The organism is Streptomyces sp. CB02009 (assembly GCF_001905825.1).
In the GTDB taxonomy this organism is placed as follows: Bacteria; Actinomycetota; Actinomycetes; order Streptomycetales; family Streptomycetaceae; genus Streptomyces.
In genome coordinates, this window is sequence record NZ_LIVV01000012.1 from 131,939 (window position 1) to 188,868 (window position 56,930).

General features: G+C 67.8%; 55 protein-coding genes and 2 pseudogenes (1 of these 57 cut by a window edge). 23 read left to right on the forward strand and 34 right to left on the reverse strand.

The annotated features are described in order from the left end of the window. Positions 1-411: 411 nt before the first annotated feature. The 3 genes from AMK27_RS36900 to AMK27_RS36910 all read right to left on the reverse strand — a co-directional run bounded on the left by AMK27_RS36900 (position 412) and on the right by AMK27_RS36910 (position 3,065). The gene (locus tag AMK27_RS36900) at positions 412-717 is read right to left on the reverse strand and encodes a hypothetical protein (protein WP_073918145.1); all 306 of its coding nucleotides are present in this window, start codon (positions 715-717) and stop codon (positions 412-414) included. Between the two features lie 315 nt (positions 718-1,032). Beyond that, positions 1,033-1,731: a hypothetical protein gene (locus AMK27_RS36905; protein WP_143204913.1), complete on the reverse strand. Its 699-nt coding sequence runs from the start codon at positions 1,729-1,731 to the stop codon at positions 1,033-1,035. A gap of 494 nt (positions 1,732-2,225) precedes the next feature. Then, the gene (locus tag AMK27_RS36910) at positions 2,226-3,065 is read right to left on the reverse strand and encodes an SDR family oxidoreductase (RefSeq protein WP_073918149.1); all 840 of its coding nucleotides are present in this window, start codon (positions 3,063-3,065) and stop codon (positions 2,226-2,228) included. Between the two features lie 332 nt (positions 3,066-3,397). Here AMK27_RS36910 and AMK27_RS43865 point away from each other — a divergent pair, with 332 nt between their 5' ends. From AMK27_RS43865 to AMK27_RS36920, 3 genes are all read left to right on the forward strand, one after another. Then, complete coding sequence (locus tag AMK27_RS43865; protein ID WP_241847719.1) at positions 3,398-3,679, forward strand: RNA polymerase sigma factor; 282 nt, start codon at positions 3,398-3,400, stop codon at positions 3,677-3,679. 66 nt (positions 3,680-3,745) lie between these two features. Beyond that, positions 3,746-3,967 (forward strand): RNA polymerase sigma factor, encoded by a 222-nt coding sequence (locus AMK27_RS43870; protein ID WP_274535760.1) that lies wholly within the window; start codon positions 3,746-3,748, stop codon positions 3,965-3,967. Positions 3,968-3,993: 26 nt separating this feature from the next. Next, positions 3,994-4,680, forward strand: coding sequence for a hypothetical protein (locus tag AMK27_RS36920; protein ID WP_143204914.1), 687 nt, complete (start codon positions 3,994-3,996; stop codon positions 4,678-4,680). 616 nt (positions 4,681-5,296) lie between these two features. Here the strand turns inward: AMK27_RS36920 and AMK27_RS36925 are convergent. Then, positions 5,297-6,049, reverse strand: coding sequence for an MFS transporter (locus tag AMK27_RS36925; RefSeq protein ID WP_073918153.1), 753 nt, complete (start codon positions 6,047-6,049; stop codon positions 5,297-5,299). Positions 6,050-6,268: 219 nt separating this feature from the next. Between AMK27_RS36925 and AMK27_RS36930 the strand changes: the two genes are divergently transcribed. The 4 genes from AMK27_RS36930 to AMK27_RS36950 all read left to right on the forward strand — a co-directional run bounded on the left by AMK27_RS36930 (position 6,269) and on the right by AMK27_RS36950 (position 9,959). Next, positions 6,269-6,496: a DUF6204 family protein gene (locus AMK27_RS36930; protein WP_073918156.1), complete on the forward strand. Its 228-nt coding sequence runs from the start codon at positions 6,269-6,271 to the stop codon at positions 6,494-6,496. Positions 6,497-6,744: 248 nt separating this feature from the next. Next, the gene (locus tag AMK27_RS36935) at positions 6,745-8,091 is read left to right on the forward strand and encodes a chloride channel protein (protein ID WP_445194892.1); all 1,347 of its coding nucleotides are present in this window, start codon (positions 6,745-6,747) and stop codon (positions 8,089-8,091) included. A gap of 404 nt (positions 8,092-8,495) precedes the next feature. Beyond that, on the forward strand, positions 8,496-8,978 hold the full coding sequence (locus AMK27_RS36945) for a hypothetical protein (RefSeq protein WP_073918159.1): 483 nt from the start codon (positions 8,496-8,498) through the stop codon (positions 8,976-8,978). 114 nt (positions 8,979-9,092) lie between these two features. Then, a complete protein-coding gene (locus tag AMK27_RS36950; RefSeq protein ID WP_073918161.1) occupies positions 9,093-9,959 on the forward strand; it encodes a GNAT family N-acetyltransferase in 867 nt (288 codons plus the stop codon). 143 nt (positions 9,960-10,102) lie between these two features. Here AMK27_RS36950 and AMK27_RS36955 read toward each other — a convergent pair whose 3' ends face one another. The 9 genes from AMK27_RS36955 to AMK27_RS36990 all read right to left on the reverse strand — a co-directional run bounded on the left by AMK27_RS36955 (position 10,103) and on the right by AMK27_RS36990 (position 15,456). After that, positions 10,103-10,594: a gluconokinase gene (locus AMK27_RS36955; RefSeq protein WP_241847720.1), complete on the reverse strand. Its 492-nt coding sequence runs from the start codon at positions 10,592-10,594 to the stop codon at positions 10,103-10,105. Positions 10,595-10,932: 338 nt separating this feature from the next. After that, on the reverse strand, positions 10,933-11,868 hold the full coding sequence (locus tag AMK27_RS36960) for a CU044_5270 family protein (protein ID WP_143204915.1): 936 nt from the start codon (positions 11,866-11,868) through the stop codon (positions 10,933-10,935). Further along, positions 11,865-12,455: an RNA polymerase sigma factor gene (locus tag AMK27_RS36965; protein WP_107425761.1), complete on the reverse strand. Its 591-nt coding sequence runs from the start codon at positions 12,453-12,455 to the stop codon at positions 11,865-11,867. The genes AMK27_RS36960 and AMK27_RS36965 overlap by 4 nt, the downstream gene beginning before the upstream one ends. A gap of 63 nt (positions 12,456-12,518) precedes the next feature. Next, entirely contained in the window at positions 12,519-12,665 is a 147-nt protein-coding gene (locus AMK27_RS42800) for a hypothetical protein (RefSeq protein WP_158076951.1), read from the reverse strand. Between the two features lie 19 nt (positions 12,666-12,684). Next, a complete protein-coding gene (locus AMK27_RS36970) occupies positions 12,685-12,960 on the reverse strand; it encodes a WhiB family transcriptional regulator (RefSeq protein WP_073918170.1) in 276 nt (91 codons plus the stop codon). 198 nt (positions 12,961-13,158) lie between these two features. Next, on the reverse strand, positions 13,159-13,725 hold the full coding sequence (locus tag AMK27_RS36975; protein ID WP_143204916.1) for a hypothetical protein: 567 nt from the start codon (positions 13,723-13,725) through the stop codon (positions 13,159-13,161). Between the two features lie 124 nt (positions 13,726-13,849). Next, positions 13,850-14,278, reverse strand: coding sequence for a hypothetical protein (locus AMK27_RS36980; RefSeq protein ID WP_143204917.1), 429 nt, complete (start codon positions 14,276-14,278; stop codon positions 13,850-13,852). Positions 14,279-14,529: 251 nt separating this feature from the next. Next, positions 14,530-14,967 carry a DUF7144 family membrane protein gene (locus AMK27_RS36985; protein ID WP_073918304.1) on the reverse strand — a complete coding sequence of 146 codons (438 nt, stop codon included), beginning with the start codon at positions 14,965-14,967 and terminating at the stop codon, positions 14,530-14,532. A 60-nt stretch (positions 14,968-15,027) separates the two neighbouring features. Next, the gene (locus tag AMK27_RS36990; protein WP_073918178.1) at positions 15,028-15,456 is read right to left on the reverse strand and encodes an SHOCT domain-containing protein; all 429 of its coding nucleotides are present in this window, start codon (positions 15,454-15,456) and stop codon (positions 15,028-15,030) included. 275 nt (positions 15,457-15,731) lie between these two features. Between AMK27_RS36990 and AMK27_RS36995 the strand changes: the two genes are divergently transcribed. Together AMK27_RS36995 and AMK27_RS37000 are read left to right on the forward strand one after the other, a co-directional pair. Further along, a complete protein-coding gene (locus AMK27_RS36995; RefSeq protein ID WP_073918181.1) occupies positions 15,732-16,064 on the forward strand; it encodes a carboxymuconolactone decarboxylase family protein in 333 nt (110 codons plus the stop codon). A gap of 140 nt (positions 16,065-16,204) precedes the next feature. Next, complete coding sequence (locus AMK27_RS37000; protein WP_073918183.1) at positions 16,205-16,429, forward strand: three-helix bundle dimerization domain-containing protein; 225 nt, start codon at positions 16,205-16,207, stop codon at positions 16,427-16,429. A gap of 67 nt (positions 16,430-16,496) precedes the next feature. Here the strand turns inward: AMK27_RS37000 and AMK27_RS37005 are convergent, their stop codons facing one another. Then, positions 16,497-16,934, reverse strand: a complete 438-nt coding sequence (locus tag AMK27_RS37005) for a hypothetical protein (protein ID WP_073918185.1) — start codon at positions 16,932-16,934, stop codon at positions 16,497-16,499. 137 nt (positions 16,935-17,071) lie between these two features. After that, complete coding sequence (locus tag AMK27_RS37010; protein ID WP_073918187.1) at positions 17,072-17,974, reverse strand: YhjD/YihY/BrkB family envelope integrity protein; 903 nt, start codon at positions 17,972-17,974, stop codon at positions 17,072-17,074. 278 nt (positions 17,975-18,252) lie between these two features. Here AMK27_RS37010 and AMK27_RS37015 point away from each other — a divergent pair, with 278 nt between their 5' ends. Next, positions 18,253-18,579 carry a WhiB family transcriptional regulator gene (locus tag AMK27_RS37015; RefSeq protein ID WP_079188739.1) on the forward strand — a complete coding sequence of 109 codons (327 nt, stop codon included), beginning with the start codon at positions 18,253-18,255 and terminating at the stop codon, positions 18,577-18,579. A gap of 572 nt (positions 18,580-19,151) precedes the next feature. Here the strand turns inward: AMK27_RS37015 and AMK27_RS37025 are convergent. The 6 genes from AMK27_RS37025 to AMK27_RS43140 all read right to left on the reverse strand — a co-directional run bounded on the left by AMK27_RS37025 (position 19,152) and on the right by AMK27_RS43140 (position 28,941). Continuing rightward, positions 19,152-20,195, reverse strand: coding sequence for a radical SAM protein (locus tag AMK27_RS37025; RefSeq protein ID WP_073918193.1), 1,044 nt, complete (start codon positions 20,193-20,195; stop codon positions 19,152-19,154). Beyond that, complete coding sequence (locus AMK27_RS37030; protein ID WP_073918195.1) at positions 20,192-22,000, reverse strand: ATP-binding cassette domain-containing protein; 1,809 nt, start codon at positions 21,998-22,000, stop codon at positions 20,192-20,194. Before AMK27_RS37030 ends, AMK27_RS37025 begins: the two co-directional genes overlap by 4 nt. A gap of 4 nt (positions 22,001-22,004) precedes the next feature. Continuing rightward, positions 22,005-23,816, reverse strand: coding sequence for an ABC transporter ATP-binding protein (locus AMK27_RS37035; RefSeq protein ID WP_073918197.1), 1,812 nt, complete (start codon positions 23,814-23,816; stop codon positions 22,005-22,007). After that, the gene (locus AMK27_RS37040; RefSeq protein WP_158076952.1) at positions 23,813-25,648 is read right to left on the reverse strand and encodes an alpha/beta hydrolase family protein; all 1,836 of its coding nucleotides are present in this window, start codon (positions 25,646-25,648) and stop codon (positions 23,813-23,815) included. The genes AMK27_RS37035 and AMK27_RS37040 overlap by 4 nt, the downstream gene beginning before the upstream one ends. 74 nt (positions 25,649-25,722) lie before the next feature. After that, positions 25,723-28,560, reverse strand: a complete 2,838-nt coding sequence (lanL, locus tag AMK27_RS37045) for a class IV lanthionine synthetase LanL (protein WP_073918201.1) — start codon at positions 28,558-28,560, stop codon at positions 25,723-25,725. Positions 28,561-28,821: 261 nt separating this feature from the next. Further along, the gene (locus tag AMK27_RS43140; protein ID WP_198956003.1) at positions 28,822-28,941 is read right to left on the reverse strand and encodes an ALQxL family class IV lanthipeptide; all 120 of its coding nucleotides are present in this window, start codon (positions 28,939-28,941) and stop codon (positions 28,822-28,824) included. 508 nt (positions 28,942-29,449) lie between these two features. Between AMK27_RS43140 and AMK27_RS42805 the strand changes: the two genes are divergently transcribed. Next, a complete protein-coding gene (locus tag AMK27_RS42805) occupies positions 29,450-30,154 on the forward strand; it encodes an LmeA family phospholipid-binding protein (protein WP_158076953.1) in 705 nt (234 codons plus the stop codon). 33 nt (positions 30,155-30,187) lie between these two features. On the opposite strand, the gene AMK27_RS37055 is transcribed toward AMK27_RS42805, so the two are convergent. Continuing rightward, positions 30,188-30,997 (reverse strand): UbiA family prenyltransferase, encoded by an 810-nt coding sequence (locus AMK27_RS37055; RefSeq protein ID WP_158076954.1) that lies wholly within the window; start codon positions 30,995-30,997, stop codon positions 30,188-30,190. A 606-nt stretch (positions 30,998-31,603) separates the two neighbouring features. On the opposite strand from AMK27_RS37055, the gene AMK27_RS37060 reads away from it, so the two are divergent. Then, complete coding sequence (locus tag AMK27_RS37060; RefSeq protein WP_073918207.1) at positions 31,604-34,924, forward strand: S8 family serine peptidase; 3,321 nt, start codon at positions 31,604-31,606, stop codon at positions 34,922-34,924. A 1,073-nt stretch (positions 34,925-35,997) separates the two neighbouring features. Here AMK27_RS37060 and AMK27_RS37070 read toward each other — a convergent pair. Beyond that, entirely contained in the window at positions 35,998-36,414 is a 417-nt protein-coding gene (locus AMK27_RS37070) for a hypothetical protein (protein ID WP_143204920.1), read from the reverse strand. Between the two features lie 121 nt (positions 36,415-36,535). Further along, positions 36,536-36,949 carry a hypothetical protein gene (locus AMK27_RS42810; protein WP_158076955.1) on the reverse strand — a complete coding sequence of 138 codons (414 nt, stop codon included), beginning with the start codon at positions 36,947-36,949 and terminating at the stop codon, positions 36,536-36,538. Positions 36,950-37,023: 74 nt separating this feature from the next. Between AMK27_RS42810 and AMK27_RS41405 the strand changes: the two are divergent. After that, positions 37,024-37,254 (forward strand): annotated as a pseudogene (locus tag AMK27_RS41405) (IS701 family transposase); the annotation flags it as partial. A gap of 155 nt (positions 37,255-37,409) precedes the next feature. Here the strand turns inward: AMK27_RS41405 and AMK27_RS42495 are convergent. Continuing rightward, on the reverse strand, positions 37,410-37,592 hold the full coding sequence (locus AMK27_RS42495; RefSeq protein ID WP_143204921.1) for a hypothetical protein: 183 nt from the start codon (positions 37,590-37,592) through the stop codon (positions 37,410-37,412). A 41-nt stretch (positions 37,593-37,633) separates the two neighbouring features. Here AMK27_RS42495 and AMK27_RS42500 point away from each other — a divergent pair, with 41 nt between their 5' ends. From AMK27_RS42500 to AMK27_RS44605, 6 genes are all read left to right on the forward strand, one after another. Continuing rightward, positions 37,634-38,095 (forward strand): hypothetical protein, encoded by a 462-nt coding sequence (locus AMK27_RS42500; protein WP_143204922.1) that lies wholly within the window; start codon positions 37,634-37,636, stop codon positions 38,093-38,095. Between the two features lie 138 nt (positions 38,096-38,233). Then, positions 38,234-39,004, forward strand: a complete 771-nt coding sequence (locus AMK27_RS37075) for an IS5/IS1182 family transposase (RefSeq protein ID WP_073918211.1) — start codon at positions 38,234-38,236, stop codon at positions 39,002-39,004. Between the two features lie 567 nt (positions 39,005-39,571). Continuing rightward, on the forward strand, positions 39,572-40,081 hold the full coding sequence (locus AMK27_RS37080) for an ATP-binding protein (RefSeq protein WP_241847721.1): 510 nt from the start codon (positions 39,572-39,574) through the stop codon (positions 40,079-40,081). A gap of 447 nt (positions 40,082-40,528) precedes the next feature. Beyond that, positions 40,529-41,608: a peptidoglycan DD-metalloendopeptidase family protein gene (locus tag AMK27_RS37085; protein WP_241847722.1), complete on the forward strand. Its 1,080-nt coding sequence runs from the start codon at positions 40,529-40,531 to the stop codon at positions 41,606-41,608. A 396-nt stretch (positions 41,609-42,004) separates the two neighbouring features. After that, a complete protein-coding gene (locus AMK27_RS42815) occupies positions 42,005-42,280 on the forward strand; it encodes a SpoIIE family protein phosphatase (RefSeq protein ID WP_073918215.1) in 276 nt (91 codons plus the stop codon). 26 nt (positions 42,281-42,306) lie between these two features. Further along, positions 42,307-42,849 carry a SpoIIE family protein phosphatase gene (locus AMK27_RS44605; RefSeq protein ID WP_445194893.1) on the forward strand — a complete coding sequence of 181 codons (543 nt, stop codon included), beginning with the start codon at positions 42,307-42,309 and terminating at the stop codon, positions 42,847-42,849. On the opposite strand, the gene AMK27_RS37100 is transcribed toward AMK27_RS44605, so the two are convergent. After that, positions 42,818-43,642, reverse strand: coding sequence for a sulfite exporter TauE/SafE family protein (locus tag AMK27_RS37100; RefSeq protein ID WP_073918219.1), 825 nt, complete (start codon positions 43,640-43,642; stop codon positions 42,818-42,820). The genes AMK27_RS44605 and AMK27_RS37100 overlap by 32 nt on opposite strands. Positions 43,643-43,735: 93 nt before the next feature. On the opposite strand from AMK27_RS37100, the gene AMK27_RS37105 reads away from it, so the two are divergent. Continuing rightward, positions 43,736-44,503, forward strand: coding sequence for an AraC family transcriptional regulator (locus AMK27_RS37105; protein ID WP_073918221.1), 768 nt, complete (start codon positions 43,736-43,738; stop codon positions 44,501-44,503). 396 nt (positions 44,504-44,899) lie between these two features. On the opposite strand, the gene AMK27_RS43145 is transcribed toward AMK27_RS37105, so the two are convergent. After that, positions 44,900-45,040 (reverse strand): hypothetical protein, encoded by a 141-nt coding sequence (locus tag AMK27_RS43145; RefSeq protein WP_198956004.1) that lies wholly within the window; start codon positions 45,038-45,040, stop codon positions 44,900-44,902. A 1,607-nt stretch (positions 45,041-46,647) separates the two neighbouring features. On the opposite strand from AMK27_RS43145, the gene AMK27_RS37110 reads away from it, so the two are divergent. Then, positions 46,648-47,973, forward strand: coding sequence for a DUF7927 domain-containing protein (locus AMK27_RS37110; protein ID WP_073918223.1), 1,326 nt, complete (start codon positions 46,648-46,650; stop codon positions 47,971-47,973). A 193-nt stretch (positions 47,974-48,166) separates the two neighbouring features. On the opposite strand, the gene AMK27_RS37115 is transcribed toward AMK27_RS37110, so the two are convergent. The 4 genes from AMK27_RS37115 to AMK27_RS37130 all read right to left on the reverse strand — a co-directional run bounded on the left by AMK27_RS37115 (position 48,167) and on the right by AMK27_RS37130 (position 53,511). After that, positions 48,167-48,853, reverse strand: a complete 687-nt coding sequence (locus AMK27_RS37115; protein ID WP_073918225.1) for a FadR/GntR family transcriptional regulator — start codon at positions 48,851-48,853, stop codon at positions 48,167-48,169. Positions 48,854-48,953: 100 nt separating this feature from the next. After that, positions 48,954-50,729, reverse strand: a complete 1,776-nt coding sequence (locus tag AMK27_RS37120; RefSeq protein WP_107425764.1) for a TIGR03767 family metallophosphoesterase — start codon at positions 50,727-50,729, stop codon at positions 48,954-48,956. Positions 50,730-51,226: 497 nt separating this feature from the next. Further along, positions 51,227-51,838, reverse strand: coding sequence for a hypothetical protein (locus AMK27_RS37125; RefSeq protein ID WP_073918230.1), 612 nt, complete (start codon positions 51,836-51,838; stop codon positions 51,227-51,229). Further along, the gene (locus tag AMK27_RS37130; protein ID WP_073918233.1) at positions 51,835-53,511 is read right to left on the reverse strand and encodes a serine/threonine-protein kinase; all 1,677 of its coding nucleotides are present in this window, start codon (positions 53,509-53,511) and stop codon (positions 51,835-51,837) included. The genes AMK27_RS37125 and AMK27_RS37130 overlap by 4 nt, the downstream gene beginning before the upstream one ends. A gap of 382 nt (positions 53,512-53,893) precedes the next feature. Here AMK27_RS37130 and AMK27_RS37135 point away from each other — a divergent pair, with 382 nt between their 5' ends. Both AMK27_RS37135 and AMK27_RS42505 read left to right on the forward strand, forming a co-directional pair. Further along, positions 53,894-54,364, forward strand: a complete 471-nt coding sequence (locus AMK27_RS37135) for a hypothetical protein (RefSeq protein WP_073918236.1) — start codon at positions 53,894-53,896, stop codon at positions 54,362-54,364. 154 nt (positions 54,365-54,518) lie between these two features. Continuing rightward, the gene (locus AMK27_RS42505; RefSeq protein ID WP_338014366.1) at positions 54,519-54,746 is read left to right on the forward strand and encodes an enolase C-terminal domain-like protein; all 228 of its coding nucleotides are present in this window, start codon (positions 54,519-54,521) and stop codon (positions 54,744-54,746) included. A gap of 277 nt (positions 54,747-55,023) precedes the next feature. On the opposite strand, the pseudogene AMK27_RS37145 reads toward AMK27_RS42505, so the two are convergent. The 3 genes and pseudogenes from AMK27_RS37145 to AMK27_RS37155 all read right to left on the reverse strand — a co-directional run. Continuing rightward, positions 55,024-55,703 (reverse strand): annotated as a pseudogene (locus AMK27_RS37145) (HNH endonuclease family protein). 218 nt (positions 55,704-55,921) lie between these two features. Further along, positions 55,922-56,443, reverse strand: coding sequence for a GNAT family N-acetyltransferase (locus AMK27_RS37150; protein WP_073918242.1), 522 nt, complete (start codon positions 56,441-56,443; stop codon positions 55,922-55,924). Beyond that, positions 56,440-56,930 carry the final stretch of a hypothetical protein gene (locus AMK27_RS37155; RefSeq protein ID WP_073918244.1) on the reverse strand. Its footprint extends 778 nt past the window's final position, so 491 of the gene's 1,269 nt are visible here — the last part of the coding sequence; its start codon lies off the right edge, out of view — the gene reads right to left on this strand; its stop codon occupies positions 56,440-56,442. The genes AMK27_RS37150 and AMK27_RS37155 overlap by 4 nt, the downstream gene beginning before the upstream one ends.

Below are 56,930 nucleotides of genomic sequence, written 5' to 3' on the forward strand. Positions count from 1 at the left end.
CGCGTGCGTCGGGAACGTGCATCGGAAGAAGGCGTCGGACCCTGTACGTGTGTCCCGTCCGACGCCGAGCCCGAATTTGGAGCAGGATTCTCGGACAGGTTCGTCGCCGGCGGCGAGCGAGGTGCCCGATACCCGGGGACATGGCGTGATCACGAGGACGACGCGTTCGAACTCGCCGGGATACTTGCTGCGACGGAACGTGCACACAGGTGACCGCAGGCTCCGAAAGGACGCATGCGTCCGGTGAGAGGAATCCCGCGCATCATCCGCAGTCGCCATCCGCCTCGGCAGCGGAACCTAGGAACGACTGGGGGCACCCTGAGCAGTACTCAGGGTACCCCCATGGTCTGTGTGCGCCGTTTCCATTGGCTAGAAGCCCTTGGCTTCCTCGACCAAGATGTCCGATGCGCCTCAGTAGCATCCGTTGCCGTAGTTCGGCGCCGTAAGAGACTGCTGATTCGGGTAGTACGTCACCACGTACTCACTTCGGTAGGTGAATCCCGCAGTACATGAGACGGCGACTCGCCACTTCCTCCCGATGTACCCATTGTTGACATGGCACGTCGCGCCACCGAAGTAGTAGCCGTAGGCCCCGTTGCTGGTGTTGTACGAACCTTCCGTGCAGGTGAGGACGCCGCTCGGTGTGGTGTACGCGGAGGCACCGCCCGCCGTCACCAGGATGGAACCGGCGGCAAGGAACGCCGCTCCCAGCGCCATTGCTGTTTCCTCATCGCCGACTTCATAGCGTCTCTCTTTGCGTTCGGCTCACCATGGATCCCTGGAAAGACGTGCATGCTCGGTCTTCCCGGGGATCATGGGCGCCGCCATGTGGGGGTGAAGCAGTCTCTGGCCCCGGCATCGTGCAAGCAATAGTAATCACTACTCTTCGACAGATAGTCAGCTCGTTGGCCTGTCGCTCCAACTAGACTTGGTTTAGAGGGAGTTGCTGCACGTCGATGGTCCAAATCCCGGCGGCGGCAACGGTCCTGGACGGCTCTCGGCGCGTGAGTCAGGGGATCTGGGGCCTTCCGGTCACAGACTGCCGGAGACCGAACTGGGCGTAGAGACCGTGACCTTCAGGACCTCGGCGTCACTGATGTCCCAGCCGATAGTCTGCCCCCGTTTGGTGGCAGTGGCCTTCGTGCTGGCATCGACGTCCCAACCGCCGCTGGCGAGAGCGTTCTTGTAGGCCTTCGCTGTTGCAGGGGAGCCCGTCTCATTCGAAGCCCGGTCATAGATGAGAGTGAGCGCGTCCTCCCGCTCGCTGCGAATATCACGGAGCTGGCGCGTCGGGGGCAGCAAGGGAGCGGCATCGAGGTAGTACAGGGAGACGTGCAGGTCTCCTTCGTCCCCCAGACCGATCGCCATCCTCTGCTGCCCACGCGTGGTCCAGCCTGCCGAGTTCATCTCGTAGCCAGCCACCGCCAACCGGTCCTGGTAGCTCTCCAGGGCGTCGTACGCCGAGCCTCGGGGAGCGAAGGTCAACGCCAAAGCATGGCTGCCCTTCGTCTCGGCGTCCAGCGCAGTCGCGTTCCCGGGAAGGGGCAAGCGGGTGCGCACTCGCTCCTCCTCCCGACCGCCTTCGGGTGTGCCGGAGTTCCTGTCGTTCGAGCCGGTGGCAGACGGCGTACTCTGCGACGGAATCGCAGTGGTCCCGCACGCGGTGACGGTGAAGGTCAGGGCACCTGCCATGAAGAGCGACGGGACGATTGCCTTGATATGCGGTTGCACGAAGTTTACTCCCATATCCGAGTCGCCGGTTCTCTTCCTGTCGAACCCTATGGGTGACGCTTTCGGTCGGTAGGAGTATTCACTACTCAGCGATCAGTTCGGAAATGTAGAGCGGAAGTGCAGCGCATGGTCTTCTTCCTGGGGGAATAGGGAGGATTTTGTGCTCGTCTGCACGTGCGGGTCATTCTGTGAAGGTTCTGCGGCGAGGCTGTGGCACATGTTCCCTGGTATGCGTTTCGCGCTCATGCCGACCCTTTGGGCAGCAACTGCAGGCGTGCTCGTGCCGGTTTTCGTACGTGTAGTGATGACAATTTCATATGCCAGAGATCGGCCTCGCGGCCGTATCTGCCGCGTTGCCAGGAGTCATGCACGCCCCTGTTCAGACGCAAGCGGCCTCGGGTGGGATGCCGGAGGACTCACCTGTACCAGATACGACCAGGGTTGAGGAGGCCCCGACAGGGAGCGGGTGCTTTCGGCCCCGTGATGACCTGGGTCTACCCGCCGGTGGCGAAGCCGGGGAAGAGGGTCATTCCGCCGTCGACGTACAACGTCGTGCCCACCACGTAGTCCATGAGGTCGGAGGCGAGGGCGACCACGACGCGCGCGATGTCCTCGGGCTCGCCGACCCGGTCGTACGGGATGAGTTGCAGCAGTTCCTCGGTCGCCTCCGGCGTCTCCCAGGCCGCGCGGTTGATGGGCGTCCTGATCGCGCCGGGGGCGACTGCGTTCACCCGGATCCCCTCCGGCGCCAGTTCCTGGGCGAGGGTCTGCATCATCATGAGGACACCGCCCTTCGAGGCGGCGTAGTTGACGTGCCCGGCCCAGGGAATGAGCTGGTGCACCGAACTCATGCAGATGATCTTCCCCGCGGACCGGGAGACCTCGGGGACGACCCCCCGGCGCCGGAACTCCTTGGTCGCCTCACGGGCACACAGGAACTGGCCGGTGAGATTGACGTCCAGCACCTTCTGCCACTGGTCGAGGGTCATCTCGGTCAGTCCGGCATCGCGTTGCAGTCCGGCGTTGGCGACCAGGATGTCGATCGTCCCGAACTCCTGGACCATCCGGTCCATCATGGCGACGACCTGGTCCTCCTGGGACACGTCGGCTTCGTACGCGGCGGCACGGACGCCGAGGGAGGCGATCTCGTCCACCACCTCCTGGGCGGCCGTACGGTCCGCCACGTAGTTCACGACCACGTCGGCGCCGGCGCGCGCGAGACCAATGGCCGTGGCCCTGCCGATACCCGAATTGGCGCCGGTCACCAGAGCCTTCTGGCCGTGCAGCAGCCGTGCCGGGATCACTTCCGGCGGCGCTCCCTCGGTCGAGTTCATGCGGTCCTGCTTCCTGGTCGGGCGGCTTGCGCGGACTCGGCGCTGGCGCGCTCGGAGACGGCCACGCAACCATCCGGCGACACGGTTGGCCTGCTCACGTGATCGGCCTTGGGCCGTTCGAGGCGGGATCTTCGTCCGGACGGACCAGACGACTGCGACCGTCGCCCCTGGTCTCGTCCGCGAAGCCGCAGGACGGCTGAACGGCGAGAAGTACCGGGAGCCACAGGACTCCTCCGAGGTCGCATGTAACGCGTTGGCCGCAAGTCGACAAGAGACAGTGAAGGGACGGCGCAGAGGGGATCGATGTGAGCCATCCGCCAGGCGGATATCAGGTGGCACGGATCAGTGAGGATCCGGAGGCGTTCGAGGCGTTCTACCGGGAGCACGTGCAGGCGATGCTGCGGTACGCCGCTCGGCGCTGCCGAGATTCCTTCGACGCCGCGGATCTGGTGGCCGACGTGTTCCTGGCGGCGATCTCAGCGGCTTCCGGATACCGCGAGGAGCTGGGCAGCCCTCGCGCGTGGTTGCACGGCATCGCCCGCAACGTCGCTGCGGCCGAGGACCGGCGCGCGGCACGTCTCTGGTCGGCGGAGAGCCGGATCTGTGGTCACTGACTCCTGGAGAGCGATGACATCGCCCGGCTGGAGGAGCGCCTTGATGCCGAGAAGGTCGGCCGTGACCTGCTTCAGGGCATGAGCGCGCTGCCGTCCAGCCAGCGGGCCGTACTGGAGATGGTTGCCGTCGACGGATTGACCGTCACCGAAGCGGCCGCCGCTCTGCGCATTAGCACCGTGGCGGCCCGGGTGCGGCTGCATCGTGCCCGCCGAGCCATGCAGGGCCGACTCGCCAAGACGGCGGGGCCACGCTCCGCTCCGTCCCCATCCGTATGGGAGGTCTCATGAACCCCGAACGCTTCGAGGAGCGCTTGATGAACGAGTTGAAGGACCATGTCGAGCAGCGTGCTCTGGCCGCGAGTGCCGCGGAGGCGACCGCCCGCACTGCGACGGTTCGACACAGGCGCTGGGTCCCGGTCGCTCTGGCCACCGGCCTCGCCGCCTCGGTCGCCGCTGTCGTCCTCGTCCTGAACCCGATCGGGGGCGCCGGGTCGCCGGTGGCCGGAGCGGACGGGGCGGAGCCCCCGACCGCCGACTCGCTCGATCGCATCGCCACGGTCGCCTACACGCTGAAGCGTGACCGGCGCGGAGTCGTGAGCGTCACCATTCGTGACGCCGACGCCGCACGGCCGAACCCTGCCCGGCTCCAGCAGGACCTTCGGGAGATGGGCGTGAACGCCCGTGTCTACCAGGACGATCCGACCTGCCGACCGGACCAGGGAGAGGATCCCGACCTCGGCCACGCCACGCTCAAGGCCATCGATCTCCACCACCGCGACGGCGCCTTCACGGCCACCGTCCGCCCCGACAGGTTCCCTGCCGGAACTCATCTGGAGATCGTTCTTTCGCCCAGCTCGGTGGATCCGGCCCAGATCGACGACCTCACTTTCGGTCTGCGTACGGGCGCAGCCCCTGAGTGTCGCCACACGGCCTTCTCCGAGAGCGAGCTCCCCGTCCGCCGGGCCACCACGGAAGGAGAGCTGGTTCCTGACCGCCGTTGATGGTTCTGGGCGATGCTCGGCCACGGCGACGGCGGGGGACTTGGCTCGGTCGACCTGGGGGAGCCGGTTCAGACGGGTTCCTCCCGGTCGCTCGGGCGAAGGAGGCTGCGTCGTCCGAGGGAGGGAAGCGTCATCAGCGCGCCCGCTGCGAGAACGGCGCCGACGCCGGCCACCACCCAGATGGCCCGGCCCGTGGCGGCAGCGGAACTGCCGGTGGAGGCGAGTTGCGCGGTGTAGATCGACGAAGCCAGAGCCAGGGCGACGGACCGCCGACCTGACGTCCGAGCAGCAGTGTCCCCACCGCGGCTCCCATGTCGCGCGGTGCGACGGCGCTCTGCACGGTTATCTGCAGAGCGGAGAACGTGGGGCCGCTCCCCACACCGATGAGGGCCATGTACAGGGCCGCCTGCCAGTCCGGAGTGCCGGGGGCGAACTGCGAGAAGCCGAGAGCGCCCCGAGCCACCAGGCCGTATCCGGCCAGCACGGCCGTCCGGAGTCTCCCGCCCTGTCCGCCCTTCCTGCCGCGCGATGAAGGCGGCTCCTCCATTGACGGAGAGGTAAAGCCCCACGAGAAGGGGATAGATGAGGAGACCTGAGTGGGTGGCGTCCACTCCCTTCAGGTGCTGGAAGTACGGCGGCAGCAGCAGGATGCAGGAGAACAGCGCGAAGGTCGAAGCGGTACCGGATGCGAGCAGGGCTGCGACGTGGCGGCTGAACAGCAGTCCGGGCGGTACGAGCGGTGCGGGTGCCAGCTCTCGGCCCGGACGAAGACGAAGAGCAGCCCGCATCCCAGGCCGAGGGCTCCCAGGCTGCCGAGCGACGCCCAGTCCTCGGACCGGGTGGAGGAGTCCAGTCCCTGGAGGATGGGCCCGACGGCCAGGACCAGGACCGAGATGCCGAGCAGATCTAGTGGGATCCGGCGGGACTCGTTGCGGCCCAGCTTCGCCGGCAGCACGCGGAGGATTACACACAGCGCCGCGATTCCGATAAGCAGGTTGACCAGGAGCGTCGATCTCCGGCCGACCGTGTCGGTCAGGAACCCTCCCACCAGCGGACCGCCGAGGAAACTCAGCGCCATGAGGCCGGCCAGCGCTCCCTGCGCCGAAGATCTGCATTGACCCGTGTGCAAGTCGGACACCATAAGGAACGACAGTCCCTCCAGCGCACCTGCCCTCAAACCCTGGACGGCACGGAAGGCGATCAGCTGGCCCATCGACTGGGCTCCCGCGCAGGCAGCCGATCCGGCCAGGAAGATCAGCATGCCGACGACGAGGAGCAGACGCCTTCCATACCGGTCGGAGAGTCGGGTGTAGACGAACAGCGTCACCGTCGCGGGCGAAAACGCGGTGAGGCTCTTCTTCGCGGGCATGCTCACCCCCGAGGACCGGCAGGCCGCAGGCTGCCGTGATCTCGCCTATGTGGAGGAGCAGATCAGGACGCTCGAAGTGCTCCGCGAGCAGGTACAGGCCGCACCCCCCTCCGCAGTACTTCCTCGCGACGATCGAGCTGGGGCTCCGGGTGAACGCCGTCTATCGCGAATGGCTCGAGGAACAGATCGACCAGGCAGAACAGGAAGCAGGAGGACACCATGACTGAGCGCACGTTCCGGATCGCCGTACGCGGCTCCTTCGACCGGCTGACCCAGCCGCAGAGGGATCGCCTGCTCGAATGCGCCGGTCAGCACGATCCCTTGTACGCCTCTTTCACGGAGGACGGTCACCTCTCCTACGACATCGCGGCACGCGCCGCGTTCACCTTCCAGTTCCTGGCGACGGGAAAGGAAGAGGAGGACATCGTCGGGGCCGCCAAGAGATGAGCAACGACGCCGTACGTTGACGCCTCGTCCGAGCATGCCTGACGTCGCAGGGACTCCGAGCCAGGAGTCGCCACGCATGCCCCGGCGGTGTGCGCACACGACAGTGGGCCGTGCGGATGAGTATGGGGCAGGCATGGCGATCAGGTGCGTGCAGTAGCACGGGTCGCGGGCCGGGAGGTGCTATCACCTGACACAGGAACAGGGACACGGTCCTCCGATCGCGTCCCCGACGTGAGGAGATGATGCACGTGTCGGCCGGACCGCCCGCAGAACCCGATCCCGCACGGGAAAATCCGCTCGCGATGGTCCGGACACGGGGCTACCTGTTCATCCTGCTCCTCGCGGCGCTGCTCGGAGTGCCCATCTCCGCAGTGGCCTTCGGGTTCCTCGCCCTGGTACACGAACTTCAGGAGCTCGTCTACCACGACCTGCCGAAGGGACTCGGATTCGAGGAGACGCCCGACTGGTGGGCCGTCCCCCTCCTGTCTGTGTCGGGCGTGCTGGTAGCCCTGAGTATTCGCTACCTGCCGGGCGGCGGCGGCCACAAGCCGGCCGAGGGGCTGAAGGCTTCGGGCGGGGCGTCCGTGAGCGCGGTGCCCGGTGTCACGCTTGCGGCCATCGCCTCGTTGAGCCTGGGCATCGTGCTGGGTCCTGAGGCTCCCTTGATCGCCATCGGAGGAGGACTGGCGGTCGGATTGATCAAGCTCTTGAAGAAGGACGCTCCCGCTTCGGCGGGAGACCTTCTCGGTGCGGCCGGCAGCTTCGCAGCCATCAGCGCGCTGTTCGGGTCGCCGCTGCTCGGCGCGTTCCTGCTCATGGAGGCCACCGGGCTGGGCGGCGCGATGCTCGGGGTGGTGCTGGTGCCCGGTCTGCTCGCCGCGGGTGTCGGCTCGCTGATGTTCACGGGGCTCGGCAGCTGGACGGGTCTCGGCACCTTCTCCATGAGCCTGCAGCACGTGCCGCAGGCCGACCGGCCGACTGTCGCCGCGTTCGGCTGGGCCCTGCTGGTCGGCGTGGTGGCGGCGTTCCTGGGGGAGGGAATCCGCCGTGCGTCGCTCCGCCTGCAAGGGGTGGTGGAACGCCGGAGGCTGATCCTCACCACTCTGGCCGGGGCGCTCATCGGTGTGTGCGCCCTGGTGTTCGCCGCGGCCACCGACAAGCCGATCTCCGACGTGCTGTACTCCGGTGAGTCGACGGTCGGCCCCCTGCTGGCTGAACACGCGTCCTACTCGGTCGGCGTCCTCGTGCTGCTCGTCGTGTGCAAGTCGCTGGCGTACTGCCTGTCGCTCAGTGCGTTCCGGGGCGGCCCGGTCTTTCCCGCCGTGTTCATCGGTGGTGCGGGCGGCATCGCGCTGGCCCATCTTCCGGGAGTGGACACCACGACGGGGTTCGCCATGGGCGTGGGGGCCTTGAGCGTGGCGATGCTGAGGCTGCCGATGACGTGCGTTCTGCTCGCCACCCTCCTCCTCGGGAGCGAGGGCATCACCGTGACGCCCCTGGTGATCCCGGCGGTGGTGGTCGCTTATGTGGTAACCCTGTGGCTTGCGCCGCGGAAGGAGCAGGGCTCGCCGAGGCTTCAGCCGGCAGCGGCCTGACGACGGGCGGGACCGGCCTCGCAGAGGCGGTGCCGGCGGCCCGATCCGGCCCAGTGGCCGAGCCGGACCGTTGAGGAACTCGCCCGAGACTCGATCAGGTACGAGCAAGAGGAGTCGAATTGTTCCTGGTGATACCGACCGCTTTCGAAGAGCTGTACCTATCGGGTCGATTCGACTACTGGGGCGTTCCCTACCATTCCCTCTCGGATGCGGAGCGCACTCGTCTGTATGAGACGCGACAGGCTGAAGTGCTGTGGTGGGACGGAATCGAGTGGGAGTACTCGCCTGATGATGTGAAGAGTTTTGCCGGGGACGGCCAGCTGAGCCCGGGTCTCCACCCGTTCGCCGGCACGGGCCATGGTGACATCTATTGCTGGTATCCGCGATGGTAAGACGGACCGGATGTGCCGGTCGTCCTGTACATTCACGACGAGCCGGAAAGTCACCTCTTCGCGAACAGTTTCTCTGAGTTCCTCATCCGTGGAGTACTCAGGTCCTTCTCTGTCGAAGGCGCAGGTGACGGGGCATCTGGCGGTGTCGGTGCGGCGGGTGTCTGGCGCCGTCATGTGGAAATCATCGGCCCGTTTCTTGACCCGGCGCACCTGCGGACCCTCAAAGAGATGGGGGATCCACCCAGCTCGTCGGAGTGCGCCGCCGCTGATCGTCGAATAGCGGAACTGCTTCCGATCAGGAAGATCATCGGATCTCAGCCACCGGTCCGATACGACGAGGACCTCATCTCCGACCGGCCCACCCTGCTGCGTCTCTACGGCGAATCCGTTTCTTACTACAGAAACCTGGTGGTCCACGAGGGTATGGAGGAGTTTCGACCGAAGCTCGACCAGGCGGAGGCTGCGTGCGCGAGGGTCCTTCGAGGTGAATCCTGAAGGTGAGCCCCGCATCAGAACCTGTTCGACGTGTATGCATCTCATCGAAGCTTGATCCTGATAACCGCTTGCCTTCGCCGGTACGATTGCGTCATCCGCGAAGAGGAGTTGACTGTGAAGGTTGAGTGGGTTTCGCTTTCCGGCGAAAATATCGCCGATATCGCTGATCTGGCTCAAAGGTGCATGAGACGTGACAGCGGCCTTCGTGCAACGGCATCGCGAGCCTTCCTGGAGCGTCGGTATGCGGGTTCCACGGTGAAGGCTGTCGGCGCCTTTAAGGGTGGCCACTTGCTCGCCTGTGGAGCGGTTCGTCCTTTGACTGGATCTTCTGTGGTGGTTGGCCTTGTGGATCCGGCCCATCGAGGTCGCGGATTGGGTTCGGAACTCTTCGACCGGCTTCTCGATGTGGCGAAGGAGCGATCAGAGCGTCTTCAAGTGGAGACTGAGTCGTTGACGCAGGAGGCCCATGAGATTTTTCGATCCCGAGGCTTCGATCGGGTATTCGCCGAAGATATCTATCGATGTGACCTCACAGATCCTCTTCCGCAGGTTCCACTGCTTCGAGATGTTGAGGTCGAGGAGTGGAAAGAAAGCAACCAGGGAGCTTTCTACGATGCCTACCGAGCCTCTTTTGAGGACCGTCCCGGATTTCCGGGATGGTCGCAAGCGCAGTGGGTTGACTGGCTGGTCGATGAAACGTTCTTGCCTCAGTGCTCGCTAGTAGCGAAAACAGGCAACGGTATTCCGATCGGCTTTGTGACATGTGCGCAAGAATTTCTAGTGCAGGTCGGCACCGTGCCAGAGTGGAGGCAGCGCGGCCTCGGGCGAGGTCTTGCAATCGCTGCTCTTGAACGCATGCGGGTGAGCGGCAGCACTGAAGTCTTCCTCGACATCAACGTCAACAATCCCGCGTCCGCGGCTCTCTTTCAAGGGCTAGGATTTTCCGTCATCGCCCGACGTGCGCGATATGAGCAGCGGTAAAACTAGATGCATGGGCAGACACCTCGCTGGATGGCGCCATCAGATGCCGGACATGGGCTTCTTCGGCCAGCCTCCGCTGCTGAGCGCAGGTGCTGGGGGCGTGAAGTCGCTGACAGGTTGCGGCGGTAATGGGAGAGTGGTGCTCAGAAGGACATGCGCGACAGCACTGTCGCGACGATGGACTCCGGTGACCGGTCGATCTCCACGACCCACGCGTGCTCGTCAGGCCCCGGCTCCTGGAGGTCCTCGAGCTGGCTGTCCAACAGATCCGCCGGAAAGAAATGCCCGGCCCGCGCGGCCAACCGGGAATGCAACAGCTCTCGCGTCCCGCGGAGGTACACCAGCTGGATCTCGCGGTGCCCGGCCCGCAAGGCGTCCCGGTAGTCGCGCTTGAGCGCCGAACAGGTGACGACGGCACCTCTCCCGTCGGCGCGCATCTGACCCATCCACCGGCCGACCGCCGTGAGCCAGGGCCCCCGGTCGCGATCCGTGAGAGGGTGGCCAGCAGCCATCTTGGCGCGGTCGGCGTCCGAGTGGAACTCGTCCGCGTCCTTGTACACCCAGCCGAGCCGCTCGGCGAGAAGCCGACCCACCGTCGACTTGCCCGACCCGGCGACGCCGACGACGAGCACCATGCGCGGCCGTCCGTCAGTCGTCTCCTCACGAGTCATGGCAGTGTGCCCGACTCAGCGAAGTGCTGGCCGGGCGGCCGTGCATCGGCTCGCTGCCCGTGCGCGCACGGGCAGCGAGCACTCTTCCGGCTGGAGGGTGGGTCGTCATGGCGTACTGCTCCCCTGTCTGTCTGCCCAGAAGCCGCACGGCGGGGCGGCACCTCCAATCTGGCCTCCGTCGCCCGCACGACGCATCTCGGGGAAGGCGGGCCCCAGCCGGTCCTGCCCCCACGCACCCGTGGTCCGGCGCAGGTATTGCTGCGGCCCGCATTCGACGTCAGCCTCCCGCAGACCGCCGGGTGCTACGGGCGCTCGTTCTCTTCGTCCACGAGGGAGACGGCACCGCGGGATTCGTCGATGATGACGTCCCCCTTCCTCCACCGGTCGCCGGCGGAGGCGTCCGGGTCCTGATTGTCCTTCTGCGCGATCCAGCGAGAACCGCTGTAGAGATAGGTCTGCGGATCGAGGAGAACCTCCTCGCGGAGGGAGCCCGCCTGCTCGCTGCCGGGCAGATAGACGGCGATGGCGTCGCGCTTGAGGACGTCGACGGCCCGTGCCGCCTCGACGCCCGGAACGGTGGCGAGGGCGCGGTAGACGGTGGCCAAGCCCTGCGGCGGTGCCGGGTAGGCACGTACCAGAATCTGCAGTACTCGGAAGTCGTGCTGGGTAGTGCTCTCGGAGCCGTCTCCGGGGAGGAACGCACGGGCCTTCCTCTTCGCCTCGTTCGGGTCACGGGGCAGAGCGGCGAGGAAGTCGTACGTCTCGCGGGGCGAGTGATCGTCGCCGGCCCGGCCCTTCTCCAGGGAGGGATCGGCGAAGCGGGTCCACGATTCGCGCTGCCGCAGCCCGGGCTGCTCCTGGTCGGTCGCGTTGGCCGCGGTCCCCCTGACGTAGACCCAGTCGTCCTGCTCGACCCGGGGTGCGGCACCCCTGGCGATCGCATCCGCCGCCTGGTTCAGGACCTGCTTCGCACCGCCGAGCTGGCTGGTATAGGCAGGGCGCGCCACGGGGACGAACTCGGGATCGCCGCTGCTCCGCAGCTGGCCTCCCACGAGGGTGACGGCGGTGATCGCAGCAGCCGAGGCCGCAGCGGTCAGCTGCCATCTGGCGGGCCACCGGCGTGCCGTCGCCCGACCGCGCGTGGTCCGCAGCAGTTCCTGGCGGCCGGCGGCGAGGCGGTGGGGGTCCGGTTGCGGGGCATGGGAACGCAGGGCCCGCAATTGCTTCATCTCGTTCATTCTCCAGCTACCTCCGAGGCATCGACTGCGAGGGCGGGATCGGCGCCGAGCGCCGTACGGATCTTGCGACGGGCGCGGTTCAACCGTGACCTCACCGTCCCCAGGGGGATGCCCAGGGCATCGGCGACCTCCTGGTAGCTGAACTCGGCCCAGGCCACCAGCAGGAGTACATGGCGGTCACCTGTCGACAGCCTGGCCAGCGCACCGGACAGCTCTCGCTGCATTCCCTGTGCGACGACTCGGCTGTCCGCGTGGTCTGCCCAGGACTCCGCCACCGGATCAAAGCCCGTGCGCGCGTAGGCCCTGAGCATCCGCACTTCCGAACGTCGCTGCCGGCTGATCAGCTTCGCCGTGATTCCGTAGAACCACGGGCGGGCGCTGACCGCCGTGCTGTCGAAGCGATCACGGGTGCGGAAGGCGACCAGGAAGGTCTCCGACGTCACGTCGTCGGCCGCCTGGGCTCCCAAGCGCCGGGTGACGTAGCGATGCACATCCGCCGCGTACCGGTCGTAGAGGTGCGCGAACGCTTCTGGGTGCTGCAGCGATTCGCCGATGGCAGCAGCATCGGGTGATGGTGGCCCCGTCACATGGACTCCAACTGATCCGTACCGACCTGTCATCCCGTTGTTGCCCGAACCCGTTGATCGAGTTCACGGTGTGATCGCGTCAAAGCCCGGAAACGCCGCGAACCCACGCGGGTTCGCGGCGCTGAGCAGTGCCTGCGGTTCTTGCGACGGGCCGATGTCGACATCGGTACGCGCGTCGAGGGACGCCCGGAGCACGACGAAGTGCTTCACAGGCGGACGATCTCCGGCCTCAAAGCCTGCCTGGTTCGGCGCTCTGCGTCCGGTGGCGCAGACGCTCCTTCCCGTTCAGTCCGCCCCACACCCCGAACTTTTCGCTGGTCTCCAGCGCGTCGAGCAGGCAGCGGGCCTTCACGGGACAGGTGTCGCACAGTCGCTTGGCTTCGAGATCCCAGTTCTTGCGGGCGACCGCCGGGGCGAAGAATATCTCGGGATCCACGCCCCTCGCCGTGCAGGCGCCCTGCTCCTTCCACGTATCGGCGGTTCCCGTTACCAGGGGAGATCGCATCGCAGTCCCTCCTTGAGGGTGTCCGTTACGATCCCATCGTCCAGTTTGGCTGGGCGGACCCTGTGAGTATGCACTGCTCATCTTCTTGCGACCGGGCCCGAGGAGGAACGGACGCGGGGTGGCACGAGGGCGTCGTCCACCAGAGGGGCGCCATCCCCGGCGGGAGTCAGGACAGGGTGAGCCGGGAGGCCGGAGTCATCAGGGCCGGGCGTCCACCGGCAGTCCCGCGACGTCGTCGACGTCGAACTCGTGAAGAGGGCAGCGGAGCCATCCGCGGTTCATGGGCACGACGGGCTTGTCCCAGTCCAGGTCGTCGTCGGCATCGTCCTGCGGCAGATCAGGATGAGCGGCGAGGTACTGCTGGAGCCAGGGCATCACCACGGTGCCGACCCGCTGCCGGCTCCAGGTCTCCCAGGGGTCTTCGCCCAGCGTTGCTCCAGGACCCATGAAGAAGGCGATCGGCGTGTGCTGGTGGATCTCGCGTACCCACTGCTCCACCGAGGCACTGAACGCTGCGGCAGCCTCCTCGGTGACAGGGAACTCACCGGCGCCCCAGCTGTGCGCGACGATGGAATCGTAGACGTCACCGGGGGACTCGCAGGAGAACAGCTCGTCGTCGCCGTGGAAGAAGCCGTGAATCGGCTCGGGGCAGAAACGGGCGGTAAACGCGAGGTCGGCCTCGGTGACCGGCTGCTGGAACGCGATCCACGCCCCGTCCGCCTTGTCGAAGGTATCGGGGTCGAGCGGACCGTGGTTGAGATACACGAACGGAAAGTCCGACACGTAGCGCTGCTCTCAAGGAGGGCCGGATCAAGGCCGACGAGGGCTCGGTGGTGATCAGGGCGGCCAGTGTGCGGGAGAGGTCTGCCGCACACTGGCCGTGGCCGGGCTAGTCGAGGAAGACGGCCTCGTCGTACGTCGACTTCCAGGTCGACCCGACGATCGCGTTCAGCCGGGAGTTGACGAAGCCGACTCCGGCGCTGGACTTCCAGGATCCCCAGCAGTCGTAGGAATCGTAAGGAGCGAGGTAGGCCTCCGGGCAGACCTTGTTCGCAGAGTTGTTCGCGTACTGCCCCGCGTACACGTGGACCGTGCCCGACTGCTGACCGGTGTGGTAGGCGGAGGTGTGGATGCGGTACTCGCCGGTGCGCTGCTCGACACAGGTGATGAGCGTGACTCCGTACACGTCGGGAGACGAAGAGTTGCACCTCGTGGTGGTCGCCATCGAGGCCTCGGACGTGGCAGCGAGGCTGGGAGACGCCCACACGAGGGAGACGGCCAGGAGGGACGTGGCGATCAGGCCAACAGACTTACGCATGCAAAACTCCGCAGATCTTGCTTAAGAGGACTTTTCTCTTGAGCGACTGTCACATTAGACGCGCCCTCGTCGGTCTTGGAGTGAGTACCGCGTACTCAGACGGGGGCGAGCCCGGTGTGCGGCGACGGCCCCCCGTGGAGCCGCCCCTCAGGACCTGCGTCCGGGCATGCGGCTGCGGAACTGAGGACGGACGGCCCGGACGCGAACACGTCCGGGCCGTCCTCAGTTCCGCAGCCGCATGCCCAAGGGCATCACCGCGTGCCGTCATCGACGGAGTAGAGGGCCCAGATGATGAAGCCCGACATGGCGATCATCAGGACGGACCACACCGGGTAGTAGGGGAGGGAGAGGAAGTTGGCCAGGATGACGAGGGTGGCGATGGTCACGCCTGCCACGCGTGCCCACAGCGCGGTTTTATAGAGGCCGATGCTGATGACGATGGCGACAGCACCCAGGATCAAGTGGATCCATCCCCAACTCGTGAGGTCCAACTTGAAGATGTAGTTCGGTGTCGTCACGAAGACGTCGTCCTCGGCGATCGCCATGATGCCCCTGAAGACACTGACGAGGCCGGCCAGACCCAACATGACGGCCGCGAAGGCGGTGAGTCCGCTCGCCCACGCCTGGTGGCCCGTGTCGGTCGCACGGGCGGCGCTCTGCGATCTGTGAGCGCTGTGTGTGGTGGCCATGGCCACCCCTTCCGTCGTGACCCCCACCGAACTGTCATTGACGTGACCGGGCGACGTCCTTCAGCGGCGGGTCGCCACCCTGCCGTCGCCGGCCATGACCTGGGCCTTCGCGTGGAGGAACTCCTCCTCGGTCAGGTCGCCGCGGGCGCGAAGGTCGGAGAGCTTCGTGAGTTCATCCGCCTGGCTGCGTCCCCCGTTGCCCGCAGCGTTGCGGATGTAGGTGTCCATCTCCCGTTGCTGCGCCTGGACGTGCTTCCGCTCGCGGTTCCCCATTCCCTTGCCTCGCGCGATGACGTAGACGAAGACACCGACGAAGGGAAGCACGACGGTGAACAGGAGCCAGCCGAACTTCGCCCACCCGCTCAGCTCGTCATCACGAAAGATGTCGAGGATGACCCTGAACAGAAGCATGAACCAGAGGATCCACAGAAAGATCCAGAAGATCGACCAGAAAGCGCTCAGCAGGGGAAAGTCGTAGGCCAGGTACATGTCTCCTCCGCCCCGCAGTCAACCGAATTCCCACCGATCTATTTTGCCTCCGCGTCCGCACACGCGCACGTCGAGGAGCACGTCTGCCGACAGGGACGACGAGGGGATCCGGCGTCGGCGGCCGCCGACGCCGGAGCCGGGACGACGTACGCCTCGAACAGGCAGCCCCGGAGAGCCGGTCGTACAGTTGGCAGGTGGGCGGCCTGACGCCATGGGGGAGCGGCATCTGCCCGGACCAATCACTGTTTCATGGCCCCGATGGGAGAAGCCCCGCCATGGCCACAGCATCGGAAACCCCCGTCCTGGACACCCTCGCCGCGATGACCGTTGACTCGGTGGAGCGGTGTGGTCTGCCCCCAGACACGTTCTTGCTCACTCGGATCGCAGCCCTCGCGGCTTCGGACGCCCCTCCTGTCTCCTACGTCGCCCACATCGACCCCGCGATCCAAGCCGGCCTGACGGCCGAGCAGGTCCAGGACGTCCTGGTCGCCATCGCCCCGGTGGTGGGAACAGCCCGGGTGATGACTGCCGCGGGCAACATCGCGAAGGGTCTCGGCATGACCATCGCGGTGGCCGAGGCGGAAGCCCAGGCTCAGGACTCGATGTAAGGGGAGCCTGTACGAGGCGGCACTCGCAGCAGTGGAATCCGGCGTCTCGGCCATGACCGCGGCTGTCGGCGGCTGCACGCGAGTGTCGCGCTCACGCGGGGGTGTGAGGGCAACGGATTCGACCAGGGCGGAGGGGCGCCATGGCAACACCTGCGGACGCCGTCGATGTCATCGGCCATGTCACCGACCGGTTGAAGAAGGCGCATCCTCACGTGGCTGCCGCTCTGGTGAGAGAAGCGGTACGAACGGCCTACGAGGAATTCCGGTACGCGCGCGTCCCCGACTACCTTCCCGTCCTGATGGAGAGCAGAGCCGACGAGCTGCTCCCCTCCGGAAGGGAGAATGCTAGGCCCGGCGCGGGCTGATGCCATCGCCGCTCCCCGGATCGTCGACGCACCGCCCTCCTTCGGGGGTCGGCGCGTCGACGACGGCTCAGGCCGCGTTCTGCCGCTCGCGAGGCTCGGCGTCGTAGAGCCGGGTCGCAGCGATCGTTTCGGCCGTCGCGAAGACGATGTGGGCGATGGTCGAGATGTATCCGAGGGCGACGGCGCCGACTAGGGTGTAGATGTCCCAGAGGAGAATGTTGCACAACGCGAGGAAGGCGTGAGCGACAGCCGCGTATACGTGCCACTGCCTCGCCGGAGCAGTGCGGCTCGCGCGCCACAGCATCACTCCGAAAAGAAAGGCGAGCCCGTGGGCTTCAAGGCCGCCGATTCCCACGGAGGGTTCGCCCCTCAGCATTTCCTCCCACGGGCCGGGAGCGAACCAGATTGACCAGATGTCACCTGTGATGATCGAGACGCCACCGAACGCCATGAGGAAGTATGAATTGATGCGCAAGATCTTGCGTCTGATGTCAGCGTTCGTCATCTGTGCCACCTCGCGCCTTCACGGAATGCCTTCCTCAGCATAGGACTGCACGATGCGGTCCGCTAGAGAGTCACGTTACGCCGGAGGCCGGGCACTTCGATCCGCAATGGCTACTCATGCAGGGTGCGTGTCCACCGTCACGATCGGGCCGACGGCCGTCTCGAGGACCGCCTCAGTGTGGTCACGGCGCTCCGGAAGGACATGCCGCGTTCCTGCCACATCATGCCCGTGGCCGCGCCGAGGATGATCACCACCCCGACGGCGATGAAGAACGACATGAGGGCGAAGACGACACCGATCGGGCCGTACTTCTCGTCGTACTCCGTGACCATGCCGGAGAACACGAAGTGGAAGACGACCAGCATCCCCATCCACAGGACGCCCGTGGCGACAGCGCAGGGCACCAGGCTGCGCCACGGGATGCGCCCCGCCAGCAGGAACCACATCGTGAACCACCAGAACGCGATGAAAGCCGGGACGTTGACGATCCACCACAGGACGGGCGCCTGGGCGTACATGCCATGCCCGACGACGCTCGCCAAAGCGGCGCAGCCCACGACCAGACCCAGCCAGGCCAGTGCGCGAACGATGTCCCGGAGACCTTGCGGACGCAGCTGGAACATCTGTTGGTACAGCTTCTGGAGCGAGCCGGCGGAGGCGAGGCCGCCCAGGACGAAGAACACCCACGACAGGCCGGTGACCGCTGCCGAAGTCGCCGCGGACGAGGCGAACAGGTCACCCACGGCCGCGGCCGCCCGTTCGCTGAGCCCCAGTCGCCGGCTCAGTCCCGTCACCGCCGACCGGCCCGCGAGGGCGGTCGCGACGAGCATGAACGGGACTGCACAGAGGAGGAGGGTGGCGGCCAGCAGGATGGCCTGGTTGAGGAAGTCGAACGCGTCCAGCCGACGCCACAGGTGCTCTGCCCATGATCCCCTGTACTTCGCCCGGCCCCACTCACCGGCGGACCGGGTCCGGCCGGCCCGCCTGGCGTCCTTCCTGCCCGGCGCTCCGCGCAGCCCCTCTTCGCCCCGCCGCGCCATTCGGTCGTCACCTGGCCTGCCCGATGCTCTGTCCCTCGCAGGCATGACGCACACCTCCAGGGCTGATCCCTCCGGCCGCGCGGGACGACCGCGTGCGGCGGCGCGCGGCCGGGGCACGGTCCTCCATCCACCGTCGCACGCCACCCGGGCCCTGTCAGATTTCGGATTCCGGACGGTCCTCTACCGCGGAGGGCAAGTGAGTATTCTGCACTCACGGCAAACGGAACCGGAGAACGCATGATGGGTGCGCAGCGTATGCACCTGATGGAAAGACTGCGATGACTTCTTCTCCGACTGTGAACATCCCCGGGCCGCGGACAAGTGAACTGCTCTGCGCCACTGCAGATGTGGATCCGGAGGTGTTCTTCCCTCCGCCCGACGCGCCCCGCAACTGGGACCGCGTGGCAAAGCGGCTTTGCAAGGCCTGCCCGGCGAGAATCTCGTGCCTTCGCACAGCTCTTGAGCACGGTGAAAAGCATGGCGTCTGGGGCGGATTGAACGGAAAGGAACGCTCGCGTTTCACGGAGCGAGAGCTTCCGAGCGAGGCAGTGCTCCGTCGGACGCTCGGAGTGAGAAGCGCCCGGGAGATTCGGCCGACATCCTGATATCAGGCGTCCCGGTCCCGGAACGGTATCGCCTGCGCACGGGCGGGGGCCGTGTCGAACGGTGTGGAGTTTCGAAGCGGGGCGAGGCACGTAGGGCCGAGTTCGACGAGGCATTCCCGGACGAGATCCCGCCCGCTGCCCCGGAGCGTGCCGCGGACGCCGCCCGATGACCCTCCGCATCGACGTCTCCCGGCTCCTCGACGTACAAGCGCAGAGCGTTCCCGAGGACGAGGACGTCAGGGTCGCCGACCACTCCGCCCTCGCTGTCGTCGCCTGCCACAAGACGTGCATGCCACGCCCCACCACCGCCGACCGCGTTCGAGCCCGGCGCGTCCGACTCGCTCCGCACATCCGCCCGGCGTCTCACGCAGGCCCGTCGGGTGAGTAGAAACTACTGAGGCGCGAACCCGGTCGTTCACGGACTCTGGTGACAAGGGGGGCCAAATCCAACTTTCTGCCCTATCAGGCAGAAAGTTCCGATATCGGCCCGCTGTGGGATCGGGCAAGCCCGATGGCGTGTGCCTGCCCCGACCCGTGCCCCTGGACGGACGCTCGGCCGACGCGGGACGTGCCTATCGGCCGGCGGGGCTCGTGTCCTCTGGTGAGAACGGGGGCCGGGCCGCGATCCGTGCGCGGTCGGCCGCCGAGCCGAAATGGAGATCGATGCGGCGGGCCGCCTCGGCCCATTCGGCCATGGTGCGGACCGGTGCGAGCGTCCGCACCACGAAATCCGACGTGACCCGGTCCCGCGTACGGCTCCAGAGGACGTCGGCGGGCTCGTCCAGCAGGCTTCCCACCGTGCCTTCGTACATCGCCATGCCCCGGACGCGACCGTCGGGCTCCACCTGCATGAGGTTGGTCAGGGCATACCCCCGGGCGACCAGCTCCGGGTGCATCTGCAGAGCGCGCCCGTCGAAGGTCTGTACGGAGAGGGAGGGCGGCACGAGCTCCCTCAGGCGCGCCCCCAGCTCCGGGTGGGCGAGCGCGTCCAACTGCGCGTCGGTCAGGAGTTCATGGCGCGCATAGCCCTCACGGTTCGCCAGGCCCCCGGGAACGGCAGCGCCGAAGGACAGGTACCCGAGGTGGGCGAACCGGCCCGCCACGTCCCGGCACATGGCTTCCATGTCGTCGAAGTTGCTGCGGACCAGGGTGCAGTCGATTCCGAAGGCCACAGGCGGCCGAGTGCCGCTCCCGGTAGCCTCGTCGAGGAGTTCGAGGGCGCGCATCGCCCGGTCGAAGGAGCCGGCCCGTCCTCGGATGCGGTCGTGCACTGCCGCGGTAGCCCCGTCCACGCTCACGTGCACGCTGGAGAACACCCCGAGAAGACCGTCAAGGCGCGCACGGTCGAGCAGCCAGCCGCTGGTGAACAGGCCCACCTCGATGCCGGCGTCCCGGAACATGCCGGCCAGGACGGGAAGGTCTTCCATGAGGAGAGGTTCCCCTCCGCTCAGCTGTATCGCTTTCGGCTTCAGCGAGATGAGGGCTTTCGCCACCCTCTTCCGGTCCTCCGGCTTGAGCCGGCGCGAGGGACGGCGGCCCGATTCGGAGTAGCAGTGCGTACAGCGGAGGGGACAGGCGTAAGTGACGTCCCAGTTCACTTCACGGGGGCCGTTCATGGCAGGGCTCCTTGATTGTCGCCGAGTGGCGGGGGTGGGGCTTCGAGGGCACTTCGCCCGCAGGCGACCGGACGTGTGACGTGATCCACCGACCAGTGCGCGGCGGCCTCTGCGTAGAGCGCGGACATGCCCAGGAGATCGGAGTGGGGGGCCACCAGAGGATGGTCACCCTCGAGCAGGACGGTCCGGTCGGCACGAGCGGCCGACGTGAGCCGGTGGGCGACGACGATCAACGTGGTGTTCTCACGCCCGGCGAAGGCGGACTCGGCGCGCGCCTCGGTCTCCGCGTCCAGCGACGACGTCGCCTCGTCGAGGACGACCACCCGGGCGGGCGAGAGGTAGGCGCGGCCGAGGGCGAGGAGCTGTCGCTCCCCCGACGACAACGAACGCGCTCGGTGGGAGAGGGAGGCGTCCAGTCCGCCCGCGGCTGCGATGACAGGTGCGAGGCCGAGGAGATCGACACACTCCTCCAGAGCTCGCGGATTCGGAACAGCCGCCAGATAGAGGAGGTTCTCCCGGAGAGTGCCCGGCGCGAGCCAGGCTTCTTGCGGAATGATGGTGACCTCGCGGCGCAGTACGTCCGGGCGGATGCGGTCCAGCGGTACGCCGCCGTAGCGCACCGTTCCCGAGTCGGCCGGGCGCAGGCCGCTCAGCAGGTCGACCAGCGTGGACTTGCCGATACCACTCGGCCCGACGATCGCTACGTGTTCTCCGTGCGGGATCACCAGACTGAAGGCACGCACGACCGGCGTGGCGGACGCGCCGAAGGCGAACGTGACCCGGTCGAACTCCAGGTCCGATCCCCGGGGCAGGTCCGGCCGGGATCCCGGTGCGGCGGTCGACGGCCCACCGTCGATGACTTCCCGCAGGCGGCCTGCCACCACGCCGAGCTGCAGTCCCCACGCCCCGAGGAGATTGGTGACGGCACGAAGGGCGGGCTCGATGCCCTGGGTCAGACACAGCATGGCACCGATCAGCTCGCCCACCGTCAGCAGGTGACCGCGCAGGAGCCACGGAGCGGAGACGAGCAGCGCGATCATGGGCAGATGACAGCCGACCGCGATCACTGCGATCCGCGTGGCGTCCGTCCTCGCCGCGGCCCGCAACGCGGCTGCATGCAGCTCGGCCGCGTCCGTCACGTCCGCGACCGCTCGTTCCGAGGCACCCGCCGCCGTGATGTCGCGCATCCCCGCGACGAACAGTCCCATGCGCCGGGACACGGCCTCGCCGGCCAGAACGGCGACATGCCGTCGGCGTGCCATGACCGGGAGCGCCCGCCAGAGGGCGAGGACGGCGACCATCAAGGGAGGCCCCGCGATCAGACCCACGACGGGTGACACGCTGACCGCTCCGACGAAGGCCATGACGACGGTCAGGCCCATCCGGAGAACGGAACGCAGGAGAGCCGACGTGAGCGTGCGCACGGTGTCGATGTGCCCGGTCAACTGCGCGATGACGGACGCGTCGGGGCCCTGGCGGACCGCGGCCGCCCGGCCCACCGTGGCGGTGACCAATCGCCTGGTCAGACCGTCCCGGAGTGCCTCGACGACATCGGCGAGCGGAGCGAACACCGCCCTGGCTCCCAAGGCCTTGACGAGGAGCGCCAACGCCACGACCGCGAGCCAGGACGTGCCGGCAGCCGGGTGCCCGGCCAGGAATCCGTCGTCCAGAGCCTTCGCCACGGCGACTCCCGTGACCAGCGCGGGCAGCGCTTCCACGGTGCTCCACACCGTGAGCCGCCGAAGGGCCGCGCCGTTGCCCCGCATCTCGTCCCGCAGCAGCGCCCAGCCCGTGTCGGCCCGCATCCGCTCATCCATCGTGTTCCGCTTTCGCCGACTCGCACACGGCTTCGAGGGGAGTGACCACGGCGCCCCCGTCGACAGCCAGGACCGACCTGTAGGCCGGTATGTTCCACAACCGGTCGTGAGGGCCCGCTTCCCGTATCCGCCCGTCCTCCATCCAGAGCACGACGTCGGCCCGGGCGGCGGTGGCGGCCCGGTAGGTGACCGCGATCTCGGTCCTGCCGGTGTCGAACGCGCGCCCGACCAGGACCTCGGTCAGCGCGTCCAAGTGGGAGGTGGCCTCGTCGAGGACGAGGACGCACGCGCCTTTGAGACGAGCGGCGGCGCGAGCCAGGCCCAGGCGCTGACGTTCGCCACCGGACAGGGCCAGGCCGTGGAGAGGCGTGCCGTAGCCGCCGGGCAGCCGGTCGATGAAGGCGTCGGCGCAGGCGGTGCGCGCCGACGCGACGGTCTCCTCGTCGGTCGGCTCGGGGCTCAGTCCGTAGGTGATGTCGTCGCCGACGGTGCCGCCGAGGGGCTCCGGCCGGGCGAAGGCGTAGACCACCGACCGGGCCCGCGCTGCGGGGGCCATGGTGCTCACGGGCACGCCGTCCAGACGTACTTCGCCCGAATCGGGCCGGACCAGGTGACCGATGACTCCGGCCAGAGCGGACTTCCCCGAACCCGAACGGCCGACCACCGCCACCTTGGAGCCGGCCGGGACGTCGAGGTCGACCGCGTCGAGCACGACCTGATCGCCTCGCGTCACGGTGACGGACCGCAGCGTCAGGGCGCCGGGGCCGACGGGCGGCGTCACCTCGCCTGCCTCCGGCGTGGGCCGTCCGAGGACGTCGACGAGCCGACCGGCACTGGCACGCACTCGCGCCAGTCGCGCCAGCGGGTCGAGGTTGTCCAGGAGCCCGAGAGCCATGGCGGTATAGGCGGTCACGGCCACGAGGCTCCCGGGGCTGATGTCTCCCGCGCTGACCTTGAACCCGGCCACGACCAGTACGGTGAACTCGCAGACGGGTGCCAGCAACGAGGAACGCCACGTGGCCTTCTTCTGGGCGGTCCAGGACTCCCGGCCTTCCGCAGACAGGCGGGCCAGGGGCTGGAGGACCCGGTCGATCTCCCGTTGCGCGGTCCCCATCGCCGCGATGCTGCGCGCCCCGTCCGTCACATCGGAGAGGGACGCTGAGAGCTCGCCCTGGATCTCTTGGTAGCGCGATTGATTCCGACTGTACGAGCGGAAGAACCTGCTGGAGATCGTCGTGATCGGAGCGGCGGTCAGGAGGAAGGCGAGAGCCACGGTCCAGTCGATCGCCCACAGCGCGAGAACACCGCAGATCGGAGTGACGAAGCCGCTGAGCAGGCTGATCAGACCGTAGGAGGCCTCAGCCGTTTCGGACGCGTTGCCCACGAGCCGGGTCACGAGATCACCGTGCCGGAGGTCGCGTGTGCCCGTCTGTCCGACCGCGAGCACATGACGGGCCAAGGAGACGCGGAGCCACACCGCGGCACGGGCGCTCGTGTAGACGCTGCCCAGAAGCACGGCGGCGGAGGCGAGTACGCCCAGAACGAGCAGAACGGACGGCCGGACGGCCTGCGCGAGCCCCTGCTCCCGCGATGCCGAGTCGAGGGCGGCGGCGATCGCGGCAGGGATGAGGAGCGAGGTGAACGACCGCAGGGCCACCCCGAGCACGAGCACCGCTGCGGAGCGCCGGGACGTGGCGACGGTCCGCACCAGGAGCCGGTCGGCGTCTCTTCCGGCCCTGGAGCTCGTGGGGGAGCTGGCTTGCGGGCTGCCGGTGCGCGCGCTGCGGAGAGCGAAGCGCCTCACAGGTCTCCTCCTCCGCTCGGGATGAGAGCCCCGCATCCCGACAGCAGGAAGGCGGTGACCTCCTCCTGGAGACGGGATCCCTGGGGGCCCGACAGCACGTTGTGTCCGCCGGAGGCTTCGCGGACGACGAAGTCCTCTCCCTCGCGCCGCCCGTGGGCCGCCAGCCGTCGGCGCAGTTCCAGCGACTGACCGACGGGAACGACCTCGTCGCCCGTTCCGTGCACCACGAGCAGTTGTGCGGTGATCCGATCGAGGCACGCCTCAGCGGTCCTCGGCTCGTGAGCCGAGCCGGACGGCTGGTGGGGCCACGCCCCGTGCCGGGCCAGGAAGGCCCGCACGGACGTGTTCGCCATGCCGTGCAGGCTTTCCGGGGAAAGGAACGGCGCGCTGACGGCGCACCGTGACCAAAGATGTGGGCGGTGCGCGGCGGCGAGAAGGGCGAGATGGGCTCCGTAGCTCTCGCCGTACAGCGTCATGGGGGGCATCCCCCTGCGCCGGCGGGCCAGCGCTTCGCTCATGCGGAGGACGTCATCCAGATCGGGACCGCCCCAAGCCCCCCGCACGGCCAGACGGTGGGCGGCCCCGTACCCCGTACTGCCTCGCTGGTTGGGCGCGACCACGGCGATGCCGGCCTTCGCCAGTCGCCGGAAGAAGGGGGAGTGGTCCAGCTTCCAGGAAGCCTCCGGTCCCCCGTGCAGCGCGATCACGAGGTGGCGGCTGACACACCAGTCCCGCCCGCCGTACACCACGACCTCCATGTCGTCGTCGGCACCGGGGAGCACCTCGGTGTGCGCAACCGCCCGGCGACGGGGCACACGTCGCGTCCGTGCCGGGGGCGTGCGGCGCGGGGCGATGACCCACGGACGGGAGGGTTCGTCCGGTGTGCTTCCGATGACCTGAAGCCGGTCCGTCCACCGCGCGGACGGAAGGAAGAGGGCTTCGGCGTCGCCCGCAACCTTGACGGGCAGCGCCCTCGAGTCGAGGCTGCCGCGGAGCAAGCGGGTCCTGGCGCCTTCGGTGACGAGGAGCAGCAGGTGCCGGGCATCGGGGGACAGCGCGATCGGAAGGGGCGTGGGACCGCCCGCGGGGTCGACCAGGGCGGCTGCGGGCAGCGGTCGTTCGACGCCGTCGGTGACGAGGACCAGCCGGGTCCCGGATGCCGAGGTCGACACGAGGAGAGCCGTCTCGGCGTCCGGGGCGGCGAGCAGCAAACGACCCGTGCCGTCCGCCTCGGGCGCGCCCTGCGCGCCGCCCGGAGCCGGGGGGTTCGTGAGGGGCTCGACCCGGCCCGTGATCAAGTCGATGCCGACCGGGCGGGACCGTCCCTCCTGGAGGAGGTCGAACCCCATGCGCAGACCGTGCCGGTCCAGCCGCGTACCGTTGCGCAGCATGCCCTGGAGGCGGTTCTGCGGCACCACCAGGCGCAGCTTCGTGGAATCCTCGGCTACGGTCCAGAGGCTCGACCCACCCTCTTCGGTCGTGACGGCGACGGCCGACCAGGACGGTCCCTGGCCGGCCACGAGCCGTAGAGAAGGGGCATCGGACCGGGCCAGGGTCCGTTCCTGCGCCTCGTGGTCGCCCTCGCCGGGACCGAGCAGGACGATCTCGTGCCGTCCTCCGCTCGGACGGGTGAGTACGACCCTCCCGTCGTCGAGAGGGACGAGCTGGGTGGCCAGTGACTGACCCCCGGTGGTGAGCATGCGCGGCGTCCGGTCCGCCGCGCCGCCGAACCACGACTCCACGCCCCACCCGCTCCGGGTCAGCCGGAGGCACGCGATGTGACGGGCGTGATCGGAGAAGGCGAAGCTCTTGCGATGAGGCTCCTCACTCACGGTGGCCTCTGCGAAGCGGCTCGTCCGCGTGGCGCTCGTCGGCCCACTGAGGGGACGGTTCGCCGAGTGCGTCGTCATGGCGTCCCTGCCCGGGGCGTGGGAGCGAGCCGGGGCATGCCGGGGAACGGCGTGGCGCTGCGGCGCGGACCGGGCATCCACAGCCGGGCTCCGCCGTGCTCCAGCCGCATCAGGAACCCCAGCGCTCCGGAGAGCCCCGTGCCGTAGTCCGCGGTCACCGAGTGGCCGCTCTCATCGGTCACGAGACCGAGGCCTCCGCGTTCGGCCCTCAGGACGTACATGACCTCGGCCACGTCGCGTGCCATGTGCTGATAGCGCGCGTCACCGGTGAGTTGAGCCATGTCGACGAGGAAGTCCCCGTCACCCGCGAGCCCGTGGCAGGCCGCGTTGCCGACGTTCCATCGAGCCCGGTGCACCGTTTCCGCCGCCTGCCGGGATAGATCGAGCGAGCGGTCGTCGCCGGTGACCCGCCAGAGCCGTGCGAGGAAGGTCCCGACGCCGGATGCTCCGCTGCACCAGTGCTGCATGTCCCGTTGGCCGTCCTGTCGCGGCGACGGGCCGGCGGGCCAACGAGCCGCGCCGCGCGACGTCTCGGCGACCGCGCACAGCGTCCGTCCTGCTTCGACTGCGGCGTCGAGATAGGCCTGTCGGCCGGAGAACTGGGCTGCGGCCAGGAGGAACGCTCCCGCTCCGGCGACGCCGTGGGCGAACCCGTAGTGGACCACACCGGCGAGGTCCGAGCGGAACTCCGATGGGATCGGCCAGAGGATCCGGCCTTTCTCCCTGCGACCGCCTTCCAGGACGCGATCCGCACAGGTGAGCGCGGAGGCGGTCAGGGAGGGACGGCCCGACTCGCCGCCCACGTGGAGAAGGGCCATGCCCGCGCCGGACAGTCCGTGGCAGATGTCGGGGTTCGGCCAGTCGAGAGCGACGGTCTCCAGCATCTCCACGGCACGGGACGCCAGTTCCTCGTCGTCCAGGAACCGGGCGGCGTCGTAGAGGGCCCATGCGGTGCCCGAACGGCCGAAGTACAGTCCCGGCAGCGAACTCGGAACCTCCCGCGAACGTCGGGCGGTCCACTCGGCCACCCGCTGAACCGATTCCCGGTACGTGGCGTCGCTCACCGACCGGGCGGCCTGGACCAGAACGCCGAGCACACCTGCCGCGCCGTGCTGGACGTTGCAGGGGTCGGTGGTGGAGCCGAACTGGCCCGACATCCACAGACGGTCCTCGTCGGGTCGCATCGTGTTCAGCAGGTGCTGGAGACCTCCCTCGACGAGGTTCTCGGTGTGACTCCCTGTCGCTGCCGTGGTCTGAGTCCCGCAGATGCGACTCGGGTCCGCCGGGGTGGCGCGCGCATCGGGCTCGGCACGACGCGCTTCGTACGGTGGTGCAACGGAGCCGGTGACGGACGCGGAGCGCTCCAAGTGTGCGACCGCCTGACGTATCTGCCACCTGTCGGTCGGTTCGTCGGCGGTGAGCCCCTTGATCACGGGGGCGAGTGCGCGAAGCCCGGGCTGACTCTCCTGCATCGCCTCGATCAAGGCGGTCCTGCGGCCCTGGCCGGCCTCGGTGCCAGGGCTCGGCCCGACGATCAGAGGGTCTCGGCCCGTCGCCAGGAAGAACAGCACCATGCCGAGGGCGTACGCGTCGACACTGCGGGCCGGGGCGGGAGCGAAGCGGGGTGCCGTGCTCTGCTCGGGTGCGCCGTAGGCGGGCGTGTACATCCGGCGTGCGGGCTCGCCCTCGGTGACGGCGCCCTCCAGGTCGACGAGAACCACCTCGCCGTCAGGCGTGACCATGATGTTCTGCGGGGTGACGTCACGCAGGACGAGACCAGGCACGCCGTGTGCCCGGTCCAGCAGCGTCGCGACCTTCGGTGCCAGAGCCGCCACCTCGTGGAGTGGTACGCCCGTGCCCGTCCCGGACGCGTGAACATGATCGGTGGCCCAGCGGCGCAACGTCACGCCCGGGACGTGTTCCTGCGCGAGGAAGAGGCTTCCCTGTTGCTCGACGAGCGCCACGGTGCGCGGGGCGATACCCAGGGGGGCGAGCGCATCGAGGATCTGGGCCTCATGGCGCAGGACGTCCCGTGCGTCGGTGCCGTCGAGACGGGCGTCGACATGTGGGCGCGCGTGCTTGAGGACCACCTCCGCGCCGGTGCGCTGGTCCAGCGCACGATAGACGCCGCCGCGGTTGGCGTGCTTGATCGCCTTGGAGACGCGGAAACGTCCGCCCACGAGTACGGCCGTCGTCGCATCCCCCGCCGGCCGAGGGGGAGGTGCGTCGAAGGGAGGGGACGAGGCCCACGAAGGGGGGCTGAACCATGCTCGACGCTCGTCCTTGATGAGGCTTCCGTCCGGAGCACGGAGGAGGAACTCGAACGATCCGTCAGGCGTGAGCGTCGGCTTCGCGGCGAACACGCCGTAGCGGAAGTGGACGAGGCTTCCGGGAGCGTACGGGCGGTCGGACAGGATGCGAGGACCGTGAAGATCCGAGGTCGCGTCGTGCAGTCGTCGGGCGAGAGCCCGGCATGTCTCGTTGTCCTCCGGATAGGCCGTCAGGAACTTGCCGCCGTAGCCACGTGGCTGGTTCCGGTCCACCAAGGTGGTGGCCCTGTCAAGGTCTCGGGCGAACTTGAAGAAGCAGCCGGCCGAGAGGAGGATCTCGGCTCCGCGCGCGAGAACGAGGGGGGCGGACAGCGGAGTGGCGGACAGGTGGATCTTCCAGCCCTGGTCCGCAGAGGAGTGGCGCGGCGGGACGACACGGCACCAGAAGTCGTCCTTCCGAAGGGTCCAGCCGCCGCCGTGACGGGCGACGGCTGCCTCGGCCAGGTCCGTCAGAAGCCTGAGGTCGGCGAGGGGCTCACGCCCGGCCGCCGTCTTTCTGTGCATGTTCGTCCTTTGCGTCACGGTGGCCGTCGGAGTACCGGTCCGGAGACCCCGGTGCGGCGTGCGCCGCACCGGGGAACGCGGGGCCCGCGTTACGGGAGCGTGTTCTCACACGTGCTGCCGCAGGAAACGGAGCACGTGATCTCACACGGCCACAGACCCTCGATCTGCTCGTTGTCGAGCGTCTCCAGAAGTTCGATGTTGTCGGACATTCCTCCTCCTTCCTCAACCGAGGAGAGCCAGGGCTCAGGTGTCATCCGGTGGTCAGGCCTGCGTGGCCGTACACGTGATCCCGCAGGTCGCCGTGCACGTCTTCTCGCAGGGCCACAGACCCTCCGGCTCGTCCGCGACGATCTCTTCCAGGAAGTCGACGTCAAACGTCATGGTGTTCGTTCACCCCCTCACCTCATGCATGAGGCGCCCTCACAGCGCTCGACGCTCCTCAGCTAAGACGTTGATCCAGATCTGAGTGAGAGCGTTCATTACTCAATCGCCGTGCTCCATAGGGCCTTTGAGCGGGCCGATGCGTGGCGTTCGCGCAGCTTCCGCACCCGTCCGGGCCGAGCGAGGACCGCCCGGACGGGTGTGCGGACCCCGACGTGACACCAGGCGCCGGGCGCGCTGCCGGGGCGCAGCGGGACACCGCCCCACGGCTCCGGCCGCGGCGTCAGCGCTGGATCCCCGCGTGGGGCATTCGAACGTCGAAACGCCTTTCGCGGGATTTCTCAGAGCTTTCTCAGGTCCTTCTCATAAAAGATTCCCGAGTAGACGCGGCGTTACCTGTGATGCATGGATGCCCGACTCTTCCGGAACTCGAACTTTAAGTAGAGAGTACTCAACGAATTTCCGCTGCGAGCCGCCCTACTGGAAGCGGCTGAGTTACTGTGAGGCCATGAACTCTTGGCGCAACAAGTTTCCTTGCCTCCGCTCAAAAGGCCGTACCGCCCTCGCTCTAAGCGTGTTCGGCGCTTTTGCCGTTCTGCTGCCTCTCGGTGAAATGGCGACGCGTGGATACGCTACCTGGAAGATCGCTTCCGTTGCCGAGCGGAGGATTCATACGGATGCGGAAGTCAGCCTCGGGTCGACTCCGGCGGTTCTCCAGTTGGGTAGCGGAAAATTTTCCGACGTGAAGGTGGAGGCCCGTCAGGCTGATTTCGGAAAGAATGTGAAGGTGGACTTCGTTGCGCACCTCATGAATCTCTCCCGGAACTCTTCCGGTGCGTCCGTTGAATCCAGCAAGGTGCGAGCCGAGGTGACGGAAGAGGCGATGTCGGCGTCACGGTCGGCGGAAGGCGGCGGGAACGTCGAAGCCGACCCGGAAACAGGAACGCTTGTGGCGCATGTCGGGCCGGGTGGCGGAATCGACATACCGCTCACGCCGTCCTTGGCCGGGGACAAGGTGACGCTCACCGCAGGTGATCCGACATTCTCCGGAAACCCGGTCCCGAGCGGCCTGGCGGACATGATCAAGAGCAAGGCAGAACTGACGGTGGACATGTCGGATCTCCCTCTGGGACTGAAGGTGGACGCGCTCGCCGTCACCTCCACGGGCCTGCAGCTCGACCTCTCCGGCGGCCCCGCAACCCTGGAACAGTGAACGGCGCGCCGCACGCCGCTGCCTCGACGGCGTTCAGAACGTGGCAGCGAGCGGGGCGGCCGCCATGGCCGTGTACCAGAGAACCAGCAGGCGATAGGTGGCGTCGTCACTCGCAGGACTCCTCAAGGTGACGACGCGCACGGCAGTCGCTGCGCAGATGACCGCCGCCACGGCCTCGACCCATCCTCCGGTCCACAGAACATGGGCCTCGACCAGCAGCCGGACCGCGACCGGAGTGAGAAGGAACCCTACGCACAGATAGATCCGCACGGCCCGGGCTCCGTAGACGAGAGGAAGCGTCCGGCGCCCCATGCACCGGTCCCCGGCCACGTCACGAAGATCCTGCAGCGGCATCAACAACATCAACAATGCCGAGACCGCGATGACGCACGGCACGAACCGGGCGGGTTCGCCGCCGCCGACCTGCCAAGCCGAAAGCAGCTGAATCCCGGCCTGGACGCCGACGATGAGCGGTTTGAGAAAGGGCCGCTTCGCGAGACCGAGATGGTTGTTGGCGCCCGCCACGACGACCCAGAGCAGCGCCAGATGGACGATGCCGAGCAGCCAGCCGCTGAAGAGCAGTGCCACGGTGGCGGCGGCGAGCCGCCACCAGGCTCCTCGTAAGGTCAGAAGGCCGGTGACCAAAGGGCGCGACGGTTTGTTGACGCGGTCTTCAGGCACGCCCACGATCTGGTTGGAGAGATCGAAGACGCAGATGGCCAACAGGAAGTGGACGCCTCCGAAGCACACCGATCTGACGGGTTCGGTGCCGGAGAACCGTGCGGCCGCCAAGATGGTCACCAGCGCGGGCAGAAGCGCGATCAGGACGTTCGAGGAAACCACGGCCGCGAAGGTACGGACCTCTCGGGTCGCCGTGGAAACGACCTCTCCCACCAGGCGCTCGACACGGGGAACTCCGGACGGCCCGGCACCCTCGCGGACGTCCCCGCCAAGGGGTGAAGCGAGCTGTCGGGCACGGCGGTTCGGTAAGGGGTGCACGAGATTCCTGAAACGAGAGGACGATGCCGGGCCACCGGCCTGTCCGGCGCGGTCGCGGTTCCATTCAGCTATGGAACCGGCCCGGAGGGATGCGTGTTTTGTACTCAAGCGAGCACATGCCGGCCCCACCGGCGGTGACGCTCGCTCTCGGGCTGAGGGGCGCACCTTGTGGCGAGCGTCACATGAGGGGGACGGGGCGCGGAGCAGCGTTTGACGATGCGGGCGACGTCTGGGGGAGGACGGGTCGTGAGGGGCTGTCTGCTCCGGCCGTCACTGCCGTCCCGTCATGGTGCGGCAGCACCACGGGGTTTCACCGCCCGCCCGGGTCGCTCGTCGGAGTGGCCGAAGGGCATTGCCAGCAAGGACGACCGGATCTTCGGCCACGGTGTGCGGCGTGCCACGCACCGTGTTGTCGCCTGGTCTTTCCTTCTTCTGCCGGAAGGCTAAGAGATGAGTGAACAACACAAGCGGGGCAGGCTGCTTGCCGCCGCCATGGCGGCGCTGATGGTGGCGGGCGGTGCCGGCACCGCCGTCGCCGCTGCGACGGCCGACGGAAGCCCGTCCCTGAAGGCGAGCGCCGACGCGAAGCCCGTTTCCGTGCGTACGGTCACGCTGGTGACCGGGGACCAGGTCGTGCTGACGGGGTTCGCTGGGGGCAGGGAAGGCGTGACGGTGCGGCCCGGGCCAGGCCGTGAGCACGTCTCGTTCACCTACCGGTCGCACGGCGACTCGCTCTCCGTCATACCCTCCGACGCCCTGGAGCTGCTGCGGAGCGGAGCGGTCGATGCGCGCCTCTTCGACGTGCAGGCGCTCGAGGCGATGGGGTACGACGACGCAGCGCGAGCGACCTTGCCCCTGATGGTGCGCTACGACGCCACAGACCGGGGGCAGGGTGCCCGGTCCGCCGTGAGCCGCCTCGCCGCACCCAGGACGACCCTCAAGAGCGTCAACGCGGATGTGGTGGCCACCCCCAAGGCGAAGGCCGGCGAGGCCTGGGAGGCCATGACCCAGAAGCGGGGAATGTCCCGTGTGCTGGCTTCCGGCGTCTCCACGATCTGGCTGGACGGGGCAGTGAAGGCCTCCCTCGACAAGAGCGTTCCTCAGATCGGAGCTCCGGACGCCTGGCACGACGGACTGACCGGTCGTGGTGTCCTCACCGCGGTGCTGGACACCGGCATCGATCCGGCGCACCCGGATCTGGCGGACGCCGTCGTGACGTCGCAGGACTTCACGGGGAGCGCGAACGGGACTGCGGACGCTCACGGCCACGGCACCCACGTGGCCTCCATCATCACCGGTGACGGCAGTGCATCGGCCGGCCGATACGCCGGAGTCGCCCCTGACACCAAGCTGCTGGTGGGCAAGGTGCTCAACAGCAAGGGGCAGGGGTCCGAATCCGGGACCATCGCCGGCATGGAATGGGCGACCAGCCACGGCGCCAAGGTCGTCAACATGAGCCTGAGCGCGTCCGCCACGGACGGCACGGACCCCATGTCCCAGGCTGTGAACAGCCTCACCGCCTCCACCGGAGCGCTGTTCGTCGTCGCGGCAGGCAACGAAGGCGTGAACGAGAAGGTCAGCAGCCCCGCATCGGCAGACGCCGCGCTCGCCGTCGGAGCGGTTGACGCCGACGACCAGCTCGCCGACTTCTCCAGCCGCGGCCCCCGCCTCGTCGACTCGGCCGTCAAGCCGGAGATCACCGCCCCCGGCGTGGGAATCGTCGCCGCACGGGCGGCAGGCACGTCGCACGGCGACGTGGTCGACGACCACTACACCAAGCTCAACGGCACCTCCATGGCGACTCCGCACGTTGCCGGAGCGGCCGCGCTCCTCGCGCAGCAGCATCCGGACTGGGACGCCGCACGGCTCAAGGACGCGCTGACGAGCACCGCCAAGCCGACGGCCGGCCTGGACGTCTTCGCCCAGGGAGCCGGACGGGTCGACCTGACCCGAGCAGTACGCCAGGACGCATACGCCACCCCGGGTACCCTGTCCAACTACCTGAAGTGGCCTCACGCCACTCCGGTGAAGCGCACCGTCACCTATCACAACGACGGTGACGAGCCCCTGACGCTGAGCCTCGACGTCACACTCGACGGAAGCGGCGAGAACGGCCGGCTGATCACGCCGGACGCGGATCAGCTGACCGTGCCGGCCCACGGCACCGCCGCGGCCCAGCTCACCATCGACCCCGCCCAGGCGGACGCCGGCACCTACAGCGGGGTGCTCACCGCACGGAGCGCGGACGGTCAGACCGTCGTTCGCACCGCTCTCGGTGTGTTCTCCGAGGACGAGGTGTACGACACGACGATCCGTCTCACCGACCGGGCCGGAGAGACGCTTTCCCCCGCCCTCCTGCAGCTGATCAACCTCGACACCGGGGAGGGATTCGACGCCCGCGCCGTGGGAGACGCGCTCGTCGGCCGCGTCCCGAAGGGCCGCTACACCGCCAACGCGGTCATCTTCAACTCGACCGGAAGCGTACAGAGCGCCACCCTCGTCTCCCAGCCGGACGTGGTGGTTGCAGGCGACACGACCGTCAAGCTCGACGCCCGCGCAGGAAAGATCGTGCAGGCCGACGTGGGCACCGAGACCCAGGCGGACACCCGGTGGGTCGGGATCAACGAGACGATCGCCGGCGTTCTGAACGAGTTCAGGGTCTTCACCCAGGACCCCGAGGCCGTGCTGTACGCCGCGGGCACCCCTGCGGTGACCTCCCGCCCCTACACGTTCGTCCACCTGGCAGCCCTGCATGCCCCCGCCGTCCCCGGCAGGCCTGAAGCGGCCTACAACCTCGCGCTCACCCGTGACGGCGGGATCCCCGCCGATCCCAGTTTCCAGGTCCGCAGCGACGAGCTGGCCAAGGTGCGCGTCCGCTACCACACGCAAGGCGATCCGGCGCCTGCCCACCGGTCCAACCTGGCGTCCTTCGACGGCAGCGCCCGCGCCTCGGGCGGAGGCTACAACGTCAAGCTCGCGAGTGAGCACACCGAATACTTCACCGCCACGAACCGCGTGAAGTGGCTCGGCGCACTGGACACCGGTACGTCATTCGAGACCAGCCCACTGACGCAGTACAAGCCCGGCAACGCCACCACGGAAGAGTGGAACAAGGCAGCCATCAGCCCGGCCGCGCCGGATGCCGGACGCTGTGAGAACTCCCTCTTCGCGCCCATCCAGGCTTTCTCGACGTCGGCCGCCGGCCACCTTGCCAGCGCTTTCGAGTACACGGGCACAGCCACGCTGCTGAGGGACGGAGAGGAGATCGGCACTACCGACGACCCCCAGTTCGCCTTCTTCACCGACCTGCCCGCCGGGCCTTCTCGATACACCCTCCGCCTGGCGGCACACCATGACACTCCCGCGGTGGCCCTGGCGACGAAGGTCGACGCCGAATGGACCTTCTCCTCTGCCGAGCCCGAAGAAGGCTGCGAGAAGCCCCAGAAGCTCCCGCTGCTCAACACGCGCATCGGCGCGGGCTTCGACCTGAACAACAGTGCTCCCGCGGACAAGCCCCTGCCCGTGACCATCAAGGTGGAACGTGCCGACGCAGAGACCCCTGCCGTCAAGGCGTTGTCCCTCGAGACGACGTTCGACGACGGCGCCACCTGGCACAAGGTGCCCGTGAAGAGCACCGGATCGGCCTCCTTCTCCGCTGTCGTCCCGCCCGTCGCTGCCGGCAACGGCTACGTCGGACTGCGCACGACGGCCACGGACACCGACGGAAACGAACTGAAGCAGACGGTTCTCCGCGCCTACCGACTGCGCTGAGTCGAAACCAAGGCCGCCAGCCTCGTCCACGCGTTGGACAGCGGGTGTGTCCGTTGAGGGCTGGCCTTGCTCGACTGTCGATCCGTCGGGCGACGTGCTCGACGGAAACGACAGAGCCCCCGCACTTCGGTGCGGGGGCTCTGCCGGGAACTCGGCCCTCGCAACCACGACGAGAGACAGCCGCAGCAGGCCAACGGCCGGGTCCGGTCGTCCTGATCAGCCCCGAGGAGGGTGCTGACGGCGAGGTCGGGGGCGGCCCGGTGACGGATGAGGAGCGGCCTCCGGTGAGGAGAACCCGCCGGGCACCGCGGCGCGCTGCCTCGGCTGCTCCACGGGAGCGGGCACGGGGTTGAGCAGGGCGGGCCTGGCCGTGGCCAGAACAGCGATGTGGGGGATGTTCCGGGCGCAGGCCTGGCAGACCTCTGCCAGGGTCCAGACCTGTCCGACGGCCGGGTTGTGGACGAGGACCAGCAGACTGGTGCCGGCGCAGTGGACGGGCGTCTCGTGGAGGCCGCAATGCGCGCTGCCGCAGCTGCAGGCGGCGTTGGGGCGGGCACCGGCGAGGCGTCCGTGAGCTCTGACGTGTTCCGCCGGAAACGGCGCATGCCGGCAGCGTCCTTCGAGCGGGGCGGCATGCGGCACCCGATGGTGCTGCAGGTAACGGACACGGTGTGGTCGGGGTGGCCGGTGAGGCGGACCGTCCAGGTCCGTCCCGGCACGCGTGCTCCGGGCATCAGGGTCACGTCGCGTCCTGTCGTTGTGCGGTTGGTGGCTGGCTCGTGCAAGAGCCGGGGTGCGCGCCGGGTCGCGGAGGACAACCTGCCAGCAGCGCGGGGCGTCCGGGGGCAGAGCGCGCGCAGGGCGGGGACCACTTCGGCCGAGGATAGCCGCGCTGTTGCTCTGATCCCCTCGTACGCCGCGCTGTGCGGCACGGCACTCGGCCCCTCGGGCGCGCCACCGATCCGCGGACGGCCGCTGGCGATTCGGTGCGTCGGAGACGTGTCGTTCCAGGCGGTGGCGTGTGCGACGCCGGTCGACGACCAGGCCCGACGTATCCGTCATAACCGTTGTGTCTACTGCAGTGCTTTCAGGGCGCTGCTGAACCGCTCGTACTCGGAGTCACCGGTGGGCAGCAGGTTTGACTGAACCATTGCCATCCCGATCTTGAGCTCGATGTCGTCGTCGTCGCACTCAAGCCCGCACTGGATGATCTCGGCAATCATTTCAGTTGTGCCGGCCTTGAAGATCGAGCCGCTGTCGCCCTGGTAGAGCCAGGCCTCGAAGACGACGAATCCATCAGTTGCCACATCCCAGAGTTCGCAGGAATTGAGCACGGACTCAAGCTCTGATTCATCGTGGGATGAAATGCGCTCCTCCGGGGGCAGGTCCTGGCCATCGTAGGCAATTCCAGACAGCCTCAGCTGTTCAAGCTGCGTGGTGTTCAGTCGATCCACCGACGTAATTTTGCGCATGCCTGTGAACTCATTCATGAAGGAATGCTAGCAGCCTGTTCCCGAGCCGCCCCCGCGCAGTAATAAAACCCAGAAGAGATCTGTCTCGGGCATCTTCGGCAGATTGTCTTGCGGTCCCCAGTGGTGAGAAGAGTATGTGCTACTCATTCTCTGCCGCATGCGGGGCAAAGTGGTTGACCAGCCGTCGGCATGACGTACGAAGGGCGCCTTGTCTGCTGTTGTGTTGAGCGAGAAACTTCTTGTGTCGAAGTCCCTCCACCGACGCAACCAGTTCACCCACCCGAACAAGGATCCGCCCGTGACCCCTGATCAACTTTTCGACGACATCGCTGCCGACCTTGCCCACTGCGGCGCCACCGCCGGCGTCATGTTCGGCAAGCGCGCCCTCAAGGCTCACGGCAAGGCCTTCGCCTGCCTCAAGGGCGATTCCGGCGCGTTCAAACTCGGCGAAGGAACCACCGTTCACGTTGAGGCCCTCGCGCTCACTGGAGCGGAGCTCTTTGACCCGTCCGGGAAGCACTGTCCCTTCAAGGACTGGGTCGTCGTCCCCCACGCGCACGCCGCGCAGTGGCTCAACCTGGCCGCAGCCGCACTGAACGGCATCAGTTCACAACCCGAGTGCCGAGCGAGTGCGGTCTGGACGAGTACGAGGTCCGCCGCTACATCGGCTGGTATCGGCACATCACCCTGGCCATGCTCGCCCACGCTTTCCTCGCCGGGCTTGCCGCCGAATGCAGCAAAGGCTGTGAAACGACGCCACCAGCATTGTTGCCCTCACCGTGGCAGAGATCCGCCGGCTCCTGGAACATCTCCTGCCCCCAACCAGAACCCGGCGCGATCCTCGACATCACGCAATGAACTGGTCCCACTGGCGACGACATCGGCAAGCAGTTGCTCGGCGCTGTCACTACCAAAGAAGAACCAGCTCAAGAAACGATCCGCTGCTGGAGTACTAGCCACGGCTGAACGCGAACGTCTTCGAAGGGCAGCTCTGCGGGGCCGTGCGGTTGCTGCTAGAGGACGCGGTGTACAAGGCCTTTGACAGGCTGGTTGACCTCGTTGTCGTCGTGTGGGGCCTCGATCGGGCCGATCCGTCTCAGCCAGCCGATCGCGGCGAGCGCTGCGACTCCGGCCAGTAGCAGGCTAAGTTCGTCGATGTCGGGGTATTCGCCGGTCGCCGGCTTAGCGTTCTCCACACGCCACTCAACCCCCGGCGACCGCGCTAAGGCACGCGACGATGGTCGACACCGTCGCGGCGAGCGCCGCCGACTTCGGAGGTCCGGTTGCGGCACCAGACAGGCGTCCGCATCCCAAGGGCGGTCTTCACGGGCGGATCGTCGTTCATGTCGGCGAGTTCTCCCTGGTCAGAAACCACATGCATGTTGACTGCGGAGCCGTCGGTCTCACCAACAGCCACACGGCCAACCTCACGGTCCTCCTGCTTCCCTCGAACGGGTTGTACTCGTGTCCCCGCGCTAAGGGTTGTCCCGCAAAGATCTCGGGGGCGGAACTTGTGGCTGACGAGCGGGCGTACGGGCTTTCGGCATGGCCGCAGACGAACCTCGGCAAGGCTACGGAGCTGTTGCGTCAGGCTGTTGCCGAGATCAGCGTTTCCGATCAGGGAGCTCTTCGAGTCCTGTTCGCGGGCGGTTTGGCTTGCTGGTGCCGATCAATGACGAGCGGTCAGCATGGTCAGTGACGGTCCTCGACCATGGAGTTCTCACCGCCAAGCCCGGCGGCGGGGTGGCAGTAAGCGATCCCGGCTCCGAGACGTAGTCCGGCCTCGTTTGATGACCCGGGCTTCGAGCGAGGACCGGCCCTGATCGATGATCATGATGTGGCGAGTGTGATCACGGCATCGGAGCCGTCTTGGATAGCCCCATTCGCAGGGCTGAGCCCGCGCTGCTTCAGCGAACTGCTGACGGCGTTGCGGCGCGATGGAGCAGATGTGATCCACCGCGGTCGGCCGTGGAGTCTGCCGCTGGAGGATCGGGTGCTGCTGGTCACGGCCTATTGGCGTACCAACCTGACGTTGCGGCAGCTCGCTCCGCTGTTCGGCGTCTCGAAGTCCACAGCTGGCCGAGTCATCAACCACCTCGGGCCCCTGCTCGCGCTCCGGCCCCGCAAGCGGTTCGCGAAGGACGCCGTGCTCATCGTGGACGGCACTCTGGTCCCCACCCGCGACCACGTCATCGGCGAGCGTTCGAAGAACGACCGGTACTCCACCAACCACCAGGTCGTCATCGACGCCGACACCCGGTTCGTGGTCGCCGTCGGCCGGCCCCTGCCAGGCAACCGCAATGACTGCAAGGCATGGGAGCTGTCCGGTGCGAAGGCCGCCGTTGGCAGGGCAACCGTGATCGCTGACGGCGGTTACCGCGGCACCGGCCTGATCATCCCGCACCGCCGGGAACACGGTCAGGCCGAACTACCAGCCTGGAAAGAGGAGCACAACGCTTCCCACCGCAAGGTCCGGGCTCGCGTCGAGCATGCCTTCGCCCGCATGAAGGCGTGGAAGATCCTCCGCGACTGCCGCCTCAAGGGCGAGGGCGTTCACCACGCCATGCGCGGCATCGCCCGCCTCCACAACCTCGCCCTCGTCGGGTAAGACACAGCGCCGCTGGTTGATTGGCACGCCGCAGATCATTTACGGGACAGCCCTTAGGCACTGGGTGGTTGGTGCCTTTCGGCGTTCTGGTGGGTGGATGGCCGCCTTGCAGCGCGCATTCGCTCAACTCCTGGCCACCGCAACCCACTCCGCAACGCAGCGTCTCCGAGCTCCAGAACGAGGGCGACCAGGCCCAACGCCTCGCACTGTGCTTCATCGGCGTCGTCCGCCTGCACAAGAAGAGCCATCCGCACGCACCCGGTGGTCCGATCAGGGCTGTACGCCTCACCACCCCGGTTTCCGCGTTCGACGGTTAGGTACCCGACGCCGCCCCGCCCTGAGCGCGCCTTCATCAGCTCCGCACTCAAGGAGACCGACTGCTCTTTGCTCCAGTCGCGTGCTACAGCGTGCGCAGTGGTAACGAATCTGCTGGTCAGAGCCCGATTCAAATCCTAGGGGTATGCCTAGGGGGGTATCCCTGGCGCCCCTTCTGTGCGGCATTGGAATCGTTGTCCGTGTAAGGGCTCAGCATGAGTGAGTGGTCTCTGAAGGACAGGAGGGATCCTGGTGTTTACCGCCCCGAAGATCATGGTCACATTCGGTGAATCGCACGGCCGGCGTCCAGCTACGGCGCGTGGCGCCTCCGTCCGACCGGTAAAAATCCCTGCGCCGAGGCCGCCAAGCGACGACAAGGCATGGCCGCTCGAGCACGTACCCCAGTCTGTCCGCACGGCTCGAAGGATCGCCACGCAGGCTTTGACGGCATGGGAGGTACCGGAAGAGGCACAACAGATCGCGCTCCTGGTGGTTTCCGAGTTGGTGACCAACGCGGTCGAGCATGCTCAGGCACCCATGGCCTTGCACCTACACCGCCGACGTGCAGAAAGAGAGCTGTGGATCGGCGTTACGGATGGCGGACCGGCCGAAGTGGAAGGCGCCTGGACCACGTCCTGCACCCCTGATGAACACGGCCGCGGCCTAGCCCTGGTCGATTCGCTGACGGAAGATCACGGCACATACAGCCATGTGATGCCCCCTGCCACCACGCACTGGGCCCGCCTGCCCGCTGCGGTCTGAACAAGAACCCGGCTCTCGTGCGTGGTCGTGAGAGGCGGGATCCCCAGGGCTTCGGGGATTTCGCCCCAGACCTCGTCGGCCCGGATGGCGCCACTGGAACGCCGCCAACGGATCAGAAGCGTTCGGAGTTGAGCACCAGACTCGCCCAGAACGATGCCCAAAGGTCTCTCAACAGTCCGCTGCTGTAAACAACGAAAAGAACCGCGCCAATAGGTCAGACACTGTCTGGTGTCCGACCCGGAATCGATCGGGCCAGGACACCAGACGAAGATCCACAGCCACACATGGGCAGTTCCGATTTTCGAATCCGCGATGATCGTGGAGTCTCCGGAGCCGTACGGCGATCGTCGAGTGGGAGCCGTCAATCATCCCTGTCGCAGCGGCAGTCGGCGAACACCCTGCCAGTGGATTCTTTGAGACCTCAAGAATTGGAAAGGCATTCAATCCGTGCGCTTTACATCTCACCAGATATCCATCGCGGTGATCGCCGCTGCTTCGGCCTCGATCTTCACCGCTACCACCGTGGCTGCTGCGCCCCTTGAGACGTGGGACGCCGTTGCTGCCTGCGAAAGCAGCGGCGATTGGAGTGCCGTCAGCCCTAGCGGATACCGTGGTGGGCTGCAGTTCTCGCAGAGCACATGGCAGGAGTTCGGCGGGACCCAGTACGCCCCGACCGCAGACAAGGCCACGAAAGAGCAGCAGATCATCATTGCCGAAAAGGTCCTTCAAGACCAGGGACCCGGTGCCTGGCCAGTCTGCTCAGTCAAGGCTGGACTGGCCGGTAGCATCGCCACTGCGCCCTCTGAAGAGGAGGTACCGAGGGCCTCCTCGACGCAGACAGCAGCCCCTGCAATCGTCCAAAGGGCTCAAGTCCCTTTCGCCACCTACAAGGTGCAGCCGGGAGATACATGGAACTCCATTGCGATGCAGCTTCACATTGACGGTGGGGCCCAGCAGTTGAAGGACTCGAATCGCGCCCTTCTGGGTGACGGGGTGGACGCACCACCTGTAGGTGTCCGGCTGTCAGTTGGAGCCGTAGACATTGACACCGCCCCTCACGCGGCCAACGAAAAGCCCGTCACACCTCAAGTGGAAGTGGAAGTTGCACCGTCCGAAGAGGCGAAAGCCACAGCACCACTGGACCAGACGCAGGTGACTACGTCCTACCGTGCCCCCGGTTCGATGTGGTCCAGCGGATACCACACCGGAGTTGACTTCGCTGCGCCCAATGGAACTCCCGTAAAGGCCATCAGCTCCGGAGAAGTGATCCGGGCCGGCTCCGGAGGATCCTATGGGAACGAAGTCATCGTTCGGCATGCCGACGGCCACTACAGTCAGTACGCACACCTTTCACAGATCGCCGTCCAGGAGGGACAAGAAGTCTCCGGAGGATTCCAGATTGGGCTGTCCGGTAGCACTGGAAACAGCAGCGGTCCACACCTGCACTTCGAGGTCCGGACAACTCCTGACTATGGGTCGGACATTGATCCGACTGCCTACCTCGGCAGTCTCGGAGTGACGATCTGATGCCCCGTTGACGGTGGGTGCCGTCAGCTGAGCTGACGATGGTGAACAGCCGCTGATGAAAGCGCTGTACGACTGCACGAGCCGCACTTGTGCCGTCACGGACCGGGACCCGACGCTGCGTGGTGCCCTGGCCGCCCACCTGAAGAGCCACCTGCTGGGTGACCCCGAACGGCGGCCGTGGCGTATTGCCAGACCCGCAGGGTACGGACCGCCAGGCCTGGCTTGTTGAGCAGAATGCTGGGATCGGCCAACGTGGATCGGGAGCACGACGTCACCGCACTCCGCACCCTGTCTCAACTGGCCATCGGTGCGACTGGCACACCAGAGCCTTCGCGGGGGCGGGGTGGCACCGCCCGCCGCACGACCCGGGCCCCGCGCCGAGGACGCAGCCCGAGGTTGCCCGGTGATGACGGCCTTACCGAACTCGCGGGGCGTCTCGACAGGCACCTCGCCCGCGCCACCCTCTCCCTGCAGGGCAGCGAACTCTTCGCCACCGCACTCCTGCTGGAACACCGCGAAGGAAGCGATCACCTCGACGCACTGCACTGCGGGCATCTGCCACCCCTGGCCGTTGGCCCCGGCCACGAGGCCCGCGAGTTGCAGCTGCCCGCGCTCCTCCCCTTGGGGTTCAGCAGCCTTGACCGGACACCGTCCCCACCCCCGTACGCCTGAACCTCGCCGACGACACCGTCCTGCTCCTGCGCACCGACGGCCTCAGCGAAGCCCGTAACGCGGCCGGCGCCTTCTACCCCGTCATCGCGCGCCTGCGCACGGCTCCGACCAGCCGGCCACGCGACCTGATCACCCACCTGATGACCGGCCTCGCGCAGTGGACTCACGACTCCGCCGACGACATCGCCCTCATCGCCCTGACCACAAGCCCTCGGTCACCGAACGCAGATGAACCCCCTCAACCTGAGCACGCCGAACCACAGCCGGACCGAGCACAACCCGAGACGCGGCTCCTCACCGCTGCTCCCCACTTCCGCAGAACTGTTCCTGAGGCCCGCCACCCGGCCCAGGTGGACATCGTTGCTGCGACTCACATGGAAAGGACGCTCGGCGCCTCGGCGGTCGATTTCGTCGACTCAGGGCAGGTCGATGCAGCCGCAGCCGGGATTCGTGCGGCTGTCGGTCACGGAGCGCCGTGGTCAGTGCTTCGGCAGCATGGCTGCTTGAGGTTGCGTGTTGCCCCGGCCGGGCCGATCCTTAGGCCGCGCAGATCCCCATGGCGGACATGACGAGCAGGACGATCACGAGCAGGGCGACGTAGGCGACGGAGTGGACCCGGTCTGGGACGTGGGCCGCGGCGCGGCGGACCAGGGCGATGGTGGGCAGCGAGCCGCCGAGGAGCGCGGCGCAGGCGAGCAGGTCGATGGAGCCGAGTTGTCCGGCTCGTGCGTGCAGGGTGGGCGCGGCCAGGGCGTACACGGTGGTGCCGACCGCCGCGACGGGCACGCTGAGCGGGTTGGCCATCGCCGTCGCCTCGGTCATAGGCAGGCCTCGGCGGCGTAGCAGTGGCACGGTCATCACGCTGCCGCCCACGCCCAGGCACGCGGCGACCGAGCCGATCCCGATCCCGATCCCGCCCAGCGTTCTGGCCGGGCGGCTCAGCGGACGCGGCGTTCGGGCCTGCGTGACGGACAGGAAGCCCCTGCGGAGGACGCTGTCGGCGATTGTCACCAGCAGGTACGCGGCGAACAGTATCTGCAGCGTGGCATCGTCGATCTGGGTAGCCGCGAACGACCCGGCTACCGCGCCGACCAGTACGAATGCGGCCATGGGCCAGATGCACTCGCGGCGCAGCCGGCCCTGGCGCCACTGCGCCAGGGTGGCGAGGGCTGAGTTGACGACCATGACCGCCGTCGACGTCGCCACCGCCACGTGCATCGCGTCGGCACCGGGGTGCGCTGTGACGTTCCAGAAGCCGTAGACGACAGGGACAGTGATGAAGCCACCACCGAATCCGAAGAGCACCGTGGTGACCCCGGTCAAGCAGCCGAACAGAAGAAGCGTGAGGTAGGAGGTCTGCACGTCCGCGACGCTACGGACCTCACTGCATGGCGGGCAATCGAATGAATGCCAAGAACCTTTGCAGATCAGACAACCGAGCCCTAGCCTGGCAGTGTGCGCAACGTCCGCATCGACGAGATCGACGACTTCGACCGTGCCGTCCTGGCCATCGGCACCGACTACCCGCCTGGCCATCTGCTGCCGTACCACGAGCACCGCCGGGCCCAGGTGCTGTACGCCGCTACCGGCGTCATGGAGTTGGCAACGGCGGAGGGCACCTGGACGGTGCCCCCTGATCGCGGGGTGCTGATCCCTGCCGGGACCCGGCACCAGGTTTCCATGCCCGGGGTCAGCACGCGCAGCCTCTACATCGAACCCGCTGCCGTGCCTTGGTTTCCCACCCGCTGCGAGGTTGTCGAGGTCTCCGCGCTGTTGCGCGAACTGCTCCTGGCAGTGGTCGACATGAAGCCGCGCTATCCGGAGCACGGTCGCGACGCGGCCTTGGTTGGCCTGCTCCTGCACGAACTGTCCGACCTGGCACCGCTGCCCCTGGACATTCCCTTGCCTGCCGACCCGGCACTTTGGCGACTGTGCGACGCGTTCCTGCGCCATCCCGACGTCCACGATCCGCCCGCCCGCTGGGCCACCGCCCTCGGGGTCAGCGAACGCACCCTGGGCCGGCGGTTCCGCAGCTCTACCGGGCTGAACTTCGCCCAGTGGCGGCAACGGGCCTGCATCGTGCACTCCATGCGGCACCTGGCCGCCGGCGCGCCGGTCACCCGCATTGCGGCCGGCCTCGGATACGACAGCCCGGCGGCGTTCACCACTGCATTCCGCACTCTGCTGGGCCGCCCGCCGAGCGCCTACCGGGCTGACCGATAGACAGGGTGCTCGATCTCCGAGACTCGCTGGACGACGTTGCTGACCCGGCAGAAGCGGTCGAGTTCGCTGTCGAAGCGGAGGAGAGAGGCAGCTATGCGGGGACAGTCCCAGGCTCCAACAAGGGCTTGCGTCGATCGCGTCCGCCACCCGGCTCCGAGGCCTATCAGTCGGCCGTCTGCGGGCCGCGCGCGCTGCACGCGCCAAACGCGCCGCGCCGGGGGAGCGGACCGTCGAAGACCACGGTGATTGGTTCGGGCACACAGGCCCGCCGTACGAGCCCGCGAGGCGTGGTCGCTCTTGGAGGCCCGGTGGCTCGACGGCTCTTCCGCGCTGGTGAATTCATACCGGCTCCGCTCACGACATGACGCATGCCCGACGGCTCACCTGGCGCGGTCTTCACGCGCCCATGTGTTCGCTCTGAGTTCTTGTGCCGGCTTGGGGTTCTGCCTGCTGGGGAAAGAGGACGTTCTCCAAGGCCTCCAGCCCGAACAGCATGAGCACGAGCAGTGCCGGCAGGAGCAGAGCAATCACGACCATGACGCCTCCCGGTGGATCAGAGATCGGGGGGAACGTGGTGGTAGGGGCTTCAGCCTACGATGGTCCGAACGGGGCAACGGCGCACGCGTAAGACACCGCGTGTAGGCCGTTCGAGTGCACTCGGCTGGTCGGAGGGCGACAGGTGCACCACGACGGCTTCGCCATCGGTGTCGCGCACTGCGCGCCCGACATCAGAGTCTTCCTCAGGCCGCCGGGGTGAACCAAGCAGAGGACGTGGACCTTCGCCGACCCCGACGTCGTGGAGTGGCCAGCGGCCGGCCCCGAAGATGGGGAGTCCTCCCGCTGGGTTCCTGCGGGGCTCGTGCCGAAAGGCCGCTGAAGTACGGCAGGCGCATAGGCGCAGGTTGCCGTCGCCCGTGCTGATAGGTCGTGCACAGGTGAAGGCTGCAGACGCATGCCAGGAGCGGCGCCGTTGGGGCCGCCAACCTCCGTCGTACCCGCCCACGAGGTCACGGTGCATTCGCGTTCAGGGCGCGTCGCACCGCTTCTCGGGGACCCCCTCGTGTGGCTGAGTGCCGTGCGAGGGCGGCAGCAGGAGCGTCACACTCACATACGGTCCGTCTGAGGAGTGCTGCACGCAGAAGTCGATGAGGCCTGCTCTAGATAGCCGATGCAGTGACGCTTCCATGACGGTCGACGGGACTTTCAGGGCCTGGGCGGCCGACGTCAGCGGAAAGGTCACCGCCGAAGCGGGGAACACCCCACGAGGATCGGTCGCAAGATCCACCAGAAATCCCGCAACGACCCCGCCCAGCGGCACACCCCGCGCACACAGAACCCAGCGCAGAGCCCAGTCATGAGAAGAGGACATTTACATCATATTGACTCAAGTGTGCCGTGTAGTCGCTGGATCCATTGAGACTCTGAGCATCGACAAGATCGCCGTCGTCACTGGAACCGAACCGGCAACCGTCGTGGCACTCCTGGCCTCCCGACACCGGCAACACGCCGAGAAGCGCTCCCAGCCGCCCACCGAGATCACGCCCTGACTCCTGCAACGGCATCATCCAGCAGCGTGAACGGGAAAGACACTGCCGCGTCCCACGCCCCGGAATGCGGCGGCCGCAAGGCCCGCCTTGGACCGGCGCTCTCGACCAGGTGGCCTCACGCCCTGCGGGCGCGTGCGGCACGTCCACAGAAGAGCGGTTGTAGTTCATCACGAGGGCGCTGCTGGTATCGGGTCAGGGCCCATAGTCCCGGTGCTGGCTGTCCGCGCGGGCGGGGGACAGGACAGGTCCGTGAAGGCCAGGGGGATCCCGCAGGTGCCCGGTAAGCACCACGATCTTGAAGTCGACGGGCCTGTCATCGAAGGCAGACCAGAGGCAAAGACGGCCTCGGACCGAGACGGTTCGTCCTCTCACCGGGGAGCGCTCCTCATTAGGGAAGCGCGTGCCGTATGGGTGGCGTCAATAGTCCGGAAGGACTGATCGCCTTTTCCTGCGATGGCAGCTCGGAAGGGGCGCGGGCATCGTGACTCGGGTCTGGACCGGGGCAAGCGGCCTGGCCAGCGGCTGCCGACTTCAGGCAGCCGGCAGCAAGAGACGCGATCCGTGCTCCTGGAGAGCCGCGACAAGCAAGGAGATTCCATGGTGAACTACCGCCGCCCTGTCCTCGGACGGGTGCTGACGAGCGCGGCGATCGGCCTCATCCTGGCCGCCACGGGTTCAGGACTCGCACAGGCCAGCGGGAGCGCGGCTCCGGCCGCCTCCGAGCCGCGCGCGGTATGCCCGCCCACGCCCCTGTGGGCCAACACCGGCGGAGCCACTCCGACCCTGATCCAGTACGACAACGCGGGCAACACGATCAGCACCGCCCCGCTGCTCCGCGAGTACGGCGACATCGCGTTCAGCCCGAACGGCTCCACCCTCTACGGCATAAACTTCCCCGACGCGGCCACGCTCTACACGATCAACCCGGTCACCGGGGCGGAGACCGCGAGCATTCCGATCACGGGGCCGCTCGCCGAGGTGGCCGCCATCAACGGCCTGACCGCCCGCGCGGACGGCATGCTGATCGTCGGCTCCTTCGCCACCAGCCAGATCTTCCTGCTCGACCCCGCCACCGGCCTCTCCACGCTGTTCCCCGCCTCCTTCCCGGCGGACATCGTGTCGGCCGGCGACTTCATCACCCTGGACGACGGCGACATCCTCGCCTTCGGCGCCCCGGACACCACCAGCCCCTCTCCCGTCTTCCGGATCCGCCCCGACAACACCGTCATCCAGATCGGCACGGTCCCGCAGACCTTCGGCGCCGCCAAGTCCGCCAGCCAGGTGTACGCCTTCGCCTCCAACGGAGACATCAACCAGATCAACAGCCTACCCATCACCGCGTCGACCGCGCCCCTGCCGATCACGACCATCAAGGCAACCGGCAGCGGCTTCTACGGCGCCACATCCACCCAGGACGCCGGCACCTGCGTCGCTCCCGCCTACACGATCGCCAAGAAGGCGACTCCGGCGGGCAGGGCGCATGAGGGTGACACCATCACCTACACCGTCACCGTCAAGAACACCGGCACCACAGCCGCCAGCGGCAACTTCTCCGACGACCTCAGCGACGTCCTGGACGACGCCACCCTCGTCGCGGGCTCGGTGACCTCCACCTCCGGCACCGCCACCGTCACCGACAGCACCCTGAACTGGACCGGCACCCTCGCCCCCGGCGCCACCGCGACCGTCACCTACAAGGCGAAGGTCAACACCCCCGACAACGGCGACCGCCTGTTGACCAACGTCGCCGTGCCGACGGCCCCGGGCGGCACCTGCGCCACCTCCCGCGGCTGCACCACCACCATCAAGGTCGACAAGAAGTGCGACAAGCCCGGCCACGGCGGCTACGGCGACACCAACGGCTACGGTGACAGTAAGAGCGACAGCAAGGGCAAGTGGATGAAGCCCACTATCACCCACTGACGCATCACCACCGGGACCCGTCACCAGGCTGACGGCGCCCCGCTTCACGTACCGAGATCACCAGGGCCGCTCCCCCCACCCGCCAGGGAAGCGGCCTTGCCCCGTCTCACGGATATCACCTGGCCCTCGTCTGCTCGGCGAGACCGGCTCGACCTGGACGGCACCGGCCCAACCCACTCCGCAGTGGTCGACCTCAGGAGAGACCCTCCATCATGACCTGCTCCGTCATGCGCAGATATGCCTCGGCGGTGCTCTTCGCGGCGTCTCGGTCACCTGCGGCCACGGCATCAACGACCGGCTTCAGCCGACCGTGGGCCACACCAGGATCCGTGAACGGACCTACCAGAGCGGCCCGTACCGGGAAGTAGGCGTTGAAGAGGGTGTTGGTGAGCAAGACGTAGACGCGATTGCCGGTCGCGCGGGCCAGGGCGCGGTGCACCTCGATGTCGGCGAGCTGGACACCGTCTCCCGGATCGGCCATTCGCACGGCCTCCAGGAGACGGAACAATTCGCTGCGTTGCGTGTCAGTAACTTGGCTGGCAGCACGCTCGGCAATCAACGCACCGACGCTGCGACGGACTTCGAAGATCTCCCCGATCCAGTCAGGGTTGTGGCGCACGAGCATGGGCAACAGATCAGCGCCTCCCGTACGGGCAAAGTCGCGCACACGAGTGCCGATACCGTGATGGGTCTCCAGCAGTCCTGCCTGGACGAGTCGGCTGAAGGCATGCTTGAGCGTCGTCCGGGTGACTCCGTACCCCTGCGCCAGCTGCCGTTCGGAAGGCAGAAGACTTCCTATGGCGTGGCGACCAGCGAGGATGTCCTTGCGTAGACGACCTTCTAGGACATCGACAATGGTTTCGCGGGGCAGCGCCTCCACGACTCACCTCCCACGATGGACAGGACACTGGATCATCCAAGCATTCGTTGCGATTGCGGGAAGTCAAGAGGCCGACACCGCTCCGCATCCGAGCAACCCGTCACAAGGCGAACGGGGCCGGAAGGAGGAGACGGGTGTTGCGATCGGTTCTCTGACCGCAGGATCCAGAACTGCCGAGACCGGTTCTCTTCTGCCAGTCGTTGAGTGCCAGTTCGCGGGCTTTCGACGCCAGGCCCATGGGGGTGGTGGGAGTACTGATCTGTGTGGGTGCGTCGGTGTCGAGGATGGTGGTGAAGATCGAGACGGTGTCCGGTGTGGCCGAGACCTCGATGATCCGGCTCTGCTGGGGCCAGTCGATATGGGCTGCGGTGGTGACCTCCCAGAATCCTCCGAGCTGGGGCCACGTGGAGGGTCGGGAGTGCGGCAGGATCCTGTTCCTATGAGTGTGTCCGTTGACCAGTGCGATGACATTGGGGTGCTGCAGCAGCAGTGCCCGTACGGCGTCTCCGTCCTTCCGTGGGGACCACCAGTCCCAGGGGCTGGACGTGTTACCCATGGTGTCCAGCGTGTGGTGGGAGAAGACCACGAAGAGCCGGTCGGTGACGTTGTGGCCGACCAGGTCTCCGGCGGGGGTGAGGTACTGCCGGCTGCCGCGTCGGAGTTCCGTCTGCAACCACCGGTACTGTTCGGCGTCGATCGAGCCGTCCGCGCCGCCGTTGTCGTTGACCGTGTCCAGCACGAGGCAGCGGACCGGCCCATTGTCGAACGCGTAGTAGGCGGTCCCGTCCGTGCGGTTGGCGGCGGTGAATCCATGACCCACCGGCCCTCCCGTAGTGGCGAAGTGCTCCTCGATCATCTCCGCCTTGCTCAGCAGGCGCCGTGCCGGATCCGGGGTGACGGTCCTCAGCGGGCCGGTAAGAGCTGTCTCCAGTGCCTTGCCGAGGTCCAGGGAGGCGGCCGTTCGGGCCGTTTCTTCCAGGTCCGCGGGCCATCCGACCGGCTTCACCGAACCTGTGGCGATCTCGTTCAGCAGCCACCCCGTGGGCACGTTGCCCTGAACGAGGCAGTCGTGGTTGCCATAGACGGCGTACCAGGGCATCCCGATCCCAGCCGCGGTAAAAGGTCGACGTGCCTGTTCCAGCAGCCCCGGAATCTGGGGAAAGCCCCACAACCTCTTCGGCCGGTCCGGTGAGGCAGCGGGGTCGGGGTGCCAGTAAGCGACATCGAACCGCTCCAGGTCGGCAACCCCCTCCCAACGACTGGAGCTGCCGGAGTCGGGTCGGATGACGCCGCCGTCCAGTAGGTCGATGTACCAGCGCATCTCGTTGAACTGCGCGTTGTCTACACTGTCACCGGTCACCACCGCGAACGTGACCGGGAGTCCGGTCGCGGGCCCGGCGCCGACCCGTGCGACGGCTCGGGCCATCGCGTCGACCACATGCGTGGACAGCATCTCCTGCGGACGATGTGATGCTGCCAGTGCGGCGCCCCAGGACGACGAACCAGGGTCGGCGTACCGGTCGAGGAACTCCACGCGCGCCGGCGACTGGGCATCTGCCACATGCAGGTCCGTCAACTGAGAGAAGGCCAGCAGAGGGCGCCCCACCCCGGACGACGCGACAGTTCCGCCGAGCTCCCCGCGCACCACGTGCGGCTCACCCGCACCTACGAGCACGGCCCGGTAGCCACCCACGCCCTCTGGGCCGGGAAGCAATGTCCGCGTCAGCGTCGTGCCCGACGAAGCGCTCTGCTCAGCGAACGCCGGCTGAGGTACGCCCAGGGCACCCGCTGCCGCGCCTAACGCGGCGACTTCCAACAATCTCCGACGCGAAATAGCCATGTGTGCCTCGCCCTTCGAACTGGATGAGTGGCTCATCCAGAGAACTACTGTCTGCTGGCGCCGTCAAGAGACCTCCGCACCTGAGACTTCTGGGTCCTGAGCATGAGGAGGAGGAAGGCGGAGGAAGGCGGACACGGGTCGTCGTTCGACGGGGCGTGGGGCCCGTTGAGCGTGCTCTGCACACGACGGTCAGCAGGAGGACGCGAACACGAGGAGCCCGGAAAGCCGCCAGCCGCCTGTGCGAGAAGGTGAAACCACGTCGGCGCCGCGTCTCGGCCCTCACGAGGCAGCGGCGAACCGTTGACCTGAAGGCGGCCCTCACCGGAACTCGCCCGCAACATGGCCCGGCGCCCGCGCTGACCGGTTCGCTAGCGGCGCCTGAGGACCGATACGTCGATACCACTCTGAGCAACTGGGCCCGAACCGCATTCTGCCCGTCGTCTCGCACGGTCTCTGTTTCGATTCGTTGCGCTTGCACGTCCGGCGTGAGGTGCTGTTCGAGGCTGTGTCGGCTGAGCCTTTCCCGCCACGAGTCAGGTGCAGTGATAGGCGAAGGTCCCCTCAGCCGTGTGCGAGGTGGGCGAGGTGACGACGAGGCGTGCCGTGGCCCGGTGGGACCCGGTTCCGTGGAAGGTCCACAGGAGGTGGAGGCTCGCCTCCTCCTGGCCTCGGGACAGCGTCTCGCGCAGAGTGCCGGAGCGGGTGCCGTCGCTGCGTTCCCAGTGGTACGTGAAGGTGCCAGGCCTGCCGTTGGCGCGGACGACGCCGACGACGTTCGCCGTGCCGTTGCAGTCGAGTGCCTGGCCGGGAGTGGTGACGGCGACGGACCGCACCGCTACCTGGGGACCGAAGTTCCACCACGCGAGGAAGAGTAGGACGGCACAGAGGATCAGAGCCGCGGGCACGTATCGGAGCGGCCGCCGCCGGCGACGGGGCTGCGACGCCGGAGGCGGTCCTCCGGGCAGCGCGCCATGCCAGATCAGGGCTGCGGTGGGGGTGTTCTCGGCGCGCCGGGCGACGACCGAGGTCACTCCCGGGCCGAAGCGGAGGACGTCGCCCTCGACACGGTCGGGCTCGATGTCCGGGGCTGGGTGCTCGAACCAGTGGCTGCCGAGTTCGGTCGCGCAGTAGTCGTCGTCGTTCATGCGATCTCACATCGCCGGATGAAGACCTGTTGGAAGGAACCGCCGCTCGCTGCGGGAGGGTCCGTGGTCGCGTTCACGCCCCAGTAGCAGTCTCCGCCGCGGAAGGCGTGGGTGACGGTGAGGGTGTACTCGGTGGCTCCCTGACGCCGGATGGTCTGGGAGCCGTCCGGTGCGCCTGGCGCACCGCTCTGGTCGCTGGTGGACCAGGAGGTGAGAAGAGTGATCGGGCCCGTGCCGTCGGTTGTGATCCGCACGGTGGCCTCGCCGGTGCGCGAACCGGTCTGGCGCAGGCTCGTGACGGAGACCGCCCGCACGGAGACGGGCTGCGTCGTCAGGGTCGTTGTCGGCGTGGGCGAAGCTCTGGTCGACCGTGTCGCGGGCGGGGTGGTGGCCGTCGGAGAGGTGGCCGAGGGGCCAGTGCCGGGTGTCGTGGCTGCGTCGTCCGACGCGGACCCGTCGGGAGCCACGGACGGGATGGTCGCGGGGGCCTTGGTGGTCGCGGGCGTCTCGGCCGAAGCCGAGAGTGACGGTGAGGCCGTGGTCGTGGTCGGTTCCGGAGTGGGATCGGTGCTCGGGTCAGAGGGCGTGGTGCTCGGCCCGGTGTTGGTGACGGCGGACGCCCGGGCGGTGGGCCGGTCCCCCTCTGTTCCCTCGGTACCCACCTGCGCTGCGACGGCGAACAGGGTCGCGAGGACGAGCGCGCCCGCACCTGCGGACACTCCGAAGGGGAGCCGGCGGGGGCGCGGCGCCTGCGGCTGGACCAGGGCGGTCGTGGCGAAGGCTGTGGTGCCCTGAGCTATTCCGCCGGAAGAGGGGAAGAGCAAGGGGAGGAGTGCGGCCAGGGCGGCGAGGCGGCCGCGTCCCCGTTCCTCCCAGTCCGAGCCGTAGGCGGCGGTGGCGACCGATTCGAGTTCGCTGACGAATGCGGCAGCGTTCTCCGGCCGCGCGTGCGGGGTCTTGGCGAGGCCGCGCCTGATGAGCGGGCGCAGAGACTCCGGTGCCTGCTCGTCGGGCACGGGAGCCTTGAGATGCTGGAGGGCCAGTTCGGCGAAGTTGTCCCCGGCGAACGGCTTGCGTCCGGTCAGGCACTCGAAGAACGTCGCGGTCGCCGCGTAGACGTCGGCGGCGGGTGTGGCGGGAGCACCACTCCACTGCTCGGGGGCCATGTAGGCGGGAGTACCGGCTACGCCCGGCCTGCTGTCGTGCCCGGTGGCGATCCCGAAGTCGACGAGCTTGGAGGAGCCGTCGGCGGCGACGAGGACGTTTTCGGGCTTGTAGTCGCGGTGCACGACGCCTGCCCGGTGGGCGGCGGCGAGACCGAGGAGGGACCCCTTGAGGACGACGAGAGCGGCTTCAGGCCCGGTGGAGCCCTCCCGGGCCAGGAGGGCGCGCAGGGCGATGCCGTCGACCAACTCCATGACGATGGCCGCGCCCTGGGGGGCCTCCACGTACTCATAGAGTTCCACGACGTACGGGGTGTTCAGGGCGCCGAGCAGCCTTGCCTCGGAGCGGAAACCATGCACGAACACCTCGTCCGCGCGGAGCTGTTCACTCAGGTACTTCACGGCCACCGACATCCCGGTCGCGTCGTGCCTGGCCAGCACGACGCGACCGCTGGCCCCCGCGCCCAGTTCCCGGGATTCCGTGTACCCCGGCACCGTCCAGGCCATCATTCCCCATACCCCGGCACAGTGGCCGTCTCCCTCGTCAGGGACGGACTCTTGCCAGAGTCGGCCTGATCCATCTGTCTCGTCCTCGATCGACACCGCTGGTGCGGTTCTCGCGTGCCTCTTTTCGAGCCAGGCGCCCTAGATGTTCTCGTGCGCGTGGCAATCGTGGGTGAGCAGGACCTACTCAAGTGACCGGAGCGACGAATTGAGATGGGGTCCATGCCGTCGGCGCGGACCCGGCGTCGAAGCGTCTGCGATGCAGGTCAGGCGACCGGGCAGATGGCCGGTCCGGCACTTCATGAATGCGGCGTGCTGAGCGCTCCGCCGGTGCAGCAGCTAGTGCCGAGGGATGTGCCGTCCGCGATCACCGTTGTGCCCCGCCGCCGTGGCGGGTAGGTCGTACCGGGAGCGGTCTCCGCAGCAGCTGGTCGCCTTCCGCGTCGGGAGGCGGTGGGACACGTACTGGGCCGAGCAACTCCTCCCGGCCTGGAAGGCTGAGCGGGATGCGGGCCGGGTGCCGCGGCCGCCGTACGGGCCGCTGACGGCGATGCTGAAGGACACCGCCGAGTGCGGGAACCTCGCCTGCGACGATCGGGTCGACGTCCACACGGATCAGCCCTGTGCCGCGTGCGCGACCCGCGCGCAGGATCGGCTCGCGGACCGCGCGGCGCCACAGGACCACCCGGGCGTTCCGGACGAGCCTCCGGTCCTCCCGGCGCAGCGGGAGCGGGTCGTCGTAGACCACTCCGCCGGCCTCCGGCCCGAGTGCGACGACTGCGGGCGTCCGTTCGCGGCTGAGACCGCCGAGACGCTGTGCGTGGACTGCCGCCCGAGCTCCGTCCCGGCCCCCTTCTGACCACGCAGTGGCGTACGGCTGTCAGTGCCGTACGCCACCATTCCCCAAGAGCTTCTAGATGGTGAACAGTCACCGACTCGATCTACGTAATGGGGACCCTTGGCATGCCGATCGTGAAGATCGGTGTGTCGAATGACCCGCAGCTTCGCCTTCGATCCTCGCCCGCACCGCCACCCCGGTCTTCCCGCACGGCCGCTCCCTGATGCCCGGCCTTCACCTGGCCGCCGCCCGACCCGACCGCGTCCTGGCCGTCGAGTACCGGCAGCAGTGGGAACCCGGCCGCCAACACCTCCACGCCCACCCCGTCGAACCCGACTGCGGACACCTCACCTTGCCCACCGCCCCCGGCCTGGGCGCCGCCCCGAGGAGCGCACCATGCTGAACACGCCCCGCGCCCTGCCCGTACGCGGCCGCACCGTCCCCGCCGCCACCGGCCCCCTGCTCGACCCTGTGGGCCGGCCGCCCTGGCTGCCGCGGCGCCGACGGTTGGCCCGCTGGCCTCTCGACTCGGGGACCGCGTACGGAGGAGAAGCCCCGGGGCGTCACTCGAAGCCGATCGATGGGGAGGTCGGGCCGGCTGGTCGTTGACCCGCTCTCTGTGCGCCCCCGCGTCGAGTGATCCCCGGTGTGGGGGCGCCATGCGTTCCTGGCCGGGGTGGCTAGAGGGCGGGGGTGTAGTGGACGACGGTGGTCTCGCAGGCCTCGGCGTACACCTTCAGCGCGTCGGCCTCGTTCTGGTCGGCGGTGAGGCCCCAGCGGAGCTTCGTGGCGACCCACTCGGAGACGTAGCGGCAGTGCGCGTCGGGGAGGGGCGGCATCCACTCGGCCGGGTCCTGGTCGCTCTTGGACCGGTTCGACCGTGCGGTGACCGCGACGAGAGACGTAGCGGCGTCCTGGTCGTTGGCGTAGGCCTCCCGCCGTGCCGCGGTCCAGGCGCTGGCCCCGGAATCCCAGGCCTCGGCGAGCGGGACCATGTGGTCGATGTCGAGTTTGGCGGGGTCGTTGACCTCCTGACCGTCGTAATACGACTTCCACAGCCCGCCGACAGCTTGCAGCCGGCCGCCACCGTCGGTACCTCGACGGCCTCGGCCAGGAGGACCTCGTTGCGGGTGTTGCAGCCGTCTGCCAGGTCCAGGCCGCGGTTCCAGTGCTTGAAGCTCTCACGCTGGTAGCCCGCGCGAGACTCGTCGGCAAGGGGGACCTGCCCGACGGCATCGGCCAGGTTCAACACCCGAGCGCCCGCAGGGGTGGCCGGGGCGGCTGTGGCCGCCGAAGGGAGAGCGACCGGGGTCAGGGCAAGAGAAAGAGCGGCAGCGCCACGAATCAGGTTCTTGATCACGAACACAGGGATATCGGTCCAGCACCCTGTTCCGCTGCGTGATGAGAGTCTCCGTCAGCCGTGTGGGGGAGCACGTTCACTGCCGAATCGATCCCGCACAGGACCGCGCCCACCGGTCCCTCAGCGGGCGCCCGGGGCCGTACTGACGGACGATGAGACGGAGCCCGCCCGGGAAGCCGTCGCACGTTGCACCGGGCGGGCAGCTCACTGCCTGTGGATCAGAGGCCGCGGAGCATCACGGCGTACACCGGGGAGTCGGCGAAGGGCTGGCGTTCGCCGATCTTGCGGTAGCCCCAGCTCTCATAGAGGGCTTGGACTCGGGGATGGGTGACGTCGACGAGGAGGGCGGCCAGCGGTTCGGGGCGCCGGCCGACGAGCTCGGCGTGCAGCTGCTCGGAGAGGCCTGTGGCGCGCCACTTCGGGCGGACCATCAGCTCCGACAGGTTGAACGTGTCGTCGGTGGCGGGGGCGGGGGAGAGGTACTCGCGCCACCATTCCCGCTCGTGGACGGCCGGGGCGCCGTAGGCGTAGCCGGCGGGCTCGTCGCCGTCGTAGGCGATGACGCAGTCGAAGCCGGGCAGGCCGCTCCAGTGGTCGACGAACCAGGCGAACCGGTCCTGGTCGTGGAAGGGGTCGTCCATCTCGGCGGCGAAGGCCTCCGCGTGGACGTCGAGGAGTGTCTGCCGGATCTCGGCCGCCTGAGTGTGTCCGTAGCGGCGGAGGGCGTAGGCGGGGGTCATGGGCGGCTCCATTCGGTGCGGTAGCGGTCTGCCCAGTCCAGTGCGGTGGCCGAGCCGGGCGCGAGGGTGATCAGGTCGCGGTGGAAGTCGCCGATGAGGGAGCGCATGCGGCCCGGGAGAGGGGCGCCGCGCATCTCGTCGAAGACCTTCTCGGTGGTGGCGGTGGCCTGCTCGATGTCGCCCTGGTGGAGCTGGGCGAGCGACAGCCGGACGGTGGCGAGGGCGCGGTTGCGGCGGAAGGTGTCCGGCAGCACGGCCAGGGCCTGGAAGGACGCGGCCTCGGAGGAGACGGCGTCGCCGAGGCGGTCGCGGACGATCGCGGTGAGCGCGAAGAGCTCCGCTGCCCCGTAGAAGGCGATCCAGCTGGGCCGGGGCCGGTCCAGGTCCGCCTTGGCGAGCGAGGCTTCGGCGAGGTCGAGCGCGTGCAGCGCCTGACGGCCCTCGTTCAGGTGCGCGTGGGCGATGGCGGTACGGGCGTGCGCGAGGC

Excerpts from the sequence above, each read along its gene's own strand:
- AMK27_RS42500 (WP_143204922.1), top strand. The coding sequence starts at position 37,634 with ATGGTCGACACCGTCGCGGCGAGCGCCGCCGACTTCGGAGGTCCGGTT.
- AMK27_RS37130 (WP_073918233.1), bottom strand. The coding sequence starts at position 53,511 with ATGATGGCCTGGACGGTGCCGGGGTACACGGAATCCCGGGAACTGGGC.
- AMK27_RS37010 (WP_073918187.1), bottom strand. The coding sequence starts at position 17,974 with ATGGCGCGGCGGGGCGAAGAGGGGCTGCGCGGAGCGCCGGGCAGGAAG.
- AMK27_RS37070 (WP_143204920.1), bottom strand. The coding sequence starts at position 36,414 with ATGAATGAGTTCACAGGCATGCGCAAAATTACGTCGGTGGATCGACTG.
- AMK27_RS37125 (WP_073918230.1), bottom strand. The coding sequence starts at position 51,838 with ATGAACGACGACGACTACTGCGCGACCGAACTCGGCAGCCACTGGTTC.
- AMK27_RS36925 (WP_073918153.1), bottom strand. The coding sequence starts at position 6,049 with ATGCCCGCGAAGAAGAGCCTCACCGCGTTTTCGCCCGCGACGGTGACG.
- AMK27_RS36990 (WP_073918178.1), bottom strand. The coding sequence starts at position 15,456 with ATGTACCTGGCCTACGACTTTCCCCTGCTGAGCGCTTTCTGGTCGATC.
- AMK27_RS36955 (WP_241847720.1), bottom strand. The coding sequence starts at position 10,594 with ATGGTGCTCGTCGTCGGCGTCGCCGGGTCGGGCAAGTCGACGGTGGGT.
- AMK27_RS37025 (WP_073918193.1), bottom strand. The coding sequence starts at position 20,195 with ATGAACGGCCCCCGTGAAGTGAACTGGGACGTCACTTACGCCTGTCCC.
- AMK27_RS36930 (WP_073918156.1), top strand. The coding sequence starts at position 6,269 with ATGACTGAGCGCACGTTCCGGATCGCCGTACGCGGCTCCTTCGACCGG.
- AMK27_RS36920 (WP_143204914.1), top strand. The coding sequence starts at position 3,994 with ATGAACGAGTTGAAGGACCATGTCGAGCAGCGTGCTCTGGCCGCGAGT.
- AMK27_RS36985 (WP_073918304.1), bottom strand. The coding sequence starts at position 14,967 with ATGGCCACCACACACAGCGCTCACAGATCGCAGAGCGCCGCCCGTGCG.
- lanL (WP_073918201.1), bottom strand. The coding sequence starts at position 28,560 with ATGCACAGAAAGACGGCGGCCGGGCGTGAGCCCCTCGCCGACCTCAGG.
- AMK27_RS37030 (WP_073918195.1), bottom strand. The coding sequence starts at position 22,000 with ATGCGGGCCGACACGGGCTGGGCGCTGCTGCGGGACGAGATGCGGGGC.
- AMK27_RS36980 (WP_143204917.1), bottom strand. The coding sequence starts at position 14,278 with ATGCGTAAGTCTGTTGGCCTGATCGCCACGTCCCTCCTGGCCGTCTCC.
- AMK27_RS43145 (WP_198956004.1), bottom strand. The coding sequence starts at position 45,040 with ATGGTCGTGATTGCTCTGCTCCTGCCGGCACTGCTCGTGCTCATGCTG.
- AMK27_RS36900 (WP_073918145.1), bottom strand. The coding sequence starts at position 717 with ATGGCGCTGGGAGCGGCGTTCCTTGCCGCCGGTTCCATCCTGGTGACG.
- AMK27_RS43140 (WP_198956003.1), bottom strand. The coding sequence starts at position 28,941 with ATGACGTTTGACGTCGACTTCCTGGAAGAGATCGTCGCGGACGAGCCG.
- AMK27_RS37120 (WP_107425764.1), bottom strand. The coding sequence starts at position 50,729 with ATGAGCCACTCATCCAGTTCGAAGGGCGAGGCACACATGGCTATTTCG.
- AMK27_RS36910 (WP_073918149.1), bottom strand. The coding sequence starts at position 3,065 with ATGAACTCGACCGAGGGAGCGCCGCCGGAAGTGATCCCGGCACGGCTG.
- AMK27_RS36960 (WP_143204915.1), bottom strand. The coding sequence starts at position 11,868 with ATGAACGAGATGAAGCAATTGCGGGCCCTGCGTTCCCATGCCCCGCAA.
- AMK27_RS42805 (WP_158076953.1), top strand. The coding sequence starts at position 29,450 with ATGAACTCTTGGCGCAACAAGTTTCCTTGCCTCCGCTCAAAAGGCCGT.
- AMK27_RS37015 (WP_079188739.1), top strand. The coding sequence starts at position 18,253 with ATGACTTCTTCTCCGACTGTGAACATCCCCGGGCCGCGGACAAGTGAA.
- AMK27_RS37060 (WP_073918207.1), top strand. The coding sequence starts at position 31,604 with ATGAGTGAACAACACAAGCGGGGCAGGCTGCTTGCCGCCGCCATGGCG.
- AMK27_RS36995 (WP_073918181.1), top strand. The coding sequence starts at position 15,732 with ATGGCCACAGCATCGGAAACCCCCGTCCTGGACACCCTCGCCGCGATG.
- AMK27_RS37000 (WP_073918183.1), top strand. The coding sequence starts at position 16,205 with ATGGCAACACCTGCGGACGCCGTCGATGTCATCGGCCATGTCACCGAC.
- AMK27_RS37005 (WP_073918185.1), bottom strand. The coding sequence starts at position 16,934 with ATGACGAACGCTGACATCAGACGCAAGATCTTGCGCATCAATTCATAC.
- AMK27_RS37110 (WP_073918223.1), top strand. The coding sequence starts at position 46,648 with ATGGTGAACTACCGCCGCCCTGTCCTCGGACGGGTGCTGACGAGCGCG.
- AMK27_RS37150 (WP_073918242.1), bottom strand. The coding sequence starts at position 56,443 with ATGACCCCCGCCTACGCCCTCCGCCGCTACGGACACACTCAGGCGGCC.
- AMK27_RS36970 (WP_073918170.1), bottom strand. The coding sequence starts at position 12,960 with ATGCGATCTCCCCTGGTAACGGGAACCGCCGATACGTGGAAGGAGCAG.